The sequence below is a fragment of the Afipia massiliensis genome, from assembly GCF_014203115.1.
Taxonomy (GTDB): domain Bacteria; phylum Pseudomonadota; class Alphaproteobacteria; order Rhizobiales; family Xanthobacteraceae; genus Afipia; species Afipia massiliensis.
The window spans coordinates 1-57,671 of the sequence record NZ_JACHIJ010000010.1 but is presented as its reverse complement, the minus strand read 5'-3'; the positions used below and the strand labels follow the sequence as shown (position 1 = coordinate 57,671).

47 protein-coding genes and 11 pseudogenes (1 of these 58 running past the window's edge) are annotated in these 57,671 nt (G+C 60.5%); 32 read left to right on the top strand and 26 right to left on the bottom strand.

Translation table 11 applies throughout. From position 1 onward, the window contains the following. A protein-coding gene (locus HNQ36_RS24550; RefSeq protein WP_184090273.1) for a metal-sensitive transcriptional regulator crosses the window boundary here: on the bottom strand, positions 1-9 show its beginning. 267 nt of this gene lie to the left of the window's left edge; the window shows 9 of its 276 coding nt (coding positions 1-9); it begins with the start codon at positions 7-9; the stop codon falls past the left edge of the window. Positions 10-64: 55 nt separating this feature from the next. Here HNQ36_RS24550 and HNQ36_RS24545 point away from each other — a divergent pair, with 55 nt between their 5' ends. The 8 genes from HNQ36_RS24545 (at position 65) to HNQ36_RS24510 (ending at position 10,253) form a co-directional block, all read left to right on the top strand. After that, positions 65-2,518 carry a heavy metal translocating P-type ATPase gene (locus HNQ36_RS24545; protein ID WP_184090185.1) on the top strand — a complete coding sequence of 818 codons (2,454 nt, stop codon included), beginning with the start codon at positions 65-67 and terminating at the stop codon, positions 2,516-2,518. 205 nt (positions 2,519-2,723) lie between these two features. Next, positions 2,724-3,941, top strand: coding sequence for an OpgC domain-containing protein (locus HNQ36_RS24540; RefSeq protein WP_184090182.1), 1,218 nt, complete (start codon positions 2,724-2,726; stop codon positions 3,939-3,941). Next, positions 3,935-4,348: a DUF1622 domain-containing protein gene (locus tag HNQ36_RS24535; protein WP_184090179.1), complete on the top strand. Its 414-nt coding sequence runs from the start codon at positions 3,935-3,937 to the stop codon at positions 4,346-4,348. Before HNQ36_RS24540 ends, HNQ36_RS24535 begins: the two co-directional genes overlap by 7 nt. A 236-nt stretch (positions 4,349-4,584) precedes the next feature. Next, positions 4,585-5,274: a Spy/CpxP family protein refolding chaperone gene (locus tag HNQ36_RS24530; RefSeq protein ID WP_184090176.1), complete on the top strand. Its 690-nt coding sequence runs from the start codon at positions 4,585-4,587 to the stop codon at positions 5,272-5,274. 399 nt (positions 5,275-5,673) lie between these two features. Continuing rightward, positions 5,674-7,425, top strand: coding sequence for a 2Fe-2S iron-sulfur cluster-binding protein (locus tag HNQ36_RS24525; RefSeq protein ID WP_246395527.1), 1,752 nt, complete (start codon positions 5,674-5,676; stop codon positions 7,423-7,425). Position 7,426: 1 nt separating this feature from the next. Then, positions 7,427-8,131 carry an iron reductase gene (locus HNQ36_RS24520; RefSeq protein WP_184090173.1) on the top strand — a complete coding sequence of 235 codons (705 nt, stop codon included), beginning with the start codon at positions 7,427-7,429 and terminating at the stop codon, positions 8,129-8,131. Further along, a complete protein-coding gene (locus HNQ36_RS24515) occupies positions 8,128-8,904 on the top strand; it encodes a cytochrome c3 family protein (RefSeq protein ID WP_184090267.1) in 777 nt (258 codons plus the stop codon). The genes HNQ36_RS24520 and HNQ36_RS24515 overlap by 4 nt, the downstream gene beginning before the upstream one ends. Before the next feature lie 644 nt (positions 8,905-9,548). Then, positions 9,549-10,253 carry a Spy/CpxP family protein refolding chaperone gene (locus HNQ36_RS24510; protein WP_246395526.1) on the top strand — a complete coding sequence of 235 codons (705 nt, stop codon included), beginning with the start codon at positions 9,549-9,551 and terminating at the stop codon, positions 10,251-10,253. Between the two features lie 162 nt (positions 10,254-10,415). Here the strand turns inward: HNQ36_RS24510 and HNQ36_RS26295 are convergent. The 4 genes and pseudogenes from HNQ36_RS26295 to HNQ36_RS24495 form a co-directional block, all read right to left on the bottom strand. Next, positions 10,416-11,425: pseudogene (locus tag HNQ36_RS26295) on the bottom strand (ribose-phosphate diphosphokinase). A gap of 322 nt (positions 11,426-11,747) precedes the next feature. Continuing rightward, entirely contained in the window at positions 11,748-12,734 is a 987-nt protein-coding gene (locus HNQ36_RS24500) for a hypothetical protein (protein ID WP_246395525.1), read from the bottom strand. Next, positions 12,731-12,919 carry an MBL fold metallo-hydrolase RNA specificity domain-containing protein gene (locus HNQ36_RS26290; protein ID WP_246395524.1) on the bottom strand — a complete coding sequence of 63 codons (189 nt, stop codon included), beginning with the start codon at positions 12,917-12,919 and terminating at the stop codon, positions 12,731-12,733. Before HNQ36_RS26290 ends, HNQ36_RS24500 begins: the two co-directional genes overlap by 4 nt. Positions 12,920-12,930: 11 nt before the next feature. Then, positions 12,931-13,974, bottom strand: coding sequence for an MBL fold metallo-hydrolase (locus HNQ36_RS24495; protein WP_246395523.1), 1,044 nt, complete (start codon positions 13,972-13,974; stop codon positions 12,931-12,933). Between the two features lie 40 nt (positions 13,975-14,014). On the opposite strand from HNQ36_RS24495, the pseudogene HNQ36_RS24490 reads away from it, so the two are divergent. Together HNQ36_RS24490 and HNQ36_RS24485 are read left to right on the top strand one after the other, a co-directional pair. After that, positions 14,015-14,686: pseudogene (locus tag HNQ36_RS24490) on the top strand (methyltransferase family protein). 38 nt (positions 14,687-14,724) lie between these two features. Beyond that, on the top strand, positions 14,725-15,234 hold the full coding sequence (locus tag HNQ36_RS24485) for a VTT domain-containing protein (RefSeq protein WP_184090170.1): 510 nt from the start codon (positions 14,725-14,727) through the stop codon (positions 15,232-15,234). 305 nt (positions 15,235-15,539) lie between these two features. Here the strand turns inward: HNQ36_RS24485 and HNQ36_RS24480 are convergent, their stop codons facing one another. Together HNQ36_RS24480 and HNQ36_RS24475 are read right to left on the bottom strand one after the other, a co-directional pair. Then, positions 15,540-16,322, bottom strand: a complete 783-nt coding sequence (locus HNQ36_RS24480; protein ID WP_184090167.1) for a copper resistance protein B — start codon at positions 16,320-16,322, stop codon at positions 15,540-15,542. 9 nt (positions 16,323-16,331) lie between these two features. Further along, positions 16,332-18,374 (bottom strand): copper resistance system multicopper oxidase, encoded by a 2,043-nt coding sequence (locus HNQ36_RS24475; protein WP_184090164.1) that lies wholly within the window; start codon positions 18,372-18,374, stop codon positions 16,332-16,334. A gap of 237 nt (positions 18,375-18,611) precedes the next feature. Between HNQ36_RS24475 and HNQ36_RS24470 the strand changes: the two genes are divergently transcribed. Continuing rightward, positions 18,612-19,316, top strand: coding sequence for a helix-turn-helix domain-containing protein (locus HNQ36_RS24470; protein ID WP_184090162.1), 705 nt, complete (start codon positions 18,612-18,614; stop codon positions 19,314-19,316). Between the two features lie 159 nt (positions 19,317-19,475). On the opposite strand, the gene HNQ36_RS26695 is transcribed toward HNQ36_RS24470, so the two are convergent. Beyond that, positions 19,476-19,724, bottom strand: a complete 249-nt coding sequence (locus tag HNQ36_RS26695) for a hypothetical protein (protein ID WP_430641411.1) — start codon at positions 19,722-19,724, stop codon at positions 19,476-19,478. Between HNQ36_RS26695 and HNQ36_RS26690 the strand changes: the two genes are divergently transcribed. From HNQ36_RS26690 to HNQ36_RS24450, 4 genes and pseudogenes are all read left to right on the top strand, one after another. Next, positions 19,656-19,805, top strand: coding sequence for a DUF2933 domain-containing protein (locus tag HNQ36_RS26690; protein ID WP_430641410.1), 150 nt, complete (start codon positions 19,656-19,658; stop codon positions 19,803-19,805). The genes HNQ36_RS26695 and HNQ36_RS26690 overlap by 69 nt on opposite strands. A gap of 14 nt (positions 19,806-19,819) precedes the next feature. Beyond that, on the top strand, positions 19,820-20,299 hold the full coding sequence (locus HNQ36_RS24460; protein ID WP_184090156.1) for a hypothetical protein: 480 nt from the start codon (positions 19,820-19,822) through the stop codon (positions 20,297-20,299). 1,803 nt (positions 20,300-22,102) lie between these two features. After that, positions 22,103-22,900, top strand: coding sequence for a Crp/Fnr family transcriptional regulator (locus HNQ36_RS24455; protein WP_246395522.1), 798 nt, complete (start codon positions 22,103-22,105; stop codon positions 22,898-22,900). Between the two features lie 202 nt (positions 22,901-23,102). Next, positions 23,103-23,396 (top strand): annotated as a pseudogene (locus HNQ36_RS24450) (alcohol dehydrogenase catalytic domain-containing protein); the annotation flags it as partial. Here HNQ36_RS24450 and HNQ36_RS24445 read toward each other — a convergent pair. From HNQ36_RS24445 to HNQ36_RS24430, 4 genes are all read right to left on the bottom strand, one after another. Beyond that, a complete protein-coding gene (locus HNQ36_RS24445; RefSeq protein ID WP_184090153.1) occupies positions 23,378-24,439 on the bottom strand; it encodes a 2-oxoacid:ferredoxin oxidoreductase subunit beta in 1,062 nt (353 codons plus the stop codon). The pseudogene HNQ36_RS24450 and the gene HNQ36_RS24445 overlap by 19 nt on opposite strands. After that, on the bottom strand, positions 24,436-26,280 hold the full coding sequence (locus HNQ36_RS24440; protein WP_184090150.1) for a 2-oxoacid:acceptor oxidoreductase subunit alpha: 1,845 nt from the start codon (positions 26,278-26,280) through the stop codon (positions 24,436-24,438). Before HNQ36_RS24440 ends, HNQ36_RS24445 begins: the two co-directional genes overlap by 4 nt. Next, positions 26,259-28,052, bottom strand: coding sequence for an FAD-dependent oxidoreductase (locus HNQ36_RS24435; protein ID WP_184090147.1), 1,794 nt, complete (start codon positions 28,050-28,052; stop codon positions 26,259-26,261). Before HNQ36_RS24435 ends, HNQ36_RS24440 begins: the two co-directional genes overlap by 22 nt. 84 nt (positions 28,053-28,136) lie before the next feature. Continuing rightward, positions 28,137-29,654 carry a DASS family sodium-coupled anion symporter gene (locus tag HNQ36_RS24430; RefSeq protein ID WP_347340009.1) on the bottom strand — a complete coding sequence of 506 codons (1,518 nt, stop codon included), beginning with the start codon at positions 29,652-29,654 and terminating at the stop codon, positions 28,137-28,139. Positions 29,655-29,693: 39 nt separating this feature from the next. Between HNQ36_RS24430 and HNQ36_RS24425 the strand changes: the two genes are divergently transcribed. Next, entirely contained in the window at positions 29,694-29,915 is a 222-nt protein-coding gene (locus tag HNQ36_RS24425; protein WP_184090284.1) for a hypothetical protein, read from the top strand. Between the two features lie 63 nt (positions 29,916-29,978). Here HNQ36_RS24425 and HNQ36_RS24420 read toward each other — a convergent pair. Then, positions 29,979-31,559, bottom strand: a pseudogene (locus HNQ36_RS24420) (heavy metal translocating P-type ATPase); the annotation flags it as partial. Positions 31,560-31,788: 229 nt separating this feature from the next. Between HNQ36_RS24420 and HNQ36_RS24415 the strand changes: the two are divergent. After that, positions 31,789-31,992 (top strand): heavy-metal-associated domain-containing protein, encoded by a 204-nt coding sequence (locus HNQ36_RS24415; RefSeq protein WP_184090144.1) that lies wholly within the window; start codon positions 31,789-31,791, stop codon positions 31,990-31,992. 305 nt (positions 31,993-32,297) lie between these two features. Here HNQ36_RS24415 and HNQ36_RS24410 read toward each other — a convergent pair whose 3' ends face one another. The 6 genes from HNQ36_RS24410 to HNQ36_RS24385 form a co-directional block, all read right to left on the bottom strand. After that, positions 32,298-33,584 (bottom strand): MgtC/SapB family protein, encoded by a 1,287-nt coding sequence (locus HNQ36_RS24410; RefSeq protein ID WP_184090142.1) that lies wholly within the window; start codon positions 33,582-33,584, stop codon positions 32,298-32,300. Between the two features lie 158 nt (positions 33,585-33,742). Then, the gene (locus tag HNQ36_RS24405; protein ID WP_184090140.1) at positions 33,743-35,275 is read right to left on the bottom strand and encodes a thymidine phosphorylase family protein; all 1,533 of its coding nucleotides are present in this window, start codon (positions 35,273-35,275) and stop codon (positions 33,743-33,745) included. Continuing rightward, complete coding sequence (locus HNQ36_RS24400; RefSeq protein ID WP_184090137.1) at positions 35,272-36,630, bottom strand: MBL fold metallo-hydrolase RNA specificity domain-containing protein; 1,359 nt, start codon at positions 36,628-36,630, stop codon at positions 35,272-35,274. The genes HNQ36_RS24405 and HNQ36_RS24400 overlap by 4 nt, the downstream gene beginning before the upstream one ends. Before the next feature lie 8 nt (positions 36,631-36,638). Continuing rightward, the gene (locus tag HNQ36_RS24395) at positions 36,639-38,897 is read right to left on the bottom strand and encodes a phosphoketolase family protein (RefSeq protein WP_430641408.1); all 2,259 of its coding nucleotides are present in this window, start codon (positions 38,895-38,897) and stop codon (positions 36,639-36,641) included. Positions 38,898-39,004: 107 nt separating this feature from the next. Then, positions 39,005-40,051 carry a ribose-phosphate pyrophosphokinase gene (locus HNQ36_RS24390; RefSeq protein ID WP_184090131.1) on the bottom strand — a complete coding sequence of 349 codons (1,047 nt, stop codon included), beginning with the start codon at positions 40,049-40,051 and terminating at the stop codon, positions 39,005-39,007. Positions 40,052-40,082: 31 nt separating this feature from the next. Further along, the gene (locus HNQ36_RS24385; protein WP_246395521.1) at positions 40,083-42,188 is read right to left on the bottom strand and encodes a heavy metal translocating P-type ATPase; all 2,106 of its coding nucleotides are present in this window, start codon (positions 42,186-42,188) and stop codon (positions 40,083-40,085) included. A 532-nt stretch (positions 42,189-42,720) separates the two neighbouring features. On the opposite strand from HNQ36_RS24385, the gene HNQ36_RS24380 reads away from it, so the two are divergent. Together HNQ36_RS24380 and HNQ36_RS24375 are read left to right on the top strand one after the other, a co-directional pair. Beyond that, a complete protein-coding gene (locus HNQ36_RS24380; protein ID WP_184090128.1) occupies positions 42,721-43,218 on the top strand; it encodes a cytochrome b in 498 nt (165 codons plus the stop codon). Between the two features lie 52 nt (positions 43,219-43,270). Further along, positions 43,271-44,616, top strand: a pseudogene (locus tag HNQ36_RS24375) (IS3 family transposase). A gap of 149 nt (positions 44,617-44,765) precedes the next feature. Here the strand turns inward: HNQ36_RS24375 and HNQ36_RS24370 are convergent. Then, positions 44,766-45,107, bottom strand: a complete 342-nt coding sequence (locus HNQ36_RS24370; protein WP_184090125.1) for a hypothetical protein — start codon at positions 45,105-45,107, stop codon at positions 44,766-44,768. Positions 45,108-45,223: 116 nt separating this feature from the next. Here HNQ36_RS24370 and HNQ36_RS24365 point away from each other — a divergent pair, with 116 nt between their 5' ends. Further along, positions 45,224-45,733, top strand: coding sequence for a hypothetical protein (locus tag HNQ36_RS24365; RefSeq protein WP_184090122.1), 510 nt, complete (start codon positions 45,224-45,226; stop codon positions 45,731-45,733). 166 nt (positions 45,734-45,899) lie between these two features. Next, positions 45,900-46,691 carry a Crp/Fnr family transcriptional regulator gene (locus HNQ36_RS24360; RefSeq protein ID WP_246395520.1) on the top strand — a complete coding sequence of 264 codons (792 nt, stop codon included), beginning with the start codon at positions 45,900-45,902 and terminating at the stop codon, positions 46,689-46,691. Positions 46,692-47,010: 319 nt separating this feature from the next. Here the strand turns inward: HNQ36_RS24360 and HNQ36_RS24355 are convergent, their stop codons facing one another. Next, complete coding sequence (locus tag HNQ36_RS24355) at positions 47,011-48,045, bottom strand: IS110 family RNA-guided transposase (protein WP_184090116.1); 1,035 nt, start codon at positions 48,043-48,045, stop codon at positions 47,011-47,013. A gap of 146 nt (positions 48,046-48,191) precedes the next feature. Between HNQ36_RS24355 and HNQ36_RS24350 the strand changes: the two are divergent. Together HNQ36_RS24350 and HNQ36_RS24345 are read left to right on the top strand one after the other, a co-directional pair. After that, a pseudogene (locus HNQ36_RS24350) lies at positions 48,192-48,473 on the top strand (transposase); the annotation flags it as partial. Between the two features lie 278 nt (positions 48,474-48,751). Continuing rightward, positions 48,752-48,979, top strand: a complete 228-nt coding sequence (locus HNQ36_RS24345; protein WP_184090281.1) for a hypothetical protein — start codon at positions 48,752-48,754, stop codon at positions 48,977-48,979. A 156-nt stretch (positions 48,980-49,135) separates the two neighbouring features. Here the strand turns inward: HNQ36_RS24345 and HNQ36_RS24340 are convergent, their stop codons facing one another. Next, positions 49,136-49,528, bottom strand: coding sequence for a copper-binding protein (locus HNQ36_RS24340; protein WP_347340005.1), 393 nt, complete (start codon positions 49,526-49,528; stop codon positions 49,136-49,138). Positions 49,529-49,615: 87 nt separating this feature from the next. Beyond that, complete coding sequence (locus tag HNQ36_RS24335; RefSeq protein WP_430641406.1) at positions 49,616-50,332, bottom strand: copper resistance protein B; 717 nt, start codon at positions 50,330-50,332, stop codon at positions 49,616-49,618. Positions 50,333-50,868: 536 nt separating this feature from the next. Here HNQ36_RS24335 and HNQ36_RS24330 point away from each other — a divergent pair. Continuing rightward, on the top strand, positions 50,869-51,120 hold the full coding sequence (locus HNQ36_RS24330) for a hypothetical protein (protein WP_184090113.1): 252 nt from the start codon (positions 50,869-50,871) through the stop codon (positions 51,118-51,120). Between the two features lie 1,268 nt (positions 51,121-52,388). On the opposite strand, the pseudogene HNQ36_RS24325 reads toward HNQ36_RS24330, so the two are convergent. After that, positions 52,389-52,910 (bottom strand): annotated as a pseudogene (locus HNQ36_RS24325) (IS3 family transposase); the annotation flags it as partial. 1 nt (position 52,911) lies between these two features. Then, positions 52,912-53,589, bottom strand: a complete 678-nt coding sequence (locus tag HNQ36_RS24320; protein ID WP_184090110.1) for a class I SAM-dependent methyltransferase — start codon at positions 53,587-53,589, stop codon at positions 52,912-52,914. Positions 53,590-53,740: 151 nt separating this feature from the next. Between HNQ36_RS24320 and HNQ36_RS24315 the strand changes: the two genes are divergently transcribed. From HNQ36_RS24315 to HNQ36_RS24290, 6 genes and pseudogenes are all read left to right on the top strand, one after another. Then, on the top strand, positions 53,741-54,133 hold the full coding sequence (locus HNQ36_RS24315; protein ID WP_184090107.1) for a hypothetical protein: 393 nt from the start codon (positions 53,741-53,743) through the stop codon (positions 54,131-54,133). 170 nt (positions 54,134-54,303) lie between these two features. Then, positions 54,304-54,660: pseudogene (locus HNQ36_RS24310) on the top strand (TolC family outer membrane protein); the annotation flags it as partial. Between the two features lie 128 nt (positions 54,661-54,788). Beyond that, the gene (locus HNQ36_RS24305) at positions 54,789-54,995 is read left to right on the top strand and encodes a hypothetical protein (RefSeq protein WP_184090278.1); all 207 of its coding nucleotides are present in this window, start codon (positions 54,789-54,791) and stop codon (positions 54,993-54,995) included. Beyond that, the gene (locus HNQ36_RS24300; protein WP_347340004.1) at positions 54,961-55,200 is read left to right on the top strand and encodes a hypothetical protein; all 240 of its coding nucleotides are present in this window, start codon (positions 54,961-54,963) and stop codon (positions 55,198-55,200) included. The genes HNQ36_RS24305 and HNQ36_RS24300 overlap by 35 nt, the downstream gene beginning before the upstream one ends. 48 nt (positions 55,201-55,248) lie before the next feature. After that, positions 55,249-55,461, top strand: a pseudogene (locus HNQ36_RS24295) (hypothetical protein); the annotation flags it as partial. An 11-nt stretch (positions 55,462-55,472) separates the two neighbouring features. Then, positions 55,473-55,832: a carboxymuconolactone decarboxylase family protein gene (locus tag HNQ36_RS24290; RefSeq protein WP_184090102.1), complete on the top strand. Its 360-nt coding sequence runs from the start codon at positions 55,473-55,475 to the stop codon at positions 55,830-55,832. Positions 55,833-56,173: 341 nt separating this feature from the next. Here HNQ36_RS24290 and HNQ36_RS26685 read toward each other — a convergent pair whose 3' ends face one another. After that, positions 56,174-56,539 (bottom strand): 2Fe-2S iron-sulfur cluster-binding protein, encoded by a 366-nt coding sequence (locus HNQ36_RS26685; RefSeq protein ID WP_210312197.1) that lies wholly within the window; start codon positions 56,537-56,539, stop codon positions 56,174-56,176. A 63-nt stretch (positions 56,540-56,602) separates the two neighbouring features. Between HNQ36_RS26685 and HNQ36_RS24280 the strand changes: the two are divergent. Both HNQ36_RS24280 and HNQ36_RS24275 read left to right on the top strand, forming a co-directional pair. Further along, positions 56,603-56,902 (top strand): annotated as a pseudogene (locus tag HNQ36_RS24280) (transposase); the annotation flags it as partial. 224 nt (positions 56,903-57,126) lie between these two features. Next, positions 57,127-57,671, top strand: a pseudogene (locus HNQ36_RS24275) (CoA-binding protein); the annotation flags it as partial.

Sequence of the window (57,671 nt, the reverse complement as noted above, 5' to 3'; positions counted from 1 at the left end):
TTTTCGCATGGCGTCTATATACCTATACATGGTATGGGTTGCAAGTGGCCGCATGGAGAAACGCATGACCGACGCTCGAAACGCAAATACAGTCAATGATGCAAAGAGTTCCGGCTGCGGCTGCGGGTCCAAGATGGGGGCCGATCTTCCCAAGGAGACGTCGAAGACCGGGTGTTGCGGTGGCGACGGCCACGATCACGCAGGCCATGCCGATACCCATGCCCATAGCAACGCGACCGTGCGCGACCCCGTCTGCGGCATGTCGGTCGACCCCGCGACCAGCCAGCATCGGTTCGACCATGCCGGCAAGACCTTCCATTTCTGTTCGACCGGCTGCAGGACAAAGTTTGCCGCCGACCCAAATTCCTATCTCGACAAGACCAGCGTGAAGGCTGAGGTGCCGGAAGGCGCGATCTATACCTGCCCGATGCATCCGCAGATCCGCCAGGTCGGTCCCGGCAACTGTCCGATCTGCGGCATGGCGCTGGAGCCCGAGGTGGCCAGCCTCGATACGCCGCCCAATCCCGAGCTTGCCGACATGACGCGGCGCTTCTGGATCGGCCTTGTGCTCTCCATTCCACCGGTGGTCCTTGAGATGGGGGGGCATCTCGTCGGGGCGCATGGCTGGGTCGACCAGACCCTGTCGAACTGGATTCAACTAGCCTTCGCCACACCGGTGGTGCTCTGGGCGGGCTGGCCGTTTTTCGTGCGCGGCTGGCAATCGCTGCTCACACGCAATCTCAACATGTTCACCTTGATCGCCATGGGCACCGGTGTCGCCTATGTCTACAGCGTCATTGGAACCGTGCTGCCCGAAAGCTTCCCGGCCACCTTCCGCGGCCACGGCGGCGCGGTGGCGGTTTACTTCGAAGCCGCCGCGGTAATCACAGTTCTGGTCCTGCTTGGCCAAGTGCTCGAACTCCGCGCCCGCGAGTCGACGTCAGGCGCGATCAAGGCCCTGCTCGAACTGGCGCCGAAAACCGCCCGCCGCATCGGCGATGACGGTTCCGACCATGAAGTCGAGATCGCAAGCCTGCAGGTCGGCGATCATCTGCGGGTCCGGCCGGGCGAGAAGGTGCCGGTGGACGGCGTCATTCTCGAAGGCCGCTCCTCGCTCGACGAATCGCTGGTGACCGGCGAATCCATGCCCGTCACCAAGGAATCCGGCGGCAAGGTGATCGCGGGCACGCTCAACCAGTCCGGCGGCTTCGTGATGCGCGCCGATAAGGTCGGGCGCGACACGCTGCTTTCCCAGATCGTCAGGATGGTCGCGGAGGCGCAGCGCTCGCGCGCGCCGATCCAGCGTCTGGCCGATCAGGTCTCCGGGTGGTTTGTGCCGGTGGTCATTGTCGTTGCCGTCATGGCTTTCGGCGCCTGGGCCTGGTTAGGACCGGAACCGCGGATGGCGTACGGCCTGGTTGCCGCCGTCAGCGTGCTGATCATCGCCTGTCCCTGCGCGCTCGGCTTGGCCACGCCGATGTCGATCATGGTCGGGGTCGGCCGCGGCGCACAGGCCGGTGTACTGATCAAGAATGCCGAAGCGCTGGAGCGAATGGAAAAGATCGATACGCTGGTGGTGGACAAGACCGGGACTCTCACCGAAGGCAAACCGAAAGTGGTCTCGATCGTCCCCGCACCGGGTCACGATGAGAACGAACTTCTGCGTCTCGCCGCCACCGTCGAACGGGCCAGCGAGCATCCCCTCGCGGACGCCATCGTCCGCTCCGCCAATGATCGCAAGTTGGTCCTGGGCAAGGTCGAGGACTTCGATTCCCCGACCGGCAAGGGCGCGGTAGGCAAGGTCGACGGCAAATCCATCCTTCTGGGCAATGCGAACTTCTTGGCGTCTCTGGGTGTCGCGACACAGTCGCTGGAAGCGGAGGGCGAGCGCATGCGGGGTGAAGGCGCCACTGTGATCAACATGGCAGTCGACGGCAAACTGGCCGGGCTGTTCGCGATCGCGGACCCGGTCAAGGCGTCGACTCCGGCGGCGCTGAGGGATCTGAGAGCGGAAGGCGTCAAGGTGATCATGCTGACCGGGGACAACCGCACCACCGCCATGGCCGTCGCACGGCAGCTCGGGATCGAGGACGTCGAGGCCGAAGTTCTTCCGGACCAGAAAAGCGCGGTCGTTGCCAGGCTGCAGAAGGCCGGGCGGATCGTGGCGATGGCCGGCGATGGCGTCAACGACGCCCCGGCCCTCGCCGCTGCCGAAGTCGGTATCGCGATGGGCACTGGGACCGATGTCGCGATGGAAAGCGCGGGCATCACCCTGCTGAAAGGCGACCTGGGCGGCATCGTCCGCGCCCGCAAGCTGTCGGAGGCCACCATGAGCAATATCCGACAGAATCTGTTTTTCGCGTTTATCTACAACGCCGCCGGCGTCCCGATTGCCGCCGGAGTTCTCTATCCGACATTCGGGATACTGCTCTCGCCCATCATCGCCGCCGCCGCCATGGCCCTCTCGTCGGTGAGCGTCGTCGGCAACGCGTTGCGCCTTCGCGTGGCGAGCCTTTAGCGTCTAGCGTCCGTTGGCGAGGCGCAAAAAAGCCTGCATGACGCATGTCATGCAGGCTTTTTACGGGGCTGGCTACTTCCTCTCGCTTACTGGGGCGGATTAGAACGAAATGCAGGATGAATTTTTGACGTACATCAAACCTGAGCGGTTTTTTCGGCGGAATAGATTGGCGGGCTCTTCACCAGCACGCCCGGAACTGTAATCGATGACGCTGTTTGTTCCGTCGCTAGAGCGAGATTTGCGGCTCGATCTTTTTCGGGGATTGGCGAATTGGGCCATCTTCTTTGGCCACATTCCCGGCACGGCGCTGGCATGGTTGACCTCGCGCAACTACGGATTCAGCGACGGGGCCGATCTGTTCGTCTTCATTTCGGGCTACACCGCCACCCTGGTTTTCGGCAGGATGATGGTGCAACGCGGTTTCGTCATCGGCGCTACACGACTGCTTAGACGCGTTTGGCAACTGTACGTCGCCCATGTACTTCTGTTCATATTCTATCTCACGTCGGTCCATTACCTGGCACACCGCTTCGACATTCCTCACCTGATGGACCAGTTCAACGTTGCGCATTTGATGGAATTCCCGGTTGAGACGCTGACCGAAGGGCTCCTCTTAAAGTTCAAGCCGCTCAATCTCGATGTGCTCCCTCTGTACATCGTCTTGATGGGAGCCTATCCGCCGGTCCTGTGGCTCATGCTACGGCATAGAAACTGGGCGCTCGCCGGATCGCTGCTGCTTTATTTTTCCGCCAGATTTTTTCATTGGAATCTGCCCTCTTATCCGTCCGGTGACTGGTTTTTCAATCCGTTTACGTGGCAACTGCTGTTCGTATTGGGTGCATGGCTTGCGGCTGGGGGATCCCGGACCGTCCGTCCCATCGTGACTGCCCGGATCCCTTTGGTCCTTAGCGTCGCTTTCCTGCTGTTTGCGCTGGTGGCAACGCTCGCGACGCTTATTCCCGAGTTGGACGTCCCACTTGTAAGTCAACTGACGGCGGCATTCAGGCCCAACGACAAGACCAATCTTGCTCCCTATCGGGTCCTGCACCTTCTCGCATTGGCCCTTCTTGTCGTGAGGTTTATCCCGTTCGACTGGTCGGGACTTCGCTGGCCGGTATTCCGTCCGGTCATCAAGTGTGGCCAACAATCGCTGGAGGTATTCTGCGTCGGGGTTTTTCTTTCGTTTGTTGCTCACTTCGTATTGGACACCACATCGAACGCTTTCTATGTCCAGATGTTGGTAGGCACCGCTGGCCTGTCCATCATGACTGGTGTTGCCTACTATCGGTCCTGGTCGAAGAAGATCGATAAGCTCGCGATCACGGCGCCGCAAAGGCCTATGCCACCGACGGGGGGGGCAGCACCTTCTCCGCTCGGCCATGGCTGCGGAAAGCATGCAAGAGCCAAGGAGCCGAAATGCTGACTTCCGAGCTCGTCCTCAGCATGGAGGCCAGGGCCATCGTACTGCATACGCTCCATTGGATTGCGTCAATCGTGGAGGTCCTCGGGGTTGCAGTCATCATAGGAGGCGTGATCGCCGCGAGCATGTGGTCCGTGCAGCAGATGTATCAGGGTGAATGGCACGGCGCTTTCCGGTCCTATCGGGCGAATCTCGGGCGCGGGATCCTGCTTGGCCTCGAATTTTTGATCGCGGCGGACATCATTGGCATGGTCGCCATCGTGCCGACTTTGGAGCGGCTTGCGGTTCTCGGCTTAATCATCGTTATACGTACGTTCCTGAGCTTTTCGCTTCAGATCGAGATTGACGGCCGGCTGCCTTGGCGGCGCGAGCGCGCGGAGGCGAACGACCGGACAGACGGCGGCCTGTGACCGCCAGCTTGTTGCGGTACCACGGGTGGCGAGCGCTCGGCAGTTGGGCGCGTTAAAGGCGATCCGCAACGCCGCCACGGCTAGGAGGAGTCGACACGACAATCCAGTAAGCCGAACAATCATCAGCGATAGCCGTTTCGGTTTTTGACCCAAATCAAATCTCCGGACGGCCGTTGGGTTAGGGTTGCGGATCGCCGCTACGGCTCTTCGATCCGACGCATGCATGGAGAAATAGGATGAGTACGTTCCGCACACTGATAGGCGTCGCATCGGCGTTGGCGATCCTTGCTGCACCCCATGCCGGCAATTCGGCAGACGGCCAAACCCCCTCCCGGCTTCTTCTTGCTATGGACGACATGAAGCCGATGCAGCCGGACCCGATGGGGAAGCCAGGCAGCATGAACATGCCGGGCGGTCAGCCTCAAAAGGCGGGTCAGGACCGTAGGATGATGGACGATCGCATGAACCCGCCTGCGCAAATGCAGGAGAAGTGCCAAGGCTCGATGTGTCAGCCTCAGAACGGCATGATGATGATGATGGAGAAGATGATGCGGGGTCACATGGGCTCCATGCCGGGTATGGGTACCACCTCCGGCACAACGGACGTCACGGAGCGCATCGAGGGAAGGATCGCCTTCCTGAAGGCAGAACTGCAAATCACCGATAAGCAGCAGGCCGATTGGAATGCTTTGGCGGAGTCCCTTCGGTCGGGACGCCAGCATTTGGTCGATGCCCGCAATCTTCTTGTAGTGGACGACAAGACGAATTCCGCAGCCCGGATCGAACGTTATGAGCGCCACCTGGCCGAACGACTTGAGGCCGTGAAGTCGGCCCGAACGGCATTTACCAGGCTTTATCCTACGCTGAACGATGCTCAAAAACAGACTGCTGATACGATCCTGCTGCCACTGATCGCCACGTTCTGATAAAAGCGGCGGGTGCAGTCCATGCCAGAGCAAGTGGCGCGCAACATATTGGCGGCGGGCCTCCTAATCGCATGGGTCCATCCGGCCCTCAGTCATCTCGACCACACAGGCAACATCAACACCGCTCCGGATATTGCTTCGGCAGCGTCGAGCCTCCCATCGGGCTGGATCGGATCAGGCAGATCCCGTAACGATGATCGAGGCAGTGCGGTCGTTGCGCAGGCCCCTGATGGGCATTCTGAGCACCACCCGAAGGGCGGGGCGAGCACTCCCGACGCACCTGCGATGTCGCCGCCAGCCACCCCGCCGACTGCGCAGGGCAATTCACCTGTAGGCAGCCCGAGCCCGGCTCAGTCAATGCCTGGCATGGGCTCGGGCGCCCCCGGCGCGGGTGGCGCCATGGGCGGTATGATGGGCGGGTGCATGGGTGCGGGATGCATGGGCGCCCCCCGCAAGGAATTCTACGCGTCGCTGATGGCGATGCCGAACCTCTCTCCGGAACAGCGCCAACGCATCGAAGCACAGGCGCGCGCATGGATCAGCGCCGGGACCGAGGAGATAGCCAATGCTGAAAACGCACTTCGTCATGCGAACGCCGGAGGTGACACCAATGGCGCCGAACAGGCCGCCTCCCGCATGCGCGACGCGTTGGCTCAGGTGAAGAGCGGCAACACGATCCTTCGATCACTCGCCGAGGGAAAGCCGCCGCGGCAGATCGCGCTGGATTGGTTCAAGGGAGAGATGAACCTTGCGCCGGATACGGTAATTCACGACCAGGAGGGGCCGCTCGGTCTATCGTGGTTTCACCTGGTCACGATGGCGCTGGTGACGGCGTTCGCGGTGGCCATGCTGGCGATTTATCTTTCCAGAATGCGCCGGGCGAACGCCTTGATCGATCGGTTGACGAGCACCCGGCCCCCGCCCGCTACGCCGGCGCCTACGGCACCGGCATCCCCAGCGACGGGCTCTCCTGCGACGGCCGTCCCCGGCGCTGCGGGGACTGGCCCGGCATCATCGACCTCGACGGCGCCTGTCGGCTCACCGCGCACCGGGCTCTGGAAGGGCCAACTGAAGGTCGCCGCCATATTCCGCGAAACCCCTCAGGTGAAGACGTTTCGGCTAAGAGACCCCCAGGGGGGACCGATTCCGTTTTCCTTCGCCCCGGGGCAGTTCTTGACGTATTCGGCCGAGATCGACGGCAAGCGCGTCAGGCGGTCCTACACCATCGCCTCTTCTGCCGCCCAAACTGCTTACGTCGAGACCACGATCAAGCGAGAAGAGAAGGGCGTCTTCTCCGAATTCATGCACGACCAGATCTCCGAAGGAGACCTCATCGATGTGATAGCGCCTTCGGGCGTCTTCACTTTCACCGGGGCGGAATCGGACAGCGTCGTCCTGATTGGCGGCGGTGTGGGGATCACGCCGCTGATGGCCGCAATCCGTTACCTCGCAGACACTGCTTGGATGGGAGAGATCTACCTCCTCTATGGGGCCAAATCGACCGAAGAGTTCATCTTCCGCGACGAGCTCGAACATCGTCAGCGGAAAATGCGCAATCTGCACGTGGCCGCGACGATGGCACGCAGCGCGGGAACCTCGTGGATGGGGGCCGAAGGTCCGATCCACAGAGAATTCCTGATCCAGTCGGTGCCCGACCTTGCCAAGCGTCGTGTTCATTTGTGCGGTCCGCCTGGCATGATGCAGGCGATGAAGAAGCTTCTGGTGGATCTCGGGGTACCCTCGGAGCAGGTTAAGACGGAAGCCTTTGGTCCCGCATTGGGCGCGGTACCTCCTCCGGGCTTCACGGAGGTCGCCGAGATCCGGCCGGTCGCCGGCGCTACTGCGGCGGCGGGGACACCGCCCCTAGATGCGTCTGCAATCGGTCCGGCCACCGCCTCGCTCCGGTTTTCGAAATCGGACAAGGTCGCCCCGCTGCCGCCCGACAAGAGCGTGCTCGAGGTCGCCGAATCCGTTGGCGTTCCGATCGACTATTCTTGCCGGGTCGGCGTCTGCGGCGTTTGCAAGACCAAGCTTCTCGAAGGCAATGTGACCATGGAGGTCGAGGACGCCTTGACGCCGGAGGACACGGCGGACGGCATCATCCTGGCTTGCCAGGCGAAATCGATCGGCAATCTGGTCGTCGAGGCTTGAAATGAGCGAGAACGAACGCCTCACCGTTGGCGCGGTCCTCACCACCCTGCTTTTTCTGGTGCCTGCCTTCGTCCTCCACAGTTCGCCGCGGTTTGCCGGCAGCCTGTCGGGCTTTGTGCTTGGCGCCGCTGCGGCCGCCTTGATGCTGTCCCTGTTGGTCTATCCGGTCGCCAAGTACAGCATGTCCTTCAGATCGCTGATTGCGCGGCTTGCATCGATGCGGGCGCTACTCGCCTTTCACGTCTACGCCGGCGTCTTCGGCGCATTCCTGGCCATCCTGCACACCGGACATAAGTATCAGAGCCCGCTCGGCGTCGCCCTCGTTGTCAGCATGCTCCTGGTGGTCGTCACCGGGTTCGTCGGCCGCTACTATCTGCCGCAGACGTCGATCGAGCTACGGGAGGAGCAATCCCGGCTGGCCACCTTGCGGACCGCATATGATCAAACGGCGTCCGCTCTTGCGGACAGGCAATCGTCCGACGGTGAGGGGCCGCCACTACGCGATTCGATTGCGCAGGGTGTGCCCATCCTAAGGCTTGTGGAGGGCATTGCCGATCTCGAATACGCCATCGGGTCCCGCGAAGTGGTGAAGAGAATGTTCATGCCGTGGATCGTCGCCCATGTGACGACTGCAATCCTGATGTATCTGCTGTTGGCGCTCCACGTGGCCGGCGAGATCTACTACGGGCTGCGGTGGATATCGTGAAGAAGCTTGGTCTTTGGTACACTGTGCTGATCACGATCGCCGTCGTAGGCGGCGTGGCCGCCGTGGTTTCTCTCTACCGATCGGGATCGGCTTCGATACCGGGTTGGCAGGCCGCCTTCCAGCCCGGCCCCCTTTCCGAAAAGCACCGCTTCCTGACGGGAAACTGCGAATCATGCCACACGCCGACGCGGGGCGTAGAGGCAGCCGCTTGCATCGGCTGCCATTCGACCGCCGCTGCCGACCTCGGCAAGCAACCGACCGCATTTCATGCCGACGTTCAGGACTGCCGCGGATGTCATGTGGAGCACGCCGGCGCCGTCCGTCCGACCAAGATGGATCACGCCGCACTTCTTAGAATTGGCTCACATCTCAAAGTAGGCGAGTGGGGTCATCCAAGCGTCCCCCGTCAAATGGTCGACGACTTGAAGGGCTTTCTTGGATTGCCGGTTTCACGGTTGGCCGAAAAGAACGGGCTGGACTGCGCAAGCTGTCACAGCAACCGCGAGCCGCATCGGGATCTGTTCGGCCGGGAATGCGGCAACTGTCATGAGACCGCCAGTTGGCGAATTGCAGGGTTCCTGCACCCCTCGCCGGCTTCCAAAAACTGCGCGCAATGCCATCAGGCGCCGCCAAGCCACTACATGATGCACTTCCAGATGATGGACAAAGGAATCACCGGCCAGGAGCACGCACAGGTCAATCAGTGCTTCCTGTGCCATCGGACGGATTCGTGGAATGACATCAAGGGTGTCGGCTGGTTCAAGCACCACTGAAGGACCTCGGAGCAGGGCAGACGCGTGCCACATCCAATTATCGATCTGACCGCAGTCAGCGATGTGCGTCGCCAGGGTACGCCGATCTGGGAACTCCGGCACTGCGGTGAGGCGCTGCGTGGAGCCGTCGCCCTCCAGCATCGTGCGTCGCAGCCGCTCACCAATATCCGCATCTCGTCGTCTACTCACGGGCGCGGCTGGCCAAATCCCGAAACCGGCTGCCTGTTGCGGGCCAGCAGTACGGATGCCGGTTGGATGAGGCTAAGTCGCTGCGCCCCCGGCTCCGGACGCAGTGCTCAAGATTCGTCATGCAGTATCTGAGATGGAGGACAAGGTCGGGGCGGCCTAGCGCTCTCGTCGGCAGGCAGCCTCCCCAGAGCGCTAACTCCTAAAGTTTCCATAGGGCAGGCTGTCGACCAGTCCGCCCCACAGGGCGGCTTCTCTGCCGACGAAATCTGGTTGGATCAGTCGAAGTGGCGCCGGCTCCTGCTTCGAGCCCTGGACCAGCCACGGTGGCGGCCCTGTTTTCTCAGCCCGGCTCGCCTCATCCTCGTTTGAGAGTCCGTTTGTTTCATTTTTTGACTTGGATCAAAGCAGGCGAGGCCACCTTCACCATGATCCCCTGACTTCGCGGGAGACCCACCATGCAACGGGCCAAAACCATGCTGACCTATCGCTTACCCTCCGTTCCGACGGCGTTTTTCATTCTATTGTTGGCCGGGCTCGCCACCTCTTTGCAAGCCGCACCCTCCGCTGCGGGGGCACGGGAAACGGGCGTGTTGCTGGCGATGATGGATGACATGAACAAGATGGGCGGCGCCGCCGCCACTCAGCCAGCCGCCCCCATGAGCGGTACCAGTACCATGGGTGGCGGGAATGGCGGCATGAGTGGCATGTGCTGCATGGGCTCGATGGGGAAGGCACCGGGGCCGAACGGCGCCATGGCCATGCCATCCGCTCTGCCCGGTTTTCCCGGCGCCTCCCACCTCTACCACGTCGGGGCCAGCGGCTTCTTCGTTGACTATGCCGACAAAATTGGATTGACGGTCGAACAATCGACGGCATTGAACGCGATCAAGCAGCGCTCGCTCATCGATCAGTCTGCCGCCCAGCGGAAGGCCGAGGAAGCCGAACAGGCACTCTGGATGCTAACGGCGGCCGACCAGCCGGACGCGGCCGCCGTCGAAGCAAAGGTGCGAGAAATCGAGAAGATCAAATCGGACGCGAGACTCGCATTCATACGCGCAGTCGGCGAAGCCGCCAACGTACTGACAGCCGAACAGCGAAAGTTGATCCTCGGCATGGTGCCGATGCCGGGCAGCACCTCCATGAAGAACATGGCAAGATGACCTGGGCTGAGGCACGCGTTGAGCCATCGTGTTCTTCGCGATCCGTGCCGGCCCATGTCCCGCACTACCGCCGAGGCTGAACGGTTTCGATAGCCTTGATCGCTTCCCCGAGCAGGGGCCCGATATCGATCTCGCTCCTCCCGGGACCGACGCTGTTCGTAGTCACGACCCGAGCACCGGCGCCGACGAGCAGTTCATCGGAGTGATCCGCGAACAATCCGTGGACGGCGATGCAGCCGGCGGTGACCAGCCCTGCGCCGCAAGCAGCCGAACGGCCTCGATCATCGTGTGTCCGCTTGAAATGATGTCGTCGACGAGGACGGCCGCGCGTCCCTGCCACGCATCGAGATTCCTAAGCGTAATCTTGAAGTCCCGGTCTCCATGGCGAACCTTTTCGAGAACACAGTAAGGTGCTTCGGCGTCGCTTGCCACCGCCGCAACCCACTGTTCGCTCTCACTGTCCGGGCCGATGATGAGCGGCTTCTCGATGTTCGCCTTGATCCACCGCGAAACGAGCGGTGCCGCGTGAACGACGCGCGTGGGTATCGAGTAAATTTCGCTTAGATCGCTGTACCGGTGCAGATGCGGGTCGACGGTCACCATCCAGTCGAATGCCTCGGAGATAAGATGCGCCATCTGCCGGGACGTCACCGCCTCACCGGGATTGAAGCGCCGATCCTGCAGCATATAGGCGAGGTACGGAGCGACCAACCCCACCTTCGACGCGCCAAGCTCGCGCGCGGTCGCAGCGGCAAAGATGAGAGGAAGGATTTTTCGTCCGGATGCGCCAGCGTGCAGACGATCGCGACGGATCGCTTGTTAAGATCGGTGGCGAAGCGAAGATAGGTTTCCCCGTCCGGAAATTGCCGCGTGTTCAATTCGCCCGTTTCGCAATCAAGCTGCTCGGCAAGTCCCGCCGTCAACCGCTCGTTGCCCGGCATCGAAATAAGTAGAGTCGGCGTCATCGCTCCTGGACCGTGATAATGTCGGCGTTGGCAGCGGCCATAGTCCATGGCGTGGGCAAGTTCGCCTCGCGCTTCGGCGTGAACCGTGCACAGAGGCTGCCCGGCCGAGACGATGTCGCCCGGCCTCACGTGCAGTTCGATACCCGCAGCCTTCGCTTCGGGGGCCCCTGCTAACTTTGCGAGTTTCGCGATCTTGCGGTTGTCCATCAAGTCCACGCGTCCGGATCGATCTGCAGCGAGTAGCCGGCGATGGCTAGAGCCCGGCGGCGTTCGCATGCCGCCCTGCGCCTCTCGCAGATCCTTTGAAATTTCGCCCACGCGCGGCCATTGTCGAGCGGTTGAGCGGCTAGTATCGCTCCTCGTCCGTCCTCGGCCAAGTCGCCCAGTTCGATTAGCGCCCCGAGGGCGACGGCCCGGTTCCGGAGATCGCGCGGTGCTGCTGGCAGACATTGGAGAACAGCCAGAACATCGTTGGCTTCCAGCGCCGGCCCTATGCCCCGGCCGATGGGTTCAGTCCCGTCCCCGGCGATCACCCTTGCTTTGATCCCGAACGCGTCGGCAACGGCGACCAGCCCGGCCGACAAGGCGTCCGCCGCTTTCCGGCTCCGGACCTTGGCGGTCGGACCCGAGAATGAGGTGCGTCGAGCCGGCGGCGATTTTTTTGGACAGGACGGATGCTATCATTTGGCCCTCGGAGTCCAGGTCGAGTGCGCGTTCGATTCGGATCAGGATGTCGTCGGCGGGGCTGAGCCTTATCGCGCCGCCCCAGACGATGCATCCTCCTTCTCGTTCGACGACGCGATGAATGTCCGGAATGGCCAAGTCCCGGCGCCATTGTTTCCATGGTATCGGCCGTGCCAGCCGGCGAAGTGATGGCGCGAGACGACGTTTTCGGCATCGTCAACCCTAGGGCCGCGATGATGGGCACGATGATCGGAGTAGTCCGGTTTCCGGGGAGCCCACCCACGGAATGCTTGTCCAGCACGATCTCCGCGTTCCAGGACAGCCGCCCGCCTACGTCCACCATCGCCTTGGTCAGTCCAAGAACTTCGCCGTGGTCGAGCGGACGCGCAGCGCACGCGGTAATGAACGACGAGAGGTGAATGTCTGAATACTTCCCGTTGACGATGTCCGCGGTGACGGAAAGCAGCGCCTCGTCACTCAGCCCGTTTCCATAGATCCGGCTTCTGATGTGGCTCAGCGATGCCAGCGGATCAGGATGGCTGATCGCGATGGTGTCTCCGTCGTTCAGCTCGAGCCGGCTCCAGGCCGATTCGGACAAGGCGGCCTCGTCATGAGCGATCAGATCGTTCGTGACCTGATACAGTGTGGCGATGACATGGCGTTCTCCGGCTCGCAGCAGAAGCCGATTGTGCGCGATAAATCCCTCCGACCGGCAGACTGCGCACTCCTTGTGCATGAAGACGACGGGTTCGTACTGCGTATCGACGCCCAGGCGACGTACGCGCAGCCGGTGCCCGTCGGGCGCCTGCACAACCGGCCGAAGTTCGCTCATGCCAGGTCCACCTGTTGGCCTTGAGCGGGTATCACGCAGGCCCAACCCAATTCCTCTTCAATTCTCTTGCGTAAGGCGTCCGAGGCGCTGAACTCCCCATGGGTAATGAATGTCCTGCGTGGAGGACTCTTAAAGCCCTTCAACCATCTCAGGATCTCTTCGGCGTCTGCGTGCGCTGAGAGCATCTCCAGGTTCGTTACCTCCGCACGAAGCGGCACATATTGTCTGTGGATTTTGATGCCGTCAGCGCCGGCGACCATGGAAGCCCCCTCGTTCCTCCGGCCTGGAAGCCGGCGAATGGAATCGTATTCCTACCGTCCGGTGCGTAGCTTTTTAGATGATGCAGGACCCGGCCGCCGGTCGCCATTCCGCTGGCCGAGATGATCACCTTCGGCATGGAGTTGGCCATGAGGGCCTTTGATTCTTCGACGCTTTGCACGTAGTGCGCGACGGCGCAGGAATCGCGGCATTCGCGCTCCGTAAGTCTATGATCGGCCACATGCCTGCAGAAGATCTTGCTTGCATCGACGGCCATCGGGCTGTCGAGGAATATCGGGATGTCCGGCAAGCGTCGGGAAGCCTTCAGACGGTGCAAGTGGAACAGGAGGCTTTGTGCTCGCCCCACGGCGAATGCCGGGATGATCACCGTTCCGCCCCTTCCAACCGTGCGACCGATAACTTCCGCAAGAGCATCCTCGGGATCCTTCGTGTCGTGCCGGCGATTTCCATAGGTCGACTCAACAACAACATAGTCGGCTTTCGCAACCGCAATCGGATCGACCATGGTGGCGTCGTCGTAGCGGCCGAGATCGCCGGAGAAGAGAATGGTGTTGCCGTTCCAGTCAAGCTGGATGGAAGCCGCGCCCAGGATGTGACCCGATCGTCGAAGCAAGGCAGCTCCGCCCCCGGGGAGGTCTAGCGACTGCTCGAATTCGACCGGCCTCAACTGCTTCAGAGAACTTAAGGCATCTTTCAAGGTATAAAGCGGAAGCGCAGGTTTGTGCTTGGCGAAGCCATGACGATTGGCGAATTCGACATCCTTCTCCTGCAAATAACCGGAATCCGGCAACAGGACCTCGCACAAGTCAGCGGTTGCCGCGGAGCAGAAGACCGGCCCGCCAAAACCTTGCTTGATCAGTAGCGGCAGATAGCCGGTGTGATCGAGGTGGGCATGCGTGAGCAGGACTGCAGCGATCCGATGGGGATCAACAGGGAAGGGCTCCCAATTCCTCAGGCGCAACTCGAGCCGCCGGCCAACAAAGCACCGAAAGAAAAATACCGTGATCGACTCACCAGCTTACGGTCTTTGGGCCTTGCCCTCGTCAACTCGGTCGTCTTCATCCTTTTCGCGTACAGCTTCTTCAAGCCTCAAACGACGCGGGACTGGCGGTCCTTCGGCGCATTCAGCGGGTTTCTTGTCGCATTGTTTGCCGAGATGTACGGATTTCCGCTTACGATCTACTTCCTCGCCGGCTGGCTGCAAAGTACCTATCCTACCGTCGATTGGTTTTCGCACGACGCGGGCCACCTGCTGGAGATGATCTTCGGCTGGAAAGCCAATCCGCACGCCGGACCATTCCATTTTCTCAGTTTTGTCTTCATAGCTGCAGGGTTTTTTGCTGATTTCCGCGGCTTGGAAGACCCTCTACGAAGCTTAGCGGCAAGGCGTCCTAGCAACGACAGCGGCTTATGGCTACGTGCGACATCCGCAATACGTCGGGTTCATACTCGTCATGTTCGGATTTCTTGTGCAATGGCCTACGCTTCTCACACTCGCGATGTTTCCGATGCTCGTCGTAATGTACGTCAAGCTGGCGAAAAATGAGGAGCGCGAGGCGCTCACAACTTTCGGAGACAATTACCGAAGTTACATGGCGGATGTTCCCAGCTTCATTCCGCGCCTATCCCGGCTGCTGACTGGCCACGCGCAAAAACAATCCGGCAATGGCTAACGTCATCTCGATCGCGCGAGATGACGCGAGGGACGCAAATGATTGTACACGCGATGGCCAGGCGAGCGTTAGCTTACATTGTGCGGCAGGGAGAACGGCCTGAGTTTGCGCCTCTTCTGGGTACCCTTTCGTTCCTGGCTACGATCACTCTCACGGTGCCCGTGGAATGGCTTGTCGTCGTTGGTACGCTAACTAACAGTCGACGTTGGCTCAGTGTTGCGGCATGCGCCGCGGCGGGGAGTTCACTCGCAGCAATTGGATTCTATTTTGCCTTCCATCACCTGGGCTGGAGCATGTTGGCGGAACGATACCCGGAATTGGCGGCCACGCCCGCCTGGCTACAGGCCTCCGACTGGATCTCGCGATACGGCCCGCTTGCACTGTTCGGGCTAGTGGCGCTCCCGCTTCCCAAGCTACCTATGCTCGCGGTCGCAGGCCTCTATCGATTGCCAATTCAAGAGGTCGTCATCGCGATCTGGTCCGGGAAAATCATAAAGTACACTTTGTATGCGTACGTGGTGACCCGTTTCCCGGGAATCATCCGTTGAATGGTTCATGCGACATGAGACCATGAGTTCGCTTCTCATGCTATCCGCAGGCGCTGCGCCGGCTGTGTACGGCTTTCGTCGTGCGTTCGCTCACCGCCGACGGGGCTTGTTGCGTCTATCTCCCAAATATGGAGGCTGAGGGGCGGACGCCGGCGGGATTGGCTGGCTATATGCGCGGGGGCCTACTTCGCTTGGCCAATACCTTCTGTCGGAAATTGTAGCACCGGCTTCCGCGTTCGTGGACGCCGCGAGGAGCGGCAACAAGTGAGAAATCGCGAATAGTCTCTTCATCCATCATGCCTCGATCACCACAGCAGCCGGACTCCGGCCACGAAATTTACGCTCGACGGGGGCTTCTGATTGCGTTGGGCGATCGAGGCGGTTTCGCCTACCTTGCGATCCCAGCTTACGCCGATGTACGGGGCCACGTTGCGGGTGAACTCATAGCGAAGCCGAGCACCCAGTTCGAAGTCCGTAAGGCCGCTCCCCAATTCCAGCTCAGGGACGGATTGCAGTTGCAGCCTCAAATCGATACGCGGCTGCAAAATGAGGCGGTTGGTGATCAGTAGATCGTACGATCCCGTGAAGGACCCGGAGATTTCTCCCTTTTGGCTGATATACGCGTCGGCATCGATTTCAAAGAAGCCTGGCGCCAGGCCTTCGATCCCGATAACAGCATAGGTACGCGAGGGTTTCGGCGAGACGTCGTGACGCACGCCGACCTGGAAATCGAAGAAATAGCTGATCATTCGCGAATAGAGGGCTTGGATCCGGGCCTCATCGAATTTTTGGCTACGGCGGTCGAAGGCACCCTCCGACTTGAAGAAGAACTTGTCGTAGTCGTTTCCGACAAATGCCTCCATGTCCCAGCGGGCCCTTTCGTTCCCGCCTAGGCTATTCCATTCGAGCTTGTCGAAGCGCACGCCGCCGAATAGCGCCTGATCGGGGAAGCTCGTCGTGGGCGCGTTGCGTAACCCTGAATACAGTATTTCCTGAGAATAGGCTGGCCCGGTTTGAGCCATGGCGGCGTCACCCAGAATGGCGGAGCCGAGAAGGCAGCCGGCTAACAAAGCGAGCACGGATTTCATGTCGCCCTCCTATTTCAACGAGGCTGTTTGGCGGACGACGTTGACCTGACGCATCATGCCGGCTTCCATGTGGTAGAGCAGATGGCAGTGAAACGCCCATGGCCCCTCGGCATCCGCCGGGATATCGACGTCCAACGTCGTACCGGGCTTGATATTGACCGTATGCTTCTTTGGATTGCGCGCGCCGTTTCCGACCTCCGGCAACATCCACGTCCCGTGGATGTGCATCGGATGGTTCATCATCGTTTCGTTGATGAACCGGAACCGCGCACGCTCCCCGAAGCGCAGGACAATCGGCTCGGCTTCGCTGAACTTGCGTCCATTGATCGACCAGAAGTACCGCTGCATGTTTCCGGTCAGGCGGATCTCGATGATGCGGTCGTACTGCTTGTACGGATAGGGATTTAGCGGCCGCAGATCACGATAAGACAAGACCCGCGTCCCTGGGGGCGCGCCGGTGTCGTTGGCGATCGGATCGGGCATTGTCTGCTGCATCGGAGGCCCGGCGTTCGGCATGTCTTCGCCGCCGTGAAGTACGTGCGCCTGCGGGCCTTGCTGCACGCCGCCCGTGATTGTCATCGCGTTCCGGCTCGGCCCGTCTGACTGCGATATCATGCCGGACGTTGCGCCATGTTTTTCTTTCGGGGTGAGCATCCGGTTTTGCGTCCCGCTGTTCATCCCGGGCATACCGCCGTGATCCATTCCCGGCATCGGAGAAGCTTGAGGAGGCTTTCCGGTCTTGGCCTTCTCCCCTTGGCCCTTTCGGGCGGGGCTCGTCTTCGGCATGCTCATTCGCTCGGGCATCCCGCCGCCAGGCTGCGCCCCCCGTTGAGGGCCGGCTCCGGACATGCCGCTCATGTCACCCATTCCCCCAATCGCCATCGCGACCGGATCCTCCGGCGCTACATGACCCGGCATGTCCTGTTCGGGACGAAGAGTCCCGCGGTCGCCGCCTTTCGGTCCGGGATTCATGGCCATGTCGGACATCTGCATGAGAGGACGTAGCCGATGCGGCGGCAATTCTCCGACCATGCCGGGCCGCGGTGCCAAGGTCGCCCGCGCAAAGCCGGTGCGATCCATGGGCTCTCCGACAATGGTGTAAGCCCGATCTTCGGTGGGCTGCACGATGACGTCGTAGGTTTCCGCGATGGCGATCCGGAACTCATCCACTCGCACGGGCGAAACGTTGTTCCCGTCGGCCTGCACGACGGTCATCTTGAGGCCCGGAATACGGACGTCGAAATATGTTGACGTGGAAGCGTTGATGAATCTCAGACGGACACGTTCGCCAGGCCGGGCCAGCGCGGTAAAATTTCGCTCTGGCGATTGACCATTCACCAGGAACGTATAGCCGGCCACATCCGCAACGTCCGTTGGGTCCATGCGCATGAGCCCCCAGGCTACCCGACTATTGACGATCGCCTTTCGGGCCTCGTCATTTGGAGCGTTGCCGAGCTCCCGGATCAGGCCGACCAGCGTTTGTCGGTTGTAATTGTACCAACTACTGTCGTTCTTGAGATTTCTGATGATGCGCTTAGGGTCTTCGTCCGTCCAATCCGACAACATGATCACGTAGTCGCGATCGTATTTGAAGGGATCGCGCTGCCTCGGCTCGACAATGAGCGGGGCGTACATCCCGAGCTGTTCCTGCTCGCCGGACGAATGACTGTGGAACCAATATGTACCCGTTTGCCGGACTTTGAAGCGATAGGTGAACGTTTCGCCGGGTTTGATACCGTCGCCGTAACCCGGCGAAATGCCAGGTACGCCATCCATTTCGGGCGGAACGATCAGTCCGTGCCAGTGGATCGAGATGTTCTCATCCAGCCTGTTGCTGACGTTGATGACCGCATCTTCGCCTTCACGGAGTCGCAACACCGGTCCCGGGAGTTGCCCGTTGATGAGCATGCCGACACGTTCGCGTCCCGTGACATTCACGACGTGGCGCTCGACGGTGATTTCGTGAGTACCAGCTACCGCCGAGACCGTTCCCGCGGTCAGAAACAGCCACGCAACGAAGGATTTGCCAACCGTACGCCATCGGTCATACATCGGAAGTGTGCCTTGTCATTGCATGGGGGAATGGTGGTCACCACTTTCAAGGTCATCGTATGAGCAAGACGGAGCGAGAATTTTGATCTGCATCAATAATGGATGCGGCTTTCGGTGGTCTATGGCGACACGTGAACGTCTGCCGGAATGCAGTGGCATCCGGGACTGCCGCACGCGCCTTACCGCATCTGAGCCGTCGGATGCCGCGCCTGGCCTAGACCTCTAAAGGATAGTTTCATGTTAGCTAAGGCTAAGGCCTTCCCCGAGCGATGCTCGGTCAACTGCTACGACGACTGTTCCTTGCCACAGGCACAATCAGTCGCACGGAAGTCGCGTGAGATCGATGAGCCGATCGCGAAAATGGGACGGCTAGTGCATTACAGACGAGGCGCGGAGATCTTCGGGGAAGGCCAGCCAGCCGAATACGTCTACCGAGTTGTCAGCGGGGCGGTTCGAACATCGAGAATTCTGAACAACGGCCGCCGTCAGATTTGCCAATTCTATCTGCCGGGCGACTATTTCGGCTTGGAGGCTCACAACGAGCAGGCCACCTCCGCTTTCGCAGTCAACGACAGCCAGATTCTAGTCACGAATCGTCACACGATCGCAAAGCTGACCTGTCGCCGTCGCGATGTAACGCAGCAGCTCATGAGAATCGCGAGCAAGGAAACCAAGCACCTCCAGGATCAGATACTCCTGCTGACGAAGACCGCCGAAGAACGCATCGCCTGGTTTTTGCTCCAGATGAGCCAGCGCACGGATTCCGCTAACCTAGTTAACCTTCCGATGTCTCGTCAGGACATTGCGGATCATCTTGGTTTGACGATCGAAACTGTTTCTCGGACGTTGAAGCAGCTTGCAAGAACCGGTTGGATAAAGCCGCTAGGCTCGCGCCGGATCCAGATCGTCAGGCGGGATGCGCTTACGCGCCTGGTTTCCTGACAAGCCACGTCGTCACCGGGAGCAGCTTTCAACGGCGGCCGCAGGACCGGGCCGGGCCTTCGGTGGCTCGGGCCTGCCTGGAGAACAACCATTATATGTTGGCGGTCCGATTTTAGGAGTTGCGGCAGTGGCGGTATTGGAATGTGAATTTGACGTGGGTCAAAGCGTCTGCGTGGGTTGCTGTTCTGATTGGCTTTGACTGAAAATCCACCGGCAGGAATCGGGATGCAACCCAGCGGTGACGCCGACGGCGATCGAACGTCGAAAGCTGCTTTCTTCACATCGCCGGCTGGCTTGGCGCTGCTGGTTCTGCTCGCCGTCGCTGGTACGTATCTTTGGATGGAGCACCGAGCCCATCTTCTGGGCGCGCTGCTTTGGCTCCCGTTGCTCGCGTGTCCCCTTATGCATCTATTCATGCATCATGGGCACGGACGCCACCAAAAGCAGGTGGGATCCAGACCTCCTCCGGACGCCGGTACGCCCTCGTGACTACGCGGGAGACAATGCGCACCGGTGGGGGTCGGACGATCTCCTCCGTTCTATTGCTATTGTTCGGGATTATCTTGGTGATGGTGGGCGCATATTTTTGGTTCATTCGTCCGCCTTTACTGCCCGAGGACCTGCGTTATCTGGCCACGTCGCCAGCCACGATTGACGCTGCCGTTCCGAATCTGGAGACGTGGCTTGGCTACGTGTTCCACGTACTGGGCGGTTACATCGTGGCGAGCGGCATCCTGACGATCGCTTTGGCCGGGACCTCTTACCGCGAACATCGTGCAAGTGCCGCTGTCGCTGCTGCAGTGGCAGGCGCGGCTTCGATCGGCTTGATGAGTGCGGTCAACTTTTCGATCCAATCGGACTTCCGATGGGCTCTTTTGGCGATGGCGGCGCTTTGGGCAAGCAGCATCTTGATGTACGCCATCGAGGCATTTCGTGCGTCGCGCGCCGACCCGGCGGCCGCCATTCCCTCGCTGCGCGGCTAAGAACTACACTATTCGGAAGCGGCCATCCTGGAAGCCACTGCGGTGGAGGTGTTCGCGTTTGCGGATGATTTCGGAAAACTCTCTTCGCATATGGCCGGGTCGTCCATGATGATGATGGGATGCCTTCGCAGATGCAGCCTGGGCAGATGGAACCTGGACGAATGCAGCCGAGTCAGATGCAGCCACCTCGCTCGAGAAACTGATTCTCGAGCGCTGGCGAGATTGTCTCACGATTCAACCAAAGAGTGGCGCTTTAAGTGCGTTGCTCCGGGGTATCTGAGCGCCAGGCGACCTGGGGGACAAGTGAAGAGATATCCGATGAACGCAGAGACTTCTCAAAGCAGGTTTCATGCGGTCCGCCCAAGGAAGAAACCTCTGCGGGCGTTCCGAAAATGCAGAGCCTTGCGCTGCGAATTGGGGGGATGACCTGCGACCACTGTCCACCAACAATAGAGAAGGCGATCGCAAACATTCGGGGGGGTGTCCGCCGCGAAGGTCAACGCGGCGATAAAAATCGTGCGCATTGAATAGGACCCGGGCCGCGTGAAGATCGGCGACCTTCTCAAGATTATCCGGTCGATCGGCTATGCTCCTGGAACGGCCACCACACGGTTACCCATCGAAAACATGCACTGTAGCTCGTGTGTGATCCGCGTAGGGTGATGAACTCCGGGTCCACATCGCTGTTGTGTCCGTTCTTCGGCAAGTTAAACTGGAAAACAAAGTCACAAGCTCGTCGACTGGACAGCTACAAGCGCCGAGGCGAACGTCGATGCAGGCAGCGTGTAATCTTCACTTTTCGGGCTTATCAATGAATCCGCAGATAATCTGTCTGGGCCTCAATTCCAGAACAAGGTCGCACATCGATTTCGCGTCCGAATGGTTGTGATGGTGTCTTGGTGATCAATGCTGCCGATGGTTTGAAGGAATTTCATCCGCGGGAGCACAGCAATACACGATGCTGCAGCCGATCGGCTGGATGGTCCCACGAGTTCCCTTCGTGCGTTCAACATTTATGAAGAATAGGTGAAACCAAGGACACGAGACTTTAACCTCGATCAGACATCGCGTCTCTCACCCTTTTTTGCGGTTCCAAGATCGGCAGGAATTGATGCAGATCAAGACACCGCGGCAGCAACGACTATTGAATAAGAAGAATTACGGGGGGTATTGTAACCTAGAAAGCTGGACGGGCGCGGAATGTTTGCCTTGTCAACGCCAAAATCTGGCCGATTTCGTAAACTCGCTTGTAGAGCGTTGCGCGACGTCAGGCGTGTGGCGGGCTGGGCGGCCCTCGTCGCGGCGGCGCTGACGTTGTTCACGTTCGTGACCATCAAGCCCTCGCAAGCGTGCCCGGAACGCAATAACCGCGCACCACATTCTACACAACATGTGGCCAAGTCCATCGCGAAACAGTCGGTTGCAGTTTCACCGCTCGTCAAGTTTGTTTTTAAGGGCGGCGGCTGTTGTGGCGACGGGTCAGGCCATTGCCACGGCGTTGGAGCGGGCTCGGGCTGTCCTACCTGCACCGCAGGTGTGCTCGCTGCGGGCTGGACCATTGCTCAGACTCTCATTCTGCATTTGGATTTTCCGCTTCTACAAACACGTGCACCTTCAATCGAATTCGACAGTCAGTTTCGACCTCCCCGAATCATTCTCTGATCAAGCTCCCGATTGAGTACGCCATCGCCTGCTTTCGCGGACGGGTGGCGCTCGATCGGGAGGCTTTGCGCCGCGGGATTCGGTTTTCGAACCCGCCCTTGAGGAGAGATGTGAGTTCAACACACTTCGGGAGTCGTGAAAATGCTAAACTCGATGAGAGTAGCGAGAAATATCCCCCACCATCGTCAGGCCAGTCCGCTGCATGGGGATGGCTTCGACACTGATCACGGAGCATGCGTATCGTGTGCAGCCGACCGCTACAGGTCGGCCGACCGTCAGATCAAAGCCGGATGTGATCTCTTTCGCGCCGGTGAGAGAGGCGACGCGATATACAGTCTCGTCAACGGGTGGGTCGCCCTCTATAATTTGGTCGCGGATGGTCGCCGGCAAATTCTCCAATTCGCTCTCCCAGGCGCCGTGCTGGCCTTTATGCCCGCACCGGGCGCGGTGATGACCTATAGCGCGCAGGCCCTTACCGACGCGATCATCGGCATCATTCCGCATGAGAATCTCGGACGTCTTTCAAGGGATAATCCTGAGATCGGAATACAACTTGCGAGCGTGATCTCACAAGATCGTAGCTTCGCCTACGACCATTTGTCCAGCATGGGTCGACGTTCGGCACGAGAGCGAGTGGCATACTTGCTCCTCGAACTGTTCGTTCGATCCCGGCTTCGCTGGCCCGGACATCGCGGTGAAGAAATGTATCTACCGTTGACCCAGGAGCACATTGGTGACGCGACGGGCCTCACCAACGTTCACGTCAATCGAGTGCTCCGAGACCTACGAAAGGAAGGAATTGCCGAATGCCACTATCGACGCCTTCGGATTCTCAATCCGGATAGACTCGTTGATGTCGCTGGTATCGACCCTCACGTTGCGCTGTCGTGGATCAACAATGATTCGTCGAATGAGGTAGGTGCGCCGTACTCGCAGTAGGCTAACTCAGCCATATCCTCGTCAACAATGCCGGTATCACGCGGGATGCCATGTTGCACAAGATGACCCCCGCCAGCAAGATATTGCTTTGGGGAGCGGCCGCCGAAGCCACAATGCTCGACTGCTCTTTACCCCCGATCAATGTTTCGCTTTGGTCAAGCCGAGAGACTACTGATGCATGATCGACACAAGGAGGTCTTCAATGGCATTGATGCGAGCAGCCGTTTTTGTCGAACCTGGCCGCATTGTCCTTGATGAAAAGTCGATTCCAGACATTGGTCCGCTTGACGCGCTCATCAGGATTACGACCACGACGATTTGTGGAACCGACGTGCATATTCTCAAAGGTGAGTATCCGGTGGCGAAAGGTCTGACCATCGGTCACGAGCCGGTCGGGGTGATCGAGAAGCTCGGCTCTGCTGTTTCCGGTTTTCACGAGGGGGAGCGCGTCATCGCCGGCGCGATCACGCCGAGCGGTTATAGCAATGCATGTCTTGCATTGATCTCCTCTAATCGTGCCATGCGCGGGCACAGTTCCTTTTCCGAAAGCGCATTGAGAGGCGTATCCGTCGTGTTGAGATCGGCGTGCAGTTCGTCCTTCTCGCTTGCAACATATAGCAGGCCCGTCACGATCTCGGACTTGGCCTCGTGCTCGAGCAGAAAATCTATGGCGGCCCGGCGATCATGCACGCTGTATTCGGCGTTCAGCTTTCTCAGCCGGAGCCAGGACCCGTCGTGCTGTTGAACCAATTCGAGCTTGCCGGGCTCGTAGTCGACCGTGATCGGCGCGCGTCCGACGATCACGTCCAGCCGATTGACCGCGATGTTGTGCTCGCGGACATAATCATAGCTCTTGGTGGAGCCCTCATGGTTGTTGAAGGCGACACAGGGCGAGATGACGTCGATGAAGGCCGCGCCTTCGTGCTCGATCGCGCCCTTGATGAGCGAGACGAGCTGTGCCTTGTCGCCGGAGAACGAGCGGGCGACGTAGCTCGCGCCGAGCTGGAGCGCCATGGCGGTGAGATCGATGGGCTTGTCGATGTTGACGACACCCTGCTTTGATTTCGATCCGTCGTCAGCGGTTGCGGAGAACTGGCCCTTGGTGAGGCCGTAGACGCCGTTGTTCTCAACGATATAGACCATGTTAACGCCGCGGCGCAGCGCATGGGCGAACTGACCAAGCCCGATCGAGGCGCTGTCCCCATCGCCCGACACGCCAAGATAGATCAGGTCACGATTGGCGAGGCTGGCTCCCGTCAGGACCGACGGCATGCGTCCGTGCACCGAGTTGAAACCGTGGGAATTCCCCAGGAAATAGGTCGGTGTCTTCGAGGAGCAGCCGATGCCGGAGATTTTGGCCACCCGGTGCGGTGCGATCGACAACTCGAAGCATGCCTCGACGATCGCCGCGGTAATAGAATCGTGGCCGCAGCCGGCGCAGAGCGTGGAAATTGCCCCCTCATAGTCGCGCCGCGTATAGCCGAGTGTGTTTTCGGGCAGTGCGGGGTGATGGAACTTCGGCTTGGCGAGATAGCTCATGCGACCGCCCTTTCACTGTGCTTCGGGGCCCCGCCGAGACGGGCGGCGATGGCGGCGGCGATGAACCGGGCGGTGATCGGCGTGCCGTCGTAGTGAAGCACCGGTATCATTTTCGCGGGGTCGACGCCGCATTCGGTGATGATTAGGGTGCGAAGTTGGGCATCGCGGTTCTGCTCGACGACCAGGACCGCCTCATGGGCACGCAAGAAATTCTCGACATCGCGGTTGAAGGGAAACGCCCTGACCCGCATCCGGTCGAGCGCATGGCCATCGGCCTCCAGCAGATCGGCCGCCTCCTCCATGGCGGGCGACGTCGAGCCGAAATAGATCACCCCGTAGCGCGAGGGGGTGCTGGCCAGGGTGACCACGGGGCCGGGAACAAGATCCTTTGCGGTCTCGAACTTCTTCAACAGCCGTTCCATGTTGTCGACATAGGGGCCGCCCTCCTCAGTATAGCGTGCATAGCGGTCCCGGGTCGTGCCGCGGGTGAAGAAGGAGCCCTTGCGCGGATGGGTGCCAGGGTAGGTGCGGTAGGGAATGCCGTCGCCGTCGACGTCGAGATAGCGTCCGAAGTCCTTGCCGGCGTCGAGATCGGCTGCGGTCATCACCTTGCCGCGGTCGTAGACCCGGTCGTCGTCCCAGCGCAGCGGCGCGCAGAGCCGATGGTTCATGCCGATGTCGAGATCGAGCATGAGCAGGACCGGCGTCTGCAGCCGGTCGGCGAGATCAAAGGAGAGGGCGCTGAACTCGAAGGCCTCCGCCGGACCCTCCGGGAAGAGCAGGACATGCTTGGTGTCGCCGTGCGAGGCATAAGCCGCGAGCAGGATGTCGGACTGCTGCGTGCGCGTCGGCATGCCCGTCGAGGGGCCGCCGCGCTGAACGTCCATGATCACGGCCGGGATTTCGGCGAAATAGGCCAGCCCGAGAAACTCCTGCATGAGCGAGATGCCGGGCCCGGAGGTCGGCGCAAACGCCCGCGCGCCGTTCCAGGCGGCGCCGATCACCATGCCGCTGGAGGCGAGCTCGTCCTCGGTCTGGATGATGGCGTAGCGCTTCTTTCCGGTCTCGGGATCGATCCGGAAGCGCGCGCAATAGGCGGAGAAGGCGTCGGCGATCGAGGTCGAGGGCGTGATCGGATACCACGCGCAGACCGTGGCGCCGCCGAACACCGCGCCGAGCGCCGTCGCGGAATTGCCGTCGATGAAGATGCGCCCGCCGACGGCGTCCGCGCGCCGGACGCGCAAGCCAATGGGACAGGGGAGATTGTCGACCGCCCAGTCACGGCCGATATGAAAAGCCCGGACATTGGCCTCGATGAGGCGCTCCTTGCCCGCGAATTGCCGGCCGATGAGCGTGTCGATCTCGTCGGTGTCCATCTCGAGCACCGCGGCGAGAACACCGATATACATGACGTTCTTGAAGAGCTGCCGCTCCCGCGGGTCGCTGTATTCCCTGTTGCAGATCGCGCCCAGCGGAGCGCCGAGGACGGTTATATCCTCGCGGAATTGGGATTTCTGAACGGGCCGCGTCGAATCGTAGATTAGGTATCCGCCCGGTTCGAGCCCAGCCTGGTCCTTGGCGAAGGTCTGGGGGTTCATCGCCACCACGAGATCGGTTCCGCCGCGTGCGCCCAGATAGCCGGCCTCGCAGACGCGAACCTCGTACCAGGTCGGAAGGCCCTGGATGTTCGATGGGAATATGTTGCGCGCCGCGACGGGCACGCCCATTCGCAGCACCGCCCGCGCGAACAGCTCGTTCGCGCTTGCGGACCCCGATCCATTGGTGTTGGCGAAGCGGACGACGAAGTCGTTGACGCGGCTTATCGGGAGCGTGTCGGGCATGTGTCACCTGCATGGGTCATGTCGATGAAGTATTTCTGCATGCTCCAGGCGCCGGTCGGGCAGCGCTCGGCGCACAAGCCGCAATGCAGGCAAAGATCCTCGTCCTTCACCATGACGCGCCCAGTCTTCAACCCGTCCGCGACGTAGAGATCCTGGAGTGAGTTCAGTGCAGGCACCCGCAGCTGCAGGCGCAACTCCTCCTCGTTCTGAACGTTCTCGGTGAAGGTGATGCAGTCCATCGGGCAGATATCGACGCAGGAATCGCATTCGATGCAGGACGGCCCGCGGAACACCGTCTGGACGTCGCAGTTCAGGCAGCGACCCGCCTCGGCGAGCGCCAGGGCCGGGTCATAGCCGAGTTCCACCTCCGTGCGGATGTCCTTGAGGGCGGTATCGTTGTCGCGCGAGGGCACCGGGAAGCGGCGGTCGAGCGTGACCTCGCTGTCATAGGTCCACTCGTGGATGCCTAGCTTTTCGCTCTCGATTTGCACGTGAGGTAACAGGCGTTCGTTGATGTCCTCGCCAGACAGTAGGCGGTGGATCGACAGCGCCGCGTCGTGGCCGTGGGCGACGGCGCTGATGATGTTTTTCGGCCCCCGTGCCGCGTCGCCCCCGAAAAACACCTTGGGGTGGGTCGAGGCGAAAGTGTTTTCCGCTACGATCGGCATGTCCCATCTGTCGAAGTCGATTCCGATATCGCGTTCGATCCACGGAAATGCGTTCTGCTGACCGATTGCAATCACGACCTCGTCGCAGTTGATCTGACGCAGCGGCTCGCCCGTCGGAACGATCTTGGAGTGGCCGTTTTCGGTGACGGTCGTGACCGGCTCGACCAGCAAGCCCGTCAGGCGACCGCCTTCGTTGATGAAGGCTTTGGGCGCGAGACCGGCCGAGATGGTGATTCCCTCATGGAGGAGCGCTTCCTTCTCCCAACTTGCCGCCGGCATATCGTCGAAGCTCTCGCGGACGACGACGATGACGTCCTCGCCGCCGAGGCGCCGGGCAGAGCGTCCGCAATCCATGGCGGTGTTGCCGCCGCCGATGACGACGACGCGTCGGTCCGTCTTCGTCACGTGCTCAAACGACACCGCCGCCAGCCAGTCGACCCCGACGTGAATGCCGGCGGCCGCCTCTTTCCGGCCAGGGATATCAAGATCCCTGCCGCGCGGGGCCCCCGAGCCGATGAACACGGCATCATAACCCTCCGAAAGAAGCGCCTTGAGGCTGTCGATGCGCTTGCCGGAATGAAAGGTGACGCCGAGATCGAGGATATAGCCGCATTCCTCGTCAATCACGAAATCGGGTAGCCGGAATTTCGGGATCTGGCTGCGTATCATGCCGCCGGCCTTGGGGTTGCCGTCGAACACAGTGCAGTCATATCCGAGCGGCGCGAGATCGCGCGCGACCGTCAGCGAGGCGGGACCTGCCCCCACCAGCGCGACGCGCTTGCCGTTCGTGTGGGCAGCCGGCCTGGGGAGGCGGGCGCCGATGTCGTCCTTGAAATCGGCCGCGACCCGCTTGAGTCGGCAGATCGCCACCGGCGCCTCTTCGACCCGGCCGCGCCGGCAGGCCGGTTCGCAGGGCCGGTCGCAGGTGCGCCCGAGGATTCCCGGAAAGACGTTCGATCTCCAGTTGATCATGTAGGCGTCGGTATAGCGGCCCTGCGCGATCAGACGGATGTATTCGGGAACCGGCGTATGCGCCGGGCAGGCCCACTGACAGTCCACGACTTTGTGGAAATAGTCAGGTGCGGAAATGTCCGTCAGTTTCATCTTATCATCTCCTGCATCCGGGGTGTCTTCACGCGCGACGTCAAAGGTCCGCCGCCAAGACTGGGTGCAGGGTGCTGCCGGATCTCAGACATAACCGATCCATTTCCAGTAAGTTGCGCCAAGCAGCATGACGAGCGCGAAGGCAATCACGGTGAGCACGAGGCCGGTGCGCACGAAGTCCTTCGCCTCGAAGGTCTCGGTTCCGTATGCGACCATGTTCTGCGGCGCGTTCACCACGAGGATGAAGCCGAAGCTGACGACGAACTGCAGCAATATGGTCATGCCGATGATGTTGATGCCGGGGATCGATACGCTCTGCAGGACTGCGATGACGATGGGGATCATCGCCGAGGCGAGTGCCGTCGCGCTGGCGAAACCAAGATGGATTAGGATGAGGAACAGACTGAGCACGGCGAGGATGAAGAGAGAGGTTCCGCCGGCGAGCCCGAACCGCTCCACCACGATGCCGGCGAGCCAGACCGCACCGCCCGTCTGGAGAAGAGCAGTGCCGAGGCTGATGCCGACGCCGAACAGGATGACCGTGCCCCAGGGAATCTTCGGCTGCGCCTCTTTCCACGTCATGATGCCGATGCCGGGCACGAACATCAGCGCCACCGCGGCCACCGTCGTCGACGAGGTGTCGAACGGATGCAGCACCCCTTCCGTTGCCCAGAAGGCGAGCAGGGTGAGCGACAGAGTGAGCAGCTTCTTTTCGGCCGTCTTCATGGGGCCGAGCTCGGCAAGCGATTTGCGGATCGCCGCCCGTCCGCCCGGCACTTCATCAACCTCCGGCTTCATCATCCGCGTCATGACGAAATAGAGCACCACCGTCATGATGATGGCGAAGGGCGCGGCGGCGACGAACCATTCCAGCCAGGTCACGGTGTAGTTCAGCGTCCGCTCGATGAAGCCGACGGCCACCATGTTCTGGGCGGCGGCCGTCTTGATGCCGATATTCCAGATGCTGGCGGTGTTCACCGTGGTGATCATCAGCATGCCGGCGAAGGCACCGTTCTTGTTCACGCCGAACGCCGCGATGATGCCGAGCATGATGGGAACGATGCTGGCCACGCGGGCCGTGGTGGAGGGCACGAGAAACGCCATCACGATGCCCACGACGATGGCGCCGATGACGACGTCGCGGCTGCGGGTCCCGGTGCGCGAGAGGATGACGAGGGCAATGCGCTTGTCGAGGCCGGTTATCGTCATCGCGGCGGCGAGGAACAGCGCCGCCGCAACCAGAACCAGCGCAGTATTGGCGAAGCCGCCAAAGGCCAGGCCGAGCCCTCTGCTGGTGCCCATTAGCGCGTCGGGATTCGTCAGAGAGGGGGACAGCCCCAGCAGGAACGCCATCAGGGCAGCGATGATCAGTGCCGAGACGGCGTAGTCGACCGCTTCCGTCATCCATACGATGACGGCGAAGGCCAGCACCGCCAGCATGCGCTGGCCCGCGACGGGCAGCCCCTCCGGGGTTGGGAGCATGATCACGAGGACAAGCGCCGCAAGGCCCATAAGCAGGCCCCAGTGCGACCGGAGCCAGGATGGCTCCTGAGACGCGCCGCCGGACCCGGTCGTCGAACGTGACTCGGAAGGCGCTTTGATATTGCGATCTATCGTTCCGGACACGATGTCGACATCCCCTTGCGTTGCCTGCGCAAACACTGGCAGCGGGGAACACCGGAAACCTTAATCGATATCAAAGAATCTACTGACCACAGCATTAGACGGACTGGGCGTTATGCGAACAGCGGACTGAAGAACTTTCTTGGTATGGGCTGTCTTGAAGATGAAAAAGGAATCGTGAGCCTGTTGATCACCGGTATCGCCGGCTCTGTTGTTCGCGATTTTCGAGTGGTGGATTGATTAGAGAGATTCTAAGGAATGCCATTCGCCCGGCGTCACCACGGCTGTCGGCGACCAGCCATCCAGGGACAGCACATCGGACTCCTGGAACCCGCCAACCACCGACAGGTCGGTCAGTTCGGGCCGACCGTTCGTCAGCGTGCCAGTCTTGTCGCGGGCGATGGCTTTCGCGCCCCTCAGCGTCTGGAGCGCTTCGCCCTTGCGGAACAGAACCCCCATCCTTGCGGCTCGCCCGGTCCCGACCATGATCGAAGTCGGCGTGGCGAGACCCATGGCGCAGGGGAAGGCGATAATCAGGACCGCGACACTGCTGACCAGCGCGAAGGCAAGCGCCGGATCGGGACCAAACACCAGCCAGACGACGAAGGTCAATGCCGCGATACCCATGACGATCGGAACGAAGACGCCCGTCACGCGGTCGACTAGCGCCTGGATCGGCAGCTTGGAGCCCTGCGCCTCTTCGACCATGCGGATGATCTGTGCCAGCACGGTGTCGCCGCCGACCTTGGTGGCGCGGAAGGTGATGCTGCCGTCTTGTTGATCGTGCCACCGACGACTGCCGCGCCCACGCTCTTTTGGACCGGGATCGGCTCGCCCGTGATCATGGACTCGTCGATGAAGGACGAACCGTCGAGCACTTCGCCATCGACCGGCACGCGCTCGCCAGGACGCACCTGCACGATGTCGCCGACTACGACCTCGGAGAGGGAAACCTGCACCACCTTCCCGTCGCGGAGGACCTGCGCGGTCTTCGCCTGCAGGCCCACCAACTGCTTGATCGCCTCGCTCGTGCGGCCCTTTGCGCGCGCCTCGAGCCAGCGGCCGAGCAGGATCAGCGCAACGATCACAGCCGCCGCTTCATAGTAGACGTTATGGGTGCCTTCCGGCAGCAGCTGAGGCGCGAAGGTGGCGACCACGGAATAGGCCCAGGCCGCGCTGGTACCGAGGCTGACCAGCGTGTTCATGTCGGGGCCGCCGCGCAGCAGCGCCGGGACGCCCTTGGTGAAGAAGCGCAGGCCTGGACCGAACAGCACCAGCGTCGTCAGGGTAAACTGCAGATACCAGTTGCCCTGCTGCCCGATGGTCTCCATCACCCACATATGGATCGCGGGAACCAGGTGGCTGCCCATTTCGAGCACCACGACCGGTACGGTGAGGACCGCTGCAAAATCTCTCCGGCGTTGACACAGCAGCGCGTTGCGCAGCGAACGCATTTCCCGCTCGCGCTGAGCGGCTTCCTGGTCCTTGGCGACCGCTCCGTTCGTCACCGCGCGCGCCATAGCCGGCGCTTGCGACTGCGGCAATCATGTCTGAGGTGGAAACAGAACCGCCGAGATAGTGGATGCGGGCTTTTTCAGTCGCCAGGTTGACCGAAGCATCAAGAACGCCGGGAAGCGCCTTTAAGACCTTCTCGACGCGTCCAACGCAGGACGCACAGCTCATTCCTTCGACGACGAGTTCCGCCGTCTCGCTACCGACCTCGTAGCCGGCGGTCTTGACCGCGCCGACCACGGCAAGCGGCTCGGGTTGCGCGGAGAAATCGACCTCGGCGCGCTCCGTCGCGAGATTGACCGAGGCGCGCGTCACCCCTGACAGTGCCTTCAAGGCCTTCTCGACTCTCCCCACGCACGACGCACAGGACATGCCTTCGTTTCGTAGCCGCAGTGTGGCGGATGGAGCGTCGAGCTCGGCGAATGCGGTTGAGGTCGGCATGTCGTCAGCTCCTTGAATCACTGCTGACCGCAAACATGGTGCTTCCAACAATGGGAAGGTCAACGCCGATTGGTGCAATTTTTCGGCGGGCAGACCTATTGACCCTCCCATTGTTGGAAGCCCCACCTTCACTCATGCAAGACAAATCAAGGAGAGTGCCATGGTCTATTTGAAAATCTCCAACATGAACTGCGGCGGCTGCGCTGCAACCGTCACCAAAGCCCTTAAGAGCATCGACGCCGACGCCAGGATTGACGTCGATCAGGCACTGAAGATCGTGAGACTGGAGAGCAGGGCAGGCGTCGAACAAATCAGCGCGGTGCTCAGATCCGCAGGCTATCCTGCGGAGGTTCAACCCGGCTGACGCTCTCTTCTCCCGGGACAAGGATAGGCGCTGGTCCGTTGGCATGAAGCGGACCGGCGCTGTGGTGCGTTGTCGGAGCGGAGATGCTGGGAGCCGCACACCATTCCGGAGCCATCCCGATGTGCCGTGAAGCCGAGCTCAACGATGCCGAGATCACCGACCTGTGCTCTCAGATCATCCCGTCCGAACAACATGAGATCGAGCAGACGAGGGGAATTCGGCCGCGGCTTCAGGCACGGAGCTCCCTCCTCGGCAAAGTGGCCGCCCGTGTGCAGGGCGACGGAATATGCCCGCGCGTCGTCCATTCAAGACCCGGTCACGGCTGACGGACCCGGCCACTCGAAATGCGGCAGCGTCGCAAAGGCGGCGTAGCCGAGCGCTATGGCCACCACGGTGGCGCCCGCCAGCGGGAGCCAGAAGCGAACCGGCCCCGCAACGGCGGCGACGGTCAGGCGGCCAATGGCATTCGTGGCGAGCGCCAGAAGCACGGCGTGTCCGACCGCCTCCATGGTTGCGGGTTGTCCGAGCAACCGCAACGCGCTGAGCACCGCCACGTCGACGTCGAACATTCCCGAGATGGCGGAGGTCGCCACCATCCCGCTGCTGCTTCCGACCGAAAGGGCCGCGCTCACGGTGGAGACGACCGCGAAGAGCGCTGCAAACAGGATCAGCGGCCCCACCTCGAAGGGGTTGCGCGGCGGTTGCGCAGCTTCACCCGAAATAGTGTGGCGCGACAGCAAGAGGAGAATGCCGCAGGCCGCGAAACCGCCGATTGCGGCAAGAATGGCCAAGCCCGCGACTCCTAGCACCGACGGCGCGACGATGGCGACGATTGCGGTGACTCGCATCACGGATACGCCCGCAGCGAGGATCGCGGCACCTGCCAGCGGCCAAGGATACGTTCCGGTCTTGGCAGTTCGCGCCAGCGCCAACGTTACGGCGGTGGACGAGATGACGGCCCCAGCGAGACCACTGACCAGAGCGCCACGGGTCGTGCCGAGCGCCCGGACTGCGATGTAGCCGAGAAAGGAGATCGCCGCCGTCAACACAGTGAAGAGCCACACCTGCTGAGGATTGAAGCCGCCCCAGGGATCGACGGCTCGAGCGGGCAGCAGCGGCAGGATGATCGCCGTCATCACGGCGAGCACCAGAGCCGAGCGAAGCTCGATCCAGGAAATCCGCCTGAGAAGCCCGTGCAGAAGATCGCGACTGGCGAGAACGGTAGCGAGCGCAGTCCCACCAGCGGCGGCAGCGCGTTGGTCTCCGACGACGGCAAGCGCACCCAAAGCGAACACGCCAAGCCCGGCAATGATGCCGGTCACGCTGTAATCCTCGTCGTGGAGGGATTCGCGCGCCTTGTACCATGCGAAGACCGCGGTGAAGGCGAGAAAGCCGGCGATCAGGATGGAGGGGGCATCAAGGCTGGCGCTAAGAGCCGCCACCACGCCGCCGAGCAGTCCGGAAATTCCGTATGTTCGGATGCCCGCCGCGCGCCCGCCATCCGGTGTTTCGCGTTCGCGCCATCCACGCTCCAGGCCGACGAGCAAGCCGATTGCAAGTGCCAGACCCAGCTGCAGGATCAAGGAATCCATGGCCTGGCCCGTAATGGATAAGTCACGTCATCAGCGTACCTGATCATGACGGCCGCCTGTTCATCTGAGCAGCACCTTGTCGCACCGATAGAAATGATCCCAAAGCGCTGCCGCGACGTGGGCGAGAACGATACGATTGAACCCGCCCCATGATCGCCTCATGGTTCGACCTTGACGATATCGTCGGCCCGGGAAGCATATTCGAGAGCATAGGCGAGTTCGCCGCGCGTCTCGGCATGGACATGAAGCATTGGCTGGCCCTTATCAATCTCGTGGCCCAGCCGCACGTTCATGCGAACGCCGGCAGCCTTGGCCTCGGGCGCTCCGGCGAGTTTGGCGAGCCGGGCGAGCTTTCGGTTGTCGATATGGACGATACGTCCTGCATGCGGCGCCACAACCGGATGGACGTTGGACGCAGTCGGGGGTGTACGCATCCCGCCCTGCGCCTCACAGATGGCCTCGAACTTCGCCCAGGCCCGCCCTTCGGCGAGCGTTTCGAGCGCCAACCGAGTCCCTTCACCCCTTCGGGCTTTCCCGCCGATTTCGAGCGCTGCGCCCGCAAGCGTCGCCGCGCGCCTCCTGAGGTCGTCCGGCGCACCACTGGCATTTTGAAGAACAGCCAGGACGTCGAAAGCCTCGAGGGCCGGCCCGATGCCCCGGCCGACCGGCTGCGAACCATCGGTCTGGAGACATGTCGCGGTCAGGCCGAAGCGCGCCGCGACCGCGCCGATGCGCTCGGCAAGGTGACTGGCGACCTCCTCGCTGCGGACTTTTGCGGTCGCGCCGACGGGAATGTCGATCACCACATGGGTCGAGCCAGCGGAAATTTTCTTCGACAGCACGGACGCGATGAGCTGGCCTTCCGTATCGACGTCGAGCTCGCGCTCGACGCGCAAGAAAATGTCGTCGGCGGGACTAAGATGCACCGCGCCACCCCAGGCGATGCAGCCACCTTCGGCCTCCACCACACGCCTGAGTGTCGCAATGTCGAGGTCGACCGGAGCAAGCGTCTCCATCGTGTCGGCCGTGCCTGCCGGCGATGTTATCGCGCGCGAAGAGGTCTTGGGCATGATAAGGCCATGCGACGCGACGATCGCGACAACGATCGGCGTGGTGCGATTGCCCGGCAGGCCGCCGATGCAGTGCTTGTCGACGACGATCGGGGCATCCCAGCGCATACGGTCGCCGACCTCGACCATCGCACCGGTCAGGTCGGCGGTCTCCTCTTCATCCAGAGGCAGCGCAGCGCTCGCCGTCAGGAAAGCGGCAAGATGCACGTCGGTGTATCGGCCGGCGACGACGTCATTGACGATCGCCGCAAAGGCGGATGCGTCGAGGCGGTTGCCGTAGATACGTCGGCGGACGCTTGCCAACGATTCGATCGCGGGGGCATGTGTGACTTTGACGGCCTCGCCGTCTGCAACGCCGAGGATGGTCCAGGCGGTCTCCGAAAGCGCGATCTCGTCGAGTCCGATCAATTCGCCGCCCTCTATTTGAAAGAGGGTTGCCTGCACCTCCCGATTGCCCGTCGAAACGAGGACCTGCGAGCGCGCGGCAAGACCCTCCGAACGACAGACATGGCAGTCTGTGCGCATGATGACCACTGCCTGATGCTGGGTGTGGAGGCCAAGACGCTTGGCGCGGAGCGTCGGTTGTGCGACTGCGTCGGTCGGCTCCTGGACTGGGATCATAGATCGAACGCCTGATCCTGACGGGGAACGGTCGCGTTCCATCCGAGATCCTTGTCGATGCGAACGCGCAGCGCCTCAGCCGCTTCGGGCTCGCCATGCACGATGAAGACACGCGAGGGTCCGTGACGGAAGCCCGAGAGCCAGCGTATCAGCTCGTTGGCGTCGGCATGAGCCGAGAGCATCGCCAGATCGTCAACCTCCGCCCGAACGGGAATCCATTCGCCGTGGATCCTGATCTCCCTAGCACCCTGTAACATCGCTCGCCCTCGCGTCCCGGCGGCTTGGAAACCGGAGAACAGGACCGTGTTTTTGTGATCAGGCGCGAATGCCTTCAGATGATGGAGCACGCGGCCGCCGGTCGCCATGCCGCTCGCCGAGATCACCACCTTGGGATAGCGGCTGGTGGTGATCGCCTTGGAACTTTCGACGTCTCTCGTGTAAGTCGCGATTCCGCAGATCGCGCCGCAGACTTCCGGCGTGAGGCGGTGATCAGCACGGTGCGCATGAAGCAAGTCGGTCGCGTCGATCGCCATGGGGCTGTCAAGATAGATCGGAATGTTCAACTGCCTGCCGGCGGTCTTCAGTTTCCACAGATGATAGAGCAGCGACTGTGCGCGGCCGACGGCGAAGGCTGGGATAACGACGGTGCCGCCGCGGTGGACTGTGCGCTCGATCACCGCGCCGAGAACCTCGGTGGTGTCGCCCGGTTCGTGAATGCGATTGCCGTAGGTGGATTCGATGACAATGAAGTCGGCTTCCGAAACTGGCTCGGGATCGGGCATCACCGGATCGTCGTAGCGTCCGAGATCGCCGGAGAAGGCAACGCGGCGGCCGGCCCATTCGATGTCGGCGGTTGCGGCGCCCAGGATGTGCCCGGCATGACGGAATGTTAGCATCGCGCCGCCCGGGAGCTGAACGATCTCACCGAAGGGAACGGGCGAAAAGAACTCAAGCGCCCGTTCCGCATCGCGCACGCCGTAGAGCGGCAAGGCCGGCTTATGTTTCGAGAATTCCTTGCGGTTGGCGTATTCTGCATCCTTCTCCTGAAGATAACCGCTGTCCTTGAGGATCAGTTCGGCCACGTCGCGGGTGGCCGCGGTGGCGAAGATGCGGCCGCGAAAGCCGTCGCGCACCAGCTTCGGCAGATAGCCGGAATGGTCGAGATGGGCGTGGGTCAAGACGACGGCATCGATGCTGGAAGGCTCGACCGGCAATGGTGCCCAGTTCAGCTCGCGCAAGTTCTTCAGGCCCTGGAATAGGCCGCAGTCGATCAGAATGTGCTTTCCGCCGTGAGAGAGAAGATGTTTCGAGCCGGTAACGGTTCCTGCACCGCCGAGTGAGGTGAGTGTGAGCATGATGGCTTTCAGATCGAGGGTTGGAAAAGGTCGGCCGGGTCGCCCCGTCCGTCGATGGCGTCGCGTTCGGCGGGCGTGAGCAATTCGTCGCGCGACCAACCGGCAAGCGGGGCCGCTGCATCGATCAGATGGGCCCAGGAGCAGCGATTGGCGAACAGCATGCCGGCGGCATCGAGCGTGCCGCCGCGGCTGATGTAACCACGCGCGACCGTCCGTGTTGGCCCGCCGTCCAGCCGGCGCAACAGGCCGAGCATCGGCTCGGGCCGCGTATGGGTGACGATCACGCGGGGAAGCTGCGGGGGAAACAACGCGGCAAGATCCTTGTCGCTCGCAGTGAAGGCGGCCTCAATCGAATCGCGCGGCGCACGGAAGCGACCCGGCTCCGCCATTGCCGTCACAAGGGCTTTGAGGCCACGCGCCGAGAGGCGTCGCGACGCCTTGAGCGCCTCCTCAAGCTGATAGGCTCCAATCGCCACCAGTTGCAGGTCGGCTTCGTCGGGATTGCCGTCGATATGTGCCGCGCCCAAGATCACGAACCGGCCTACTGCCGCGCCATCGAGCCGGTGCGGCATGTCGCGCTTCGACACGATGAGGCAGGCTACCTGGCCACGCCCTTCGTAGACCGAACGGAGCGCCGCCATGGCGCTGTTGGCATCCACCGGAAACAGAACCCGGGCGGTGTCCGACATTTCGCCGAGCAATGCCTCACTGATCGTCGGATCCTGGTGCGACTGCTCGTTCTTGGAGTTCTCCCAAGTATGGGAGGTTACGACGAGGGGGACCGAAATCCAGCCGGGTTCCTGGCCGAGCTCGCGCTGCCGCCGGGCGAAGACGATCTCCTGGCGCAGACCTCCGAGCATCTTCATGGCGAAAGCTTCGTAGCTGACAATCAGGTTGATCCCGCCCTTGTTGGCAAGCGCCGCACCCGCCACTGCTTCCTCGTTCAGCGCGGTGATGACGGCCCCGTTCACCGCCTCCGCTACGCCGGGTTCCGACGTGTTGACGCGATGCCGCAATCGATCGAGGGTCGCGCCCATGTGGTTGGAGCGCAACTCGTCGGGGTTGCCGACCCGTGGCCGCAAGCCCGGATTGGCGTCGACGACACGCACGAACCAGCGATCGAGCGCGTGCATGGCGCAATCGGGCGGCTCGCCCGCGCGAGTCCATTCGGGGCCGGGAAGCCGAGGTGGTGGCGGCCGGCGGATCGCCAGTGGATGCCTGCTTTCGGGCGGTCGATTTTGCTGGTTGTGGATGGCAAACGTGCTCACTGCGCGACCGATCTCTTCGGGTGACACAAAGAGCGTGGCACAAGCCTCGTTGAACGCGCGTCGCGCCCCTTCGTTTCGGGACGGATTTCCATCGATCGGGAGGTTGTGCGCGGCATTGGTGCCAGCGCCCGGAAAGCCGAACCCCTTGACCGTCTCGGCGATCACATAGGGAATGGGCGCGGGATAGCTGTGGTCGGCATCGGCGGCGAAGCGTTCAAGACGCTCCTCGGCCGTAAGGATCGCCAAGGCGAAGGCGGCCGGGTCGCGGCCGTCTATAGCAAAGGGATCGAAGCTGTTGTGGCGAAGATGGGCCGCGAGCCAGCCAGAACCGCCCTGCTGGGCGATCTGTGCGCGCTCCTCGATGCGGCGTCCGTTGAGGATCATGATGGGAATCGTAAGGCCGGAATCCTCAGCCCGCCACCAGCGGGGCGTCCAGTCGGAGCCGCGCTGCTCCTCGAAAGCACCGTCGCTCAGGAAGGCAACGAGAGTTTCTCCCGGAAGCGGCATGTGGACATATTGTACCTCCGCGAAGCCAAGATAGCCGCCCTCGGAGATCGCGCCGGCCGTGTTGGGACCGGCATGGCTCCCGAGCGGGACTGCGGCGCTGCCCTTCGCATCGATCGCATAGGAATAGAAGTCGGCGGCGAGCTGAGAGAGACCCTTCTCGGTCCGGTCGTAGCGGCCTTTCTGCGCCAGTGAGACGTCGCCGGTCAGCGCATTGACAGCTTCGATCGCGGCGACGCAGTGACCTTGGCCCATCAGCCAAGAGCGGGTCGTTGCGGTGATCGTGTTGGCAGCGAGATAGCCGACGAAGGCCGGAACCATATTGAGCGAGCCGCCAGTATGGCCTTCGGGCGCTGGTTTGAAGGCGTCGGCCGGCAATGGGGTGCCGGATAGATCGACCCGGCGGGCATAGGTCATATGGACGACGGTCCACATCGCTGCGGAGGTCAGCCGGTCGGCGGCGGCGAGCAGCCGGTAGAGCCTGTCGGGCACCATGTGTCCCGAGGCTGCGAGTGCTGCAACACGCTGGACCGTCTCGGCGCTGTGCTTGATGGGTCCGTAGCCCTTCCGCCAGATCGCGAATGCGTCCGATGTCGTTTCACTCATGTTGCGCTATCACCTTTTCCTTGTCGTGGGGTCCGTCTCTGTGTTGAACCGACGCCGCTTGTCCAGGGTGGCGGATCGCTGGCTGGAAAGGAGTCGATGCCTGCGCGTTCGACTTTATCGAGCGGTTCGGGCGGCCGCCTGTGCCGGACAAGATACTCCGAAACCTTCTCGGCGGCCGAGATGGACGTGGCGATCAGGGGCGCGAGACGGATGGCGTTGCTCACATGTTGGACGGAATCACTCGAAACGATCCTGTCGGCGACGGCCAACAAGCGCTCATAGGAATCCTCGGCGAAGACTCCATGGACGACGACGCAGACGGGCCGCGAGAATCCTTGGAGGGGGAGCTTGCGGGCGGCTTCAATGAGCGTGTGGCCGGAGGACGCGATGTCGTCGACGAGGACCGGCCGGAGGCCGCTCCATTGCAAGAGATCAGGGAGTTCGACGTCGACGCTGCGGTCGCCGTGCCTAATCTTGTGTAGGACGGCATGGGGAGCACCAATGCGCTCTGCAATGGCCGAAACCCACTGCTCGCTTTCTTCGTCCGGCCCGATGACGAGAGGCTTCTCCACCTCCGCCGCGATCCAGTCGGCGAGAAGCGGCGCGGCATGAAGCGTCTCTGTTGGGATCGTGTAGAGCGCGGAAAGAGCGGGATAGCGGTGGAGGTGCGGGTCGACCGTCACCAGTCGGTCGAAGGTCGAGGACACGAGGCGGGCGAAGGTCTTTGACGTCACCGCTTCGCCAGTCAGAAAGCGACGATCTTGCCGCATATAGGCGAGGTAAGGCGCGACGAGCGTGACCTCGCGCGCGCCGAGCGACCGGGCCGCATCGGCTGCGAAGACGAGACGCAGAAACCCGTCGTCCGGTCGTGCCTGTGTGCAGACAAGATCGACGCGTCGGTCCGCGACATCGGACAGAATCCGCACATAGGTTTCGCCGTCAGGAAAGCGGCGCGTCTCGATCTCACCAAGCTCCCATCCTCCGGTTTCTGCCAGATGACGGGCGAAGGTCTCATTTCCGGGTAAGGGCAGAATCAGGCGCATGAACGCATGCTCGTTTGATCCGACGACGCCTTCATTTGTGCTGCCTGTAGAAACGCAGGAACTGCGCGTTGATGGCGACGATGACGGTGCTGGCCGACATGAAGACGGCGGCGACGGCCGGGGTCATGAGGAAACCGGTTCCGAAGGTGATGCCGGCCGCCATCGGGATGGCAATTGCGTTGTAACCGGTCGCCCAGATCAGGTTCTGCACCATCTTGCGATAGGTGGCGCGTGACAGGCCGAGGATCGCGGCCACATCGCGCGGATCGCTCCTGACCAGAACGACGTCGGCCGATTCCACCGCCACGTCGGTGCCGGCGCCGATGGCGATCCCGAGATCGGCCACGACTAGCGCCGGTGCGTCATTCACGCCGTCGCCAACCATGGCAACCTGCAGTCCGCGCGCCTGCAGTTCCTTGATCTTCTCGGACTTCTGATCCGGCAGCACCTCGGCGAAATACTCAGCTATGCCCAGTTCCTCCGAAACTGCTTGCGCGACCCCCTTGGCATCGCCAGTGAGCATCACGGAGTTGATCCCGAGCGCCTTCAATTCGGCGATGGCCTCCTTCGATTCCGGCCGAACGATATCGGCCAGCGCGAACAACGCGCGCGGCTCGCCATCGCGGACGAGGACGACCACCGTCTTGCCCTGAGCCTCCAGCTGCTTGAGCCGCTCGTGGCCGATCGCCTTGCCCTGCCTTGCGAGGTGGCCGGGGCTGACAATACGGATGTCCTGACCATCGACCTTTGCGACGATGCCCTCTCCGGTGATGTTGCTGACGTCGCTCGCCTTCGGGACGGTCAAGTTGCGATCCCTGGCCTCGGCGACGATGCCGTGGGCGATCGGATGCTCGGACTGGCTCTCGGCCGCTGCGGCCAAAGCGAGTTCTTCGTTCTCGTCACCGCTGGCGAGCAGCACGATGTCGCTCACGCCGAAGCGGCCTTCCGTCAGCGTTCCGGTCTTGTCGAAGACCACTGCGTTCAGATTGCGCGCGCGTTCAAAGGCTGCGCGGTCACGGATTAGAAGTCCGTTTCCGGCGCTGAGCGAGGTGCTGACGGCGACAACGAGCGGAACGGCAAGCCCAAGCGCATGCGGGCAGGCGACGACCATCACCGTCACCATACGCTCGAGCGCGAATTCAAGCGACGCGCCGAGAACGAGCCACCAGACGAAGAGCGTACCGAAGCCGACGGCGAGAGCGATGTAGGTGAGCCATGAGGCAGCGCGGTTGGCGATGTCCTGCGTCCTGGATCGCGTCGCCTGCGCCTTCTTCACGAGGTCGATGACCTGTGCGAGATAAGTGGTATTGCCGGTGGCCGTCACCTCGATGGTCACGGCGTTGGCGCCGTTGATCGCGCCGCCGATGGCGGTGGCGCCGACCGTCTTCGAGACCGGGCGGGATTCGCCGGTCAGCATCGCCTCGTTGAAGCCGGACGCCCCCTCGATGATCTTCCCGTCCACGGGCACTTTGGCGCCCGGGCGGACGAGAACCCGATCCCCCGGCTGCAATGCGGAGATGGGGACCTCGCGCATAGAGCCGTCAGCGCCGATTTTCGTCGCGCTGTCGGGCAGCAGCCGCACCAACTCTTCGAGCGCGCGTGACGCACCCATGACCGATCGCATCTCGATCCAGTGGCCAAGGAGCATGATGGCGACCAGCGTCACCAGTTCCCAGTAGAAGGCTTCTCCCGGAAAGCCAAACGTGGTCGCGGCCGAGAAGAAATAGGCGGCCGAGATCGCGAGCGCGATCAGCATCATCATTCCGGGCTGCCCCTTGCGCAGCTCGGATAGGAAGCCGGTGAGGAACGGCCAGCCGCCATAAACATAGACGATCGTTGAAAGAGCGAAGAGAATCAGCCCGTCTCCCGCAAAGGTGAGCGTCTCAGCAACGCCAAGCCAGTGCTGGATCATCGGCGACAGAAGCAGGACGGGTGGCGTAAGGACAAGCGTGACCCAGAACCGTTTGCGGAAGTCAGCGACCATTGCGGAATGGTCATGGCCGCCGTGCCCGGCATGTTCGGAATGGCTGGAGCCGGCCGCCGCCACGATCTGAGCACCTGTATGGTCGTCTTGCCGCCGGCCGCTGGCATGACCGTCGGGGTTATGGTTGTGGGCATGTGGCCCGTCGGAGGTCATTCTACGCAATCCTGCTGTTTAGTGCGGCCTCCGGGAGACCAGGGTGCTCATGGAATACTCGACGAAGTTTGGCCTATGCACCAGAGATGTGAGCGCCATTTCATGCTGAATCTGTTGGTCGCCGGTTCCCCGAAGCATGTCTTTGATCGAGGTTAAGTTTGCCGATGGCCCAACACGTCCTAGGCAAGGTCGACACTAACGCTGGAATACCTCGCCGGTGCAACGCTTGCGGGCGCCGTGGTGGGGCTTGCGGCGTCCGTAATTCTAACGTCGCGCGCTGATCCCGCAGCGGTTCGGGTCGCCTCCATCGCACTGGCGGTGTTGATACTTCGCACCGTGTTCTCGAGGCGAGCCAGGCAGGAGACCCAAGCGGAATCTATGAGCCATGCCGCAGCTCAGTCCGAGGCGGCGTGCTGTCCGCTGCCCGCCTAAGCAGCAAATCGGGGCTGCGATCTTTGTTCCGTGCGACGTTACCGCTCCCGGAGTTCTGGAAGCGGTTGCAGGCTCGGATAGCGTTGTCGGGAGGCTTCATATGCATCTTAAAAGCACAGCTCAGAGCTACAGCACGGTCACCAAGATTCTGCATTGGTTGATGGCTGTTCTTGTCGTGACTTGTTGGATGCTTGGCTTTTTGACGGACGATGTGCTGAAAGCATCGAGCCGCACCGTCACTCTATTGGTTCACATCGCGGTAGGATTGGCGCTGTTTGATGTTCTCGTGCTGCGAGCGCTCTGGCGCGCCATGTCTTCGCCGCCTCCGGCCGAGCGCCCGGTATTTGGGATATGGCCCAGGGTGGGCAGATTGATGCACTATGTGCTGTACGCGATGCTTCTGATGGTGCCAGTCACCGGCATCCTGCTTCAATTTTCCTTCGGTAAGGGCCTGCCGCTTTACGGTGTTACCGAAATTCCCTCACCTCTAGCGTTCAATGCCACGCTCGCAATTAATATGATGGAGGTGCATGAACTGTCCGCTCACTCGCTGATGATACTGGCGGTGTTCCCCGTCAGCACCATTGAGACAAATTGAGGGACTTCACGAAAGGAGGATTTCTGGTTCATCGTAGCCGCAAGGAGCGCAGATGAAACAGAAATCCGGGCCGGGTAAAGCGCCGGCAGAACAAGTGCTGAAGGACATTCGGCGTCAGACCCGTCGGCAGTACTCGGCGGAAGAGAAGATCCGCATCGTGCTGGAAGGACTGCGCGGCGAGGAGAATATCTCGGAGCTCTGTCGTCGCGAGGGCATTGCCGCCTCAATGTATTATGGCTGGTCCAAGGAATTCCTCGAGGCGGGCAAGCGTCGGCTGGCCGGTGATACGGCGCGTGCGGCGACGTCCGGTGAGGTGAAGGATCTTCGCCGAGAGGCCGCAGCGCTGAAGGAGGTCGTGGCCAACCTCACCCTGGAGAACCGCCTGCTTAAAAAAAAAGCATGAGCGGGGATGGGGAGGACGAGGCATGAGATATCCCGCGTCCGAGAAGGCCGAGATCATCCAGCTGGTCGAGCAATCGCATCTGCCGGCCAAGCGCACGCTGGACAAGCTCGGGATCCCGCGTGCCACATTCTATCGATGGTATGATCGCTACTGCGAGGGCGGCGATGAAGCGCTGGCCGACCATCGGTCTCGACCGGATCGCGTCTGGAATCGCATCCCCGATGGTGTGCGCCGCCAGATCATCGATCTGGCGCTGGAGGTTCCTGAGCTATCGCCGCGCGAACTGGCCGTGCGCTTTACCGACGAGAGAAAGTATTTTGTCTCTGAGGCCTCGGTCTACCGCCTGCTGAAGGCGCACGACCTGATCACCAGCCCGGCCTATGTGGTGATCAAGGCGGCGAACGAGTTCAAGGACAAGACCACCGCTATCAACCAGCTCTGGCAGACGGACTTCACCTACCTGAAGATCACCGGCTGGGGATGGTACTATCTCTCTACAGTGCTCGATGACTTCTCGCGCTACATCGTGGCCTGGAAGCTTTGTCCCACTATGTGTGCCTCCGACGTCACGGCCACGCTCGACCTCGCGGCCTCGGGCCTTGACCAGATCACCGTCACGCAGCGGCCCCGGCTTCTGAGCGACAATGGATCGAGTTACGTCGCGGACGATCTGGCCAAGTGGCTCGAACACAAGGGCATGGAGCACGTGCGCGGGGCACCGTATCATCCTCAGACTCAGGGGAAGATCGAGCTGGCACCAGACCCTGAAGAACCGCATCCTGCTCGACAACTACTACCTGCCTGGCGATCTCGAACGGCAGATCGATGCCTTCGTCGCGCACTATAACCACGTCCGCTATCACGAGAGCATCGACAACCTCACTCCGGCTGACGTCTACTTCGGGAGAGCTGAGACGATCCTCGCAGAACGCAAACGCATCAAGCGTGCCACCATCGCAAACCGTCGCTTGCCGCATCAGCTGAAGGCAGCTTAAACTCTAACCCCTGATGAGCCAGAGCCTCCCTTCTCGAAATGCCTGATCAGTCTCAAATTATCTGACGACGGACATGTAGCTGCGACGAGGGTTCGCCATATATGCATTTCACTATAAATGCATCAAGACTCGCGACGAGAGCCAGCCCATCAAGCCTTTGGCAAACCGGAAAATGAGGTCACAAGCTCATCGACGGTACAATTACAAGCGCCGAGGCGAACGTCGATACCCGCTGCATGTAGCCGCTGTTTTTCGGGCTTATTGATGAATCCGAAGATCACTCGCCTAGGCTTCAATTCCAGAATGAGGTCACACATCGATTCGGCGTCCAAGTGCTTCCGTGGACGAAATTCTTTCGAGCCATTGACCGCATCAATGAGCAAGACACCGTCACACTTTTCGAAAAATGGACACAGCAGCGATATGAATCCGGGATTCATCACCAGTACAGCAATCTGCGCGACCGATCGGCCGGATGCTGTGTCTGCCACTGGTTACCTGCGTGCGGTCAACATTCCTTAAAAATAGGCAATACCCGAACTTCTAACCTTAATCTCGATCAGACATCCAACTTTTATGATCCTAAGATTTCTGTAGTCGGCGCGAATTGATTCAGATCAAGCGGCTGTGCGCCAGTCTCGATTATTGGTATTATATTAGTATTGTTACCCGGAAACTCGACGAGCGCGGCATGTTTGCTTTGCCAACGCCAAATCGGCCCGACAACGCAAACTCGTTTTTTGAGTGCGGTGGTGTCGTGTTGAACTGGGCTGCGCTTGTTGCGGTGATTTTGATCCTGTTCACGTTTGGGACAATCGCGCCATCGCATGCGTGTCAAGATCGCAACAACCCCGCACCGCATGCTACGCAGGCCACGACCAAATTGATCGCAAAGCAATCCACTGTAGCAGCTTCGGTCGCCAAGCCTGCTATCATGACCGTCGCCTGTTATGATGACAAGTCAGGCCATCACTACGGTTTTGGGGCAGGCTCGTGCTGTCCTGGCTGTACAGCGGGTATGATTTCTGCGGGCTGGTCCGCGGCTCAGAATCTCATTTTGAAATTGGATTTTCCACCTCCGCAAACGTACCTGTCTTTGATTCAATCAGACAGTTAGTTTCGACCTCCCCGAACCACTCTCTGATCAAGCTCTCGATCGAACACGCCATCGCCATTTTTCGCGACCGAGCGGCGTTTGATCGGAGACAATTTACGTCGCGGGTTTCGGTTCTCGAGCCCGCCCTTGATGAGATATGTGTACTCAGCCTTCGGGAGTCGTGAAAATGTTAAATTCCATGAGTGTGGCGAGAAAGATCCCCTCAAATCGTCAGACCGGTCCGCTGCATGGGGATGATTTTGATCCTGACCGCGCCGCGGTCGGGTTGCGTATAGCCGACCGTTACAGGTTGGCCGATCGTCAGGTCAAAGCCGGTTGCGATCTATTCCGCATCGGCGAGGAAGGCGATGCGATCTACAGCCTCATCAACGGGTGGGTTGCCCTCTATAGTTTGATGGAGGATGGTCGCCGGCAAATTTTCCAGTTCGCCCTGCCAGGAGCCGTGCTGGCCTTTATGCCTACACAGGGTTCAGTGATGAACTATAGCGCGCAGGCTCTCACCGACGCGACCGTCGGCATCATTCCGCATTCGAATCTTGGACGTCTTGCTATGAACAATCCTGAGATCGGAATGCAGCTTGCGGGTCTCATCTCACAAGATCGTAGCTTCGCCTACGACCATTTGTCCAGTATGGGCCGACGTTCCGCACGAGAGCGAGTGGCATACTTGCTCCTCGAGCTGTTCATTCGATGTCGGCTGCGTTGGCCCGGACATCGCAGTGAGGAAATGTATCTGCCGTTGACCCAGGAGCACATTGGTGACGCGACGGGTCTCACCCACGTTCATGTTAATCGGGTGTTGCGAGATTTACGAAAGGACGGGGTGGCCGAATTCCACTATCGACGCCTTCGTATCCTGAATCCAGACAGACTCATTGATGTTGCCGGAATCGATCCGCGTGTCGCTCTGGCATGGATCGATAGTGATTCGTCAAATGCCCAGCGCTTGCTGTTCTAGCCTCACCCATTCATATCCTGCGATGTTGGATAGCGTCGCATCGTCGGCAGCTGATGATCTGCCCCCTTTGAAGTTCTCTAATCGCGCTCGTCAATAACTTTTCTTCCATGATTGGGCGTTCTCGCCGGGCTCAGAGTTCTCTCCGCGGTCGATGGTCTGCATGCCGCATGTTGGCGTCGGATGGTGGATCGGCCGAAGTGGTCCACGTGGTCATCATGGAAGTTCGGTGATGCCACATTCAAAGGGACGGCCTGATCTGCGCCATGCGTCCCGGCGGGGACGCGCCGTTGGAAGCGTTGTCAGGGCAGCATGGATCTGATCATGCGGCCGTAGCGCTCCAACAGAACTGTGTGTTTGTCTTCCACATTGCGTGGAGAATGACGGCGAGCTTCCGTGCCACAGCGACACGCGCTTTCTTGAAGCCGGCAACCTTGGCGAGCTTGAGGCCCCAGGCCTTGAGGGTCGAGAAGGCCTTGGTTCTTGTCAGTAACGTCGTGGCGGCCTCATAGAGATGCTTCCGCGTCATCTGGTTTCCGTGTTTGGAGATCCGCCCATTCCGGCTGACTTCGCCTGACTCGTAGCGGCGCGGCGTCAATCCGAGATAAGCGCCTGCGCTCGATGATCGCTTGAAGCGCTCGGCATCATCGAAGACCGACGCAACCGAGAGAGCTGTGATCGCACCAACACCCGGAGCTGTCATAAACAAGCGTGCTGTCGGATTTTTTTTGGCAATCATCAATACCTGGCGATCGAAAACCTTGAGGCGATCGAGGATGGCCATTCGAGCCTGCATGAGCGTCTCGACAATGACGCGCATTGGCGCTGAAGCGTCGAGTTCACCCGCGACGATCTCTTCGGCCCGCAAGGCAAAGCCCCCGCAGGCTTTGCCAAACAGCACACCGAAGGTGCGCAAGAGCCCGCGGATTTCGTTCTCCAGCTTGACGCGGGTCCGAACGAGAACCTCACGAGCGGCCAACAACGATCGAACCTCGTAGCTATCTCGAGACTTGATCCGGACGTGCTTGAACCAGCCTGTGCGAACGATCTGGGCGAGCCCAGCGGCATCATTCCGATCGGTCTTGTTCGGCCGCATCTTCAAGGCAGCATGGGCGTGCCGAGCATCCATGCACACGATTGGAACGCCCCGATCGTGTAATTCATTCCATAGCCATACAGCCAGCGGACCAGTCTCCATCCCGACACGAACCAGATCGGGCGCGTTCTTCGACAACCAGGAATTGATTGTCTCCGGACAAGTCGCAATCTTCTTCTCGGCCGTGATCCGTCCCGTCTCATCGACGACGCAGACAGCTGTTAATTCCTGCGAGACATCAAGTGCGGCATACTTCGTCATGGCAGCTCCCCTTCATTTGCGGGCAAAGACCGATCCTTCGACACGATCAGTCTGGGGAGCTGCCGCTCAAGTGTCGAGTGGTGCCACCCGCGATTACGCTAAGTGGTCCTCCCTGAAGTATGTTTTTCGGATGGAGGATAAGATCGATGGCAAGGAAGAGGCATACGGCTGAAGAGATCGTTGCGAAGCTGCGGCAGGTTGATGTGCTGATGGCACAGGGCCGGCAGGTAGCAGATGCAGTCCGAGCGATAGGCGTGACGGAAGTAACGTACTATCGATGGCGAAACGAGTACGGTGGCCTGAAGGGCGATCAGGTGAAGCGACTCAAAGAGCTGGAGATTGAGAACAATCGTCTTCGGCGAGCGGTGTCGGATCTGACGCTGGACAAGCTGATCCTGGCGGAGGCTGCAAAGGGAAACTGCTTCTCTATTCGGGGCGCATGATGCAAGCTCCTTTTTGGAGCATCCTCGGTGCCAGAGATCATCCTGCGAGGCTCTTGCTTCTCTCCGAGGTCGGCGTGTTGCCGCCTCATGATGGGATCAGAAGGATCGGGCGGAGCCATCTAAGCCGCGCGGTCGAAAGTGCGCCGCACGAGTTTCCTCGGTCGGGGGGAATGTCCGGCACTTCGTCCGGCGGCATGGGAGGCGGCTGCTGCATGGGATCCATGGGGCAGACGCCGGGAGGCAGCGCGCGAGGAGGCGCCGGCATGTCGATGCAAACCAATCTTCCCGGGTTTCCCGGTGCATCGCACATCTATCACGTGGGCGCGACCGGATTCTATCTCGAATATGCCGATAAACTTGGCCTCTCCACACAGCAGAGGACGAGCCTTAATGAGGCCGAAGCGGACCAGGCGGAGGAAATCGGTGCTGATAAACGGATCCTTGCGCGATCGCCGTCAACGTGTCTTCGGTGCAGCGCGTTTTTCAATTGAGCGTGGCGTACCAGCCGCCCAGTGGTTTTCAGCGGCGCCGGCGGCGACTCTCCTGCAGCAGTGCCACGGGATCAAGCTGCTCCTGCAAGCTCGAAATTTCGTGCGCACCTCCTCCGGCGTTCCGACAGGTCCCGACCAGTGATTTTTCGATCGCGACTAACGCGCTTTGCGGATGTCTGTAATCATCACAGCGTTTCTCAGCCGAGCTGCTTCGAATTCCACCATGTCTCCGGGCCGCAGCCCTTTCAGCATGCGAGGGTTCGTGACGTGGAAGGGCATTTCCATTGCCGGCATCCTGATGCTACCATCAGCGCTTTTCATGTCCTCGGTCAGGATGGTGACCGAAGCCGCACCGGGGCCCCTATCGATAGCCTGGACCTGCCCCCTCGCAGACACGTGTCCCGATGGAGAAACAAGCTGTTTGTGTTCCCGATCGAGCTTGTCCATCCACTCGCTTGGCGTTGGTGTAAGTATCTGGGCAACTGCAAGGTCAAAAAAAATCGCAAGGCCGAATACTATCGCGGCAGAAACGGTTGCTGCTTGGCGCACGATATCTCCTCCTAGTTTATCTGTGCCGACGTATGGACGATATACCCCAGGCGGGGAAGCCGAAATATGCAATCAGGTTGCCGCACACTATAGCGTGTCCACGTCTATCTTGCACGCAGCTAGTCCCGGTCTACCAGAACAGAGGTACGCCGGCGACGGACGACACGCTGGATACTGCCTCGCCGTTATTTCTGGCAATCGTCGCCGTCTGGCCGACCTTGCGGTCCCAATTGACGCCCACATATGGCGCCACGTTGCGCGTAAACTCGTAGCGCACGCGTGCGTCCAGCTCGAAATCCGTAATTCCGGCGCCGAGCGCCAGATCAGGTACCGATTGCGCCTGCAGCTCACGTCGATACGCGGTTGCAGGATCAGCCGGTTAGTGATCAAAAGATAATGGAACGCAGTAATCGAAGCAGAAAGCTCGCCCTTCTGGCTGATGTAGGCATCCGCGTCGATCTCGATGAAGCCCGGTGCGAGGCCCTCCAAGCCGATGACGGCGTAGGTCCGGTGCGATTTTTTGGAGAAGTCCTGGCGAACGCCGAACGGGGCATCAAAGTAATAGCTGATCAGGCGTGAATAGAGGACCTGAAACTGGCCCTCCTCAGTCGTCCTGGTCTTCCCGTTGTAAAACCCCTCGGACTTGAAGAAGAGCTTGTCGTAGTCGGTGCCGACGAACGCCACCATGTCCCAGCGGGCACTTGCGCCGGTATTTGGACCGCCCCATTCGAGCTTGTCGAAGCGCAGGCGCTGAAAGGCTGCTGATCGGGGAAGTGGAGGGCGCTGGGGCTGCGCAGGTACCACCACGGCGTTCCTTGTAGTCCCGGCGTCGGGAGCACGCCTCGGTGTATGCCATCATATTTCTGCACAACACGTCTTCGCAGAAGCACATACCCAATCTCTATCGCCGGTGAGGTAGCTAAGAAAGGCTGGCACTGGGCGAATTAGGCCGCTCCCAATTTTAAGACGAGCCGCTAATTAGCGCGGGATTCGGGGCTTCATCAGATACTCGGCGGCCGCAATAGCCGCCACGGCAACTGCAAATCCGGACCCACCGCGGTGTTGATCCGAGGTTCATCAAAAGCTCCGTCTTATCAAATTGTGAAACTGTTCCCATGGCTCGCGCCGGACCATTTTTTTGGTCAACAGGTCCATGCGGTCGATGACGGCCTTCTACCACGATACTAGAAACTTCGAAGAACAAACCTACCGTAACTGCCTCGCCTAGCGAATGGCTCTTGCCGCGTCTCCCTCACGCTCGGCTGTCTTGACGCAGATCAATGTATTCGATCGATGCGCTCATAGTTTGATCATCAAATGAAGAGTTGAGGAGGGTTGCTATGCGCGTTTTTCTCATGTCAGTAATGTCGGCAGTCGTCATCGCCATTGGTTCGATGCTCATTCTCGATCAGGGGGTACAGCGCAACGCCGATCAAGCCTTCGGTGCATCGACGAGCGTCCGCCTTCCCAGCCACGGAAATACCCATAATCTGGTCGGACGCGATTGGTATTCGGCGAAAGAGCATGGATGGGGCGACGAGAACCCGACTTCCAATTCGCCACTCTCGGCACCGCCGGTGGCCTCGAAATAATACGGCGCGCTAAACACTATGGAAATGGCTGCCGGCTCGAACCGGTCGATGCAAAGCGGACGTCGAGGGTGGATGGTCGAGGGTGGATGTTGGATTTGGCTATCGTCTTTTGGCTGGACCTAGCTCAAAATTCCTCATGACGGATTGGACCAACTGAACGCTCAAATGGCCACCGTGAGAGAATGTCGCTATCGGTGGTTGTGCCTCCCCGCAACCACTTTCATTATTACTCGCTCACCGTCCCGGTCTAACGACCGGGACATAATTAGATTTTTCTTAAGAACGCGGAGCGGACGGCTCGTTAAGTGGGCCGGTGCTGACCACCACGCCTGATCGGCGTTATTCAATGACATGTTCGGCCACCGCCGCTTGGTCAGCACCAACACTCATTGACTACGAATCTTGGGGCCGGTGTTCGAATCTCTTCGGGCACACCAAAACCACGCTGCTCTAGGACGTTGTACGATACGGGCTCTGTATCAAAGGCCAGCCGCCGCCTGCTCTTCGCCGCTTTCCCCTTCGCGTGAAAGGCATCTTTCTCTGCATGGTATTTGACTGCCCGTTCGCCTTTTGGGCGTTAAGCGCCATTTTTTATGGAACGGTTCTATGAAGTCATATTTGCTTAACGTCTTGACCGCCCGCTTATCGAGCCGCTCATTGTTGCCTTTGGCGATACTGCGGAGTGCGGAAACTGCGGTGTCAGAAAAAAAAGTCGGCGCCGTAGAACCCTACTCGAGGACGCGTGCGCCGGTATTCGCCTATCGAGGCTCGAGAGATCATCGCCGAATTCCACGCTATGGTCCGTCGCCAAGCCGCCGCCGAGCTGTCACTCTGGATCGAGCGCCCTGGCGCAAGTCTCGTCGCGTCGTTCGCCCGCGGCGATGAAGCGGCTGTTCGGGCGGCAGTCACCTTGCCCTGGTCGAACGGACAAACATCGTCGATCCGTCCAGCCGACGCATCATTCATACGTTCGACTAACGAAGGGATCTTGGGAGCGAGTCTCCGATCCCTGGCCCGCGCTTCGGAGTTCGGATCACTGGCGCGGGTGTAGATAATGTTCGGGTCTTCCACCTGGATCAGAAGCTCGTGTTGAGGACGGTGAGGGCCGCAATCGGCGTACCCTGTGTTTGCTATGGACGAGATCCTTTCCTTTACTCGTGGAAGCCGCCTGGTTCGACCATGCAACTTGACGAGCGTCATGCTGCGAGAGCATGCTGGCGTACAGAGAGACTTTGACTGTCTTCTCTATTTCCTTCCGCTCTTAGGACGTTGTCTGAACGTATGTGCGCAGGGATGCCCCGCGAGACGAACAGCTCGCAGAGTGCCTCGATGACGTCGGTGGCCTTGAGCTTCCGTGCGACACGGATGGCCAGGCTCTCACGGCTGAACTCGTCGATGATGCACAACATCCGGAACGCCTTGCCATCGTGGGTGCGGTCAGCGACGAAGTCATAGGACTAGACATGGTTGGGCCGCTCCGGCCGCAGACGGATGCACGAGCCGTCGTTGAGCCGCAGACGCCCGCGTTTAGGCTGTTTGGCAGGGACCTTCAGCCCCTCACACCGCCAGATCCGCTCAACACGCTTCTTGTTCACCGTCCAGCCGGCTCTGCGAAGCAACGCCGTAATCCGGCGATATCCGTAGCGGCCATATTGGCGGGCAAGTTCAATGATATCGGCAGTTAAAGCTGCCTCGTCATCAGGTGTCGTTGGAATCTTGCGCTGTGTCGATCGGTGCTGACCTAGAGCCCGGCATGCCCGTCTCTCGGATATGCCAAGCTCGGTCATCACATCACAGTTTCCTGGCTCTAATGACGGATATGCGTCCAATCCCTACAGACTGCGACGATTGTCGGCGTATGCCGACAAAGCCGGCCTTAACAAGAAAATCCGTCCAGCTTCCGTTCAGATGTGGCGTTGCGGCAGCCGGCCCAGAGATGCGCTCAGTGAATTTGAGTATTCTGTGCTCGTTGGAATTTGTCGGCTTATCGTAGTCTGCCACATGTAAAGTGCCGCCGCGTCGCAGAATCCTTCGCAATTCGTTTGCAAGGCGATACTTTTCATCGGGCGAGCGATCATGGAAAGTAAGTACGCTCACGGCCTTATCGAAAGAGCCGGCGCCGAACGAAAATCGATCGCCAGTCGTCTCGGCCAAGACCTGAACATTCTCGATGTGACGGCGCGTGATGTCCCGCACCGCTTTCGCGACGCTACTCGGGTCAGGGTCCAAGGCGACAAAGGTCGTGCTTGGAAAACGCAATGCGAGCATAATCGCCATTGACCCGCTACCTGTGCCGAAATCAAGAATGCGGTCGTCCGCCCGAGGCGCAAGAGAATCGATAACCGCTTCCTGCCAGGATCGATCGCTCATCATGACGTCGAAAAAGCCTTCGTAGAGAAGTCTGGCAAAACCAAGCCGTATTCGGTTGGAAACACGCTCCAATCCTACCAATGCCTGCGGCGGTGACATGTTTTGCCGTCCAATGCAGATCAATCACAAGCTAAGCCAAAACACTAATCGGGAATTAAAGGCTGCAAGTTGAGCCAGCTCAACGATCTGCGAGATTCTTGGGTCATAAGGGAGAAACTTGAGGATACCGCCAGCACGTATGAATGGGCGGGTGAGTAAAACGACGATGCGCCTCTCTCGAACCATCTTGGCCCTGGTGACCGCGCTGTCGGTGGCAATGCTGCCGATGGCGGGAGCCGCCATTTCCGGCTCGATGGCGCACGGCCTGGCTGAGGTCGCATCGCAAGAAATGGCAGCTGTGGCTTCCGACGTGCCGGAAGCCCTGGACGACTGCTGTGCGGACCAGACCAAGGCCAACCCTTGCGACCAGCCGAGCGATCAGTGCCCGCTGGCCTTCTGCGCGTCGCAGTCGGGTGCCATGGCTGATATCGCCAGTTTTCCTTTTGATTTCCCGATCGTGGCGGGAAATCCGCTCCCCATTCCGGTGGATCAGGTCGTCGCTTTGCATAGCGGCAGTCCGCCGTTCCCTCCTCCGCGCGTCTGATCTTCTCTCGCGTGCTGCCGACGCGCAGGCCGTTTGCGCTCGCGTGTGGCGACAATTCCGCGCGCTTTCGATTCGGTTCCGAAGCCGTGGAGAGACCAGACCCATGAGGAGAAGATCCAATGATTTCAAAGTTCACGCGCGTTGTGGCGTTCGCCACGGTGGTGAGTCTCGCAGGCTCCGCAGCATTCGGGGCAGCAACCAACGAAGGAACCAAGATTGCGCTCACGGCTGCCGAGTCGGAGGTGCGAGCCGCCGGGATCGCTTTGCGAGGTGTGCAGCGTGAAGCACAGGCCGGCCAGCGCACGACGGTCGATGTCTTGAACGCACAACAGGATCTGACCAACGGACGCGCGCGCCAAATTCTGGCTCAGCGTGACCGGGTGATCGCGTCCTACACGCTGCTGAGCGCGACGGGCCGGCTCGATGTTCGGACACTGCGCCTCGATACGCCTGATTATCTGCCGGAGGTGCATTACCACCAGGTGCGTGACGCTTGGCATGGCCTGCGAACGCCCTCGGGACAGTGAATTCCTTGAGACCACCAACTGAGATGCAGGACGACCAAGTTAGCGAGTTCCACGATTTTTCGACACCAAGGCGCCGGTGTCTGTAACCAAACCAGGTAGACCGGCAAAATTAACGATATGACGCACGCATGACGATCAGCGAAATCGAACTGAAGGCGCTGATGCTTTCAAGCCTGGATGGCGACCTGACTTCGTACCGCGCGCTGCTTGAGCGATTGAGCCGCCGGGCTTATTACAAAGGCAAACTTGCGGGAATTGGGAAAGGCGCGGCAGAGGCTGAAGGATCTGGTTCAGGAAGCGGTGTTGGCGATCAACATCAAGCTACATACCTATGACCCTGCGGGGCCGCTTTCGCCATGGGTGCATGCTGTTGCGCGCTACAAGTTGATCGATTTCCTGCGTCGAAGCCGCAGGTCGCTCGCTGATGTGCCTATCGATGAGGCCGATCAGATCATGGCACATGACGACAACGTACATACGACGTCAGACGGCTCTTGCAGCGGCTGCCGAAAAACATGCGATGCGCTATCGAGGCGGTAAAATTGGACGGACACAGCATAGCTGAAGCAGCAGCGATGTGGTGCTGGGGAAGCCGGGGCCGTGCGCCTCAAGCCCATTCTGCTTACCGCTCTGGCGGCCATGATCGGTGCCGCGACCATTCTTCTCGATCCGATCTTTCAAGGATTGGCGATTTCGCTGCTGTTCGGTCTGGCGTCGTCGACGCTCCTGACGGTGCTCGTGATTCCAGCTATCTACATCGCGTTTCGTGAACTCTCATCGCAGCCATCATCCAGCAAGTAAGGAAATCTCAAATGGAAAAGAACTATTCCGAAATCACCAAGCGCATTTCCGCTGACTTGAGGAAATTGCGCAAGGATATACCCGATACCATGCAGGCGTTTTCGGCGCTCGCGCAGGCCGCCACGCGCGATGGCGCATTGGACAAAAAGACGAAGGAATTGATCGCGCTTGCGATCGGCGTGGCGGCCCGTTGCGATGGCTGCATCGGCTTCCATACCGAGGCCTTGGTTAGACTAGGCGCCACCCGCCAGGAAGTGGAAGAGACTCTCGGTATGGCCGTCTATATGGGAGGTGGTCCGTCGCTGATGTACGCCGCCGATGCCATCTCCGCCTATGAACAGTTCGAGAAGGAACTGACCGTTGCAGCCTGATAAAACAGCGCACCACAATTCGGCAAAGCTGAAGTGAACAAGATTTCGAGTGTCCAAGGCACCCTTGTAGATGGGTCTGCTGACGAGATCCGCGCATGGTCATGCATTTGCGCGGGATTGTCTCGAAACGCGCCGCCTTTGCGTACCGCCAAGTTGCTCGGTGTAGTGTAGACGATTTGCCCGCTGACTTGATCTAGCGCATGTCGACAAGGGTAAATTCGGGATGCACGAAGGTGTAATACGAATAGACTTTGCCAGAACTCGACGTCCCCGTGCGCTGGGTCATGCCGCCCCCACAATGAGAGCAGGTGGCCTGACCGGTCAGCAGGAGGCGATCCTCATCACAGGTTAAGCACGATGCGAGTCCCCGTGGCGCGGGATACGCAAGGAAGCATGTACTTTCCGCAAGCGTGCTCATCCGCCGAAAGGAAGGCGTCACGATGATCCGCCTTGCCTTTGAGAATCTCCGTCATGCATGTCCCGCAAATTCCGTGTCGGCACGACACGTCGATAGGAATGCCGGAATCATGCAGGACATCGACAATTGATTGCCCAAATGGGACGACAATCTCGATGTTGCGCTTCGCGAGGGCAACCGTGAATTGCTCGTCGGTAGGATTGTGCAGATTCTGTGGAGGAGAGAAAAACTCCTGATGAATGCTCGCAGAAGGCCATCTCCGAGACGCAACATCCGTCACGCATTCCATGAATACGTAAGGGCCGCACATATAGAGGTGCGCGTTACGGAACGCGGCAAGTCCCAGACTGTTCGTTGCGACAATGGCCCGGAGTTTGCCGGCAAAATGCTGGATCAACGGGCGCATCTTAGCGGCGTGGAGATCGACTTCTCCAGATCTGGAAAGCCAATGGACAACGCATTTTGTGAAGCCTTCAACGGTCGTCTGCGCGCAGAATGTCTCAACGCATCGTGGTTCCTGTCGATGGCTGACGTCATCGATCGTCTCGAAGAATGGAGGTGCCATTACAACAACGACAGACTCCACACCTCGCTCGGCAACTTGACCCCAAATGAGTTCGCACGACAAACTCAAACAGCCCGAGAAATTGCCTGGCCACGCATGGGGACAAATGCTGCGGACGAGAAGAGTCTGCCCGATGCGCCGGGCGACTACGTTCGTCACTGATCCGGCGATACCCGCGAAGTCGTCGACCGAAGCCCGATTTCTCATCGGCCCGAGACCGTGTCGGCTTATCTTGTCGCGCCAGGAACACATTGCGCGGGATAATCGTGTGGCTTCATTTGAGGCCGCGATTTGCCGGATATCAAAGCCTGATGGCGACGTACCGCCTGAAAAACTTGCTTTCGCCGCGTTCGGTCGCGCTCATCGGAGCCAGCCCGCGCCATGGCTCGGTCGGCCGCGCCATTCTCAATGATATTCGCAAAGCCCAGGTTCAAAGGCGAATTCGGCCTCGTCAATCCGAGCTATCCCGAGATCGACGGCGTCACGGCCGCCGACAGTATCGGAAAATTGGATTTTGCGCCGGAACTGGTCGTCATCACCGCTCCGGCACGCTCGATCCCCTGACTCATCGATGAAGCCGGCCGTATGGGCGCGGTCATTGTCAGTGCCGGGCTCGGTCACGGACCGGGTTCGCTGGCGGATGCGGCGGAGCGGGCGGCGCAAAAATACGGTATGCGGCTGATCGGACCGAATTGTCTGGGCATCATGATGCCCGGCGTCAGTCTCAACGCGAGCTTTTCCGCGCATATGCCGGCTGCGGAAGCGCGCCCTTGCGGGATTGTGATGGGCTTGTATTCTTCCCGCTTCGCGGGTGGTGTCGATGTGCGAAGCCAGCGTACCGCGATCGAACGGCTGC

Bases quoted from the DNA above. Each gene is read 5' to 3' on its own strand.
- HNQ36_RS24545 (WP_184090185.1), top strand. From the start codon at position 65: ATGACCGACGCTCGAAACGCAAATACAGTCAATGATGCAAAGAGTTCC.
- HNQ36_RS24470 (WP_184090162.1), top strand. From the start codon at position 18,612: ATGTTAGCTAAGGCTAAGGCCTTCCCCGAGCGATGCTCGGTCAACTGC.
- HNQ36_RS24410 (WP_184090142.1), bottom strand. From the start codon at position 33,584: ATGGATTCCTTGATCCTGCAGCTGGGTCTGGCACTTGCAATCGGCTTG.
- HNQ36_RS24435 (WP_184090147.1), bottom strand. From the start codon at position 28,052: ATGAAACTGACGGACATTTCCGCACCTGACTATTTCCACAAAGTCGTG.
- HNQ36_RS24415 (WP_184090144.1), top strand. From the start codon at position 31,789: ATGGTCTATTTGAAAATCTCCAACATGAACTGCGGCGGCTGCGCTGCA.
- HNQ36_RS24395 (WP_430641408.1), bottom strand. From the start codon at position 38,897: ATGGTGCCCGACAGGCTCTACCGGCTGCTCGCCGCCGCCGACCGGCTG.
- HNQ36_RS24305 (WP_184090278.1), top strand. From the start codon at position 54,789: ATGACGATCAGCGAAATCGAACTGAAGGCGCTGATGCTTTCAAGCCTG.
- HNQ36_RS24445 (WP_184090153.1), bottom strand. From the start codon at position 24,439: ATGAGCTATCTCGCCAAGCCGAAGTTCCATCACCCCGCACTGCCCGAA.
- HNQ36_RS24475 (WP_184090164.1), bottom strand. From the start codon at position 18,374: ATGTATGACCGATGGCGTACGGTTGGCAAATCCTTCGTTGCGTGGCTG.
- HNQ36_RS26290 (WP_246395524.1), bottom strand. From the start codon at position 12,919: ATGCTCTCAGCGCACGCAGACGCCGAAGAGATCCTGAGATGGTTGAAG.
- HNQ36_RS24345 (WP_184090281.1), top strand. From the start codon at position 48,752: ATGTCGATGCAAACCAATCTTCCCGGGTTTCCCGGTGCATCGCACATC.
- HNQ36_RS24460 (WP_184090156.1), top strand. From the start codon at position 19,820: ATGCGCACCGGTGGGGGTCGGACGATCTCCTCCGTTCTATTGCTATTG.
- HNQ36_RS24380 (WP_184090128.1), top strand. From the start codon at position 42,721: ATGCATCTTAAAAGCACAGCTCAGAGCTACAGCACGGTCACCAAGATT.
- HNQ36_RS24525 (WP_246395527.1), top strand. From the start codon at position 5,674: ATGGGCGGTATGATGGGCGGGTGCATGGGTGCGGGATGCATGGGCGCC.
- HNQ36_RS24520 (WP_184090173.1), top strand. From the start codon at position 7,427: ATGAGCGAGAACGAACGCCTCACCGTTGGCGCGGTCCTCACCACCCTG.
- HNQ36_RS24385 (WP_246395521.1), bottom strand. From the start codon at position 42,188: ATGACCTCCGACGGGCCACATGCCCACAACCATAACCCCGACGGTCAT.
- HNQ36_RS24530 (WP_184090176.1), top strand. From the start codon at position 4,585: ATGAGTACGTTCCGCACACTGATAGGCGTCGCATCGGCGTTGGCGATC.
- HNQ36_RS26695 (WP_430641411.1), bottom strand. From the start codon at position 19,724: ATGCATAAGGGGACACGCGAGCAACGGGAGCCAAAGCAGCGCGCCCAG.
- HNQ36_RS24360 (WP_246395520.1), top strand. From the start codon at position 45,900: ATGTTAAATTCCATGAGTGTGGCGAGAAAGATCCCCTCAAATCGTCAG.
- HNQ36_RS24405 (WP_184090140.1), bottom strand. From the start codon at position 35,275: ATGATCCCAGTCCAGGAGCCGACCGACGCAGTCGCACAACCGACGCTC.
- HNQ36_RS24390 (WP_184090131.1), bottom strand. From the start codon at position 40,051: ATGCGCCTGATTCTGCCCTTACCCGGAAATGAGACCTTCGCCCGTCAT.
- HNQ36_RS24480 (WP_184090167.1), bottom strand. From the start codon at position 16,322: ATGAAATCCGTGCTCGCTTTGTTAGCCGGCTGCCTTCTCGGCTCCGCC.
- HNQ36_RS24320 (WP_184090110.1), bottom strand. From the start codon at position 53,589: ATGTCACCGCCGCAGGCATTGGTAGGATTGGAGCGTGTTTCCAACCGA.
- HNQ36_RS24440 (WP_184090150.1), bottom strand. From the start codon at position 26,280: ATGCCCGACACGCTCCCGATAAGCCGCGTCAACGACTTCGTCGTCCGC.
- HNQ36_RS24540 (WP_184090182.1), top strand. From the start codon at position 2,724: ATGACGCTGTTTGTTCCGTCGCTAGAGCGAGATTTGCGGCTCGATCTT.
- HNQ36_RS24485 (WP_184090170.1), top strand. From the start codon at position 14,725: ATGATTGTACACGCGATGGCCAGGCGAGCGTTAGCTTACATTGTGCGG.
- HNQ36_RS24510 (WP_246395526.1), top strand. From the start codon at position 9,549: ATGCAACGGGCCAAAACCATGCTGACCTATCGCTTACCCTCCGTTCCG.
- HNQ36_RS24330 (WP_184090113.1), top strand. From the start codon at position 50,869: ATGCGCGTTTTTCTCATGTCAGTAATGTCGGCAGTCGTCATCGCCATT.
- HNQ36_RS24535 (WP_184090179.1), top strand. From the start codon at position 3,935: ATGCTGACTTCCGAGCTCGTCCTCAGCATGGAGGCCAGGGCCATCGTA.
- HNQ36_RS24400 (WP_184090137.1), bottom strand. From the start codon at position 36,630: ATGCTCACACTCACCTCACTCGGCGGTGCAGGAACCGTTACCGGCTCG.
- HNQ36_RS24455 (WP_246395522.1), top strand. From the start codon at position 22,103: ATGCTAAACTCGATGAGAGTAGCGAGAAATATCCCCCACCATCGTCAG.
- HNQ36_RS24500 (WP_246395525.1), bottom strand. From the start codon at position 12,734: ATGAGCGAACTTCGGCCGGTTGTGCAGGCGCCCGACGGGCACCGGCTG.
- HNQ36_RS24355 (WP_184090116.1), bottom strand. From the start codon at position 48,045: ATGACGAAGTATGCCGCACTTGATGTCTCGCAGGAATTAACAGCTGTC.
- HNQ36_RS26685 (WP_210312197.1), bottom strand. From the start codon at position 56,539: ATGGAATGCGTGACGGATGTTGCGTCTCGGAGATGGCCTTCTGCGAGC.
- HNQ36_RS26690 (WP_430641410.1), top strand. From the start codon at position 19,656: ATGGAGCACCGAGCCCATCTTCTGGGCGCGCTGCTTTGGCTCCCGTTG.
- HNQ36_RS24290 (WP_184090102.1), top strand. From the start codon at position 55,473: ATGGAAAAGAACTATTCCGAAATCACCAAGCGCATTTCCGCTGACTTG.